This window comes from Streptomyces sp. NPDC091280 (genome assembly GCF_044768565.1).
Classification (GTDB): domain Bacteria; phylum Actinomycetota; class Actinomycetes; order Streptomycetales; family Streptomycetaceae; genus Streptomyces.
Genome location: NZ_JBIVUZ010000016.1, coordinates 1 through 57671, shown reverse-complemented (window position 1 = coordinate 57671; position 57671 = coordinate 1). Strand labels below are relative to the sequence as shown.

The following is a 57671-nucleotide window of genomic DNA, read 5'->3' as shown; positions in this document are numbered from 1 at the left end:
CATCGCAGAAGTGGGCGAGCACCAGCACCGCGGCCAGGAACCCGACCACCGGGCCCAGCCGCTCGGCCTCCGCGCGCGCGTGGTCGAGCGAGATCGCCCCGGTGGCCACCGCGATCCCGGCGGCGGGCACCGCCATCACCGCCTCCGGCCACCCGAAGGGCCGGACGACGGCCCACACGAGGACAGCGACGAGCAGGACGACGGACAGGGTTTCGGCGAGCGGGGTGTTCAGGGGTCGGTCCTCCGGGACGCGTGCAGTGGTGCGCGCCCCATGTAACCAGGCCGGGCCGCGCGGGCCGCGCTCAGGCGCCCGTACCCGCGCTGAACACGGTCAGCCGCACCGAGGACGAGTTGCCCGACACGGGCACCGCGCCGCCCGTCCACTTCACGTCCAGCGAGGCCTTCTCGTCGGGCGGGGTCACCACCAGCGTGGTCGGGGTCGCCGTCTTCGCACCGCTGATCTCCGGGTTGGAGAACGTCAGCCCCGCCCAGGCGCTCTGCCCCGGCTTCAGCGTGACCGCGCCGCCGGTGCCGCCGCTCGTCTCGCGCACGGGGTCGGGGCCCAGCTGGGTGCCGGACGCGTTCACGAACGCGGCACCGGGATAGCCGCGCACCGTGCACGTGCGCCCCGAGGAATTGGTCAGGACGATCGGGAAGTTCTCCTGCCCGGCGCCCGGGTCGTTGCCGCCCACCGAGGCCTTCAGCTCGGAGGTGTGGCACCGGGCGCTGTCGCCGGAAGCGGAGCCGGAGCCGGACGGGGTGGACGTGGCGGAACCCGACGAGGCGGCGGCCGGGCTCGAACCGGTGGCGGTGCCGGAGCCGCTCGACGAGCCGACCGGCGTGCCCGACCCGTCCGCCGAGGCGTCGCCGCCGACCGGCGCCGCCGTACCCGACTGGGTCTGCGGGCCGCTCGCCGTGCCGCTCCCGCCGCCGCAGGCCGTCGTCGTCAGGCCCAGGACGGCGACCGCGCTCACGAGCAGGGCCGCCCGGCGCGTGGACTGGGACGTGTTCGCCATCTTCAACACTCCTGGTGGTTCACCCCTCAGCGCCGCACGCGCTGTCACAGGGGTCCGATGCGGGTACGCACCGAAAGGTTCGCGGGATCGACGACATTTCTTACGACGGTGCTCAGGTGACCCGGAGCGAGCGGAGTATGCGCGAGGTCGCGTCACCGCCGTGCTGCCGTATCTGGACGTACACCTGGGGCTGGGCCGCGCCGCCCACCGGACGCAGCGCGGTCTCCGAGAGGGTGCCGGTGTCGCCCGGGCAGTCGCTCCAGGTACGGATCGTGCCGCGCCAGGTGGCGCTGGAGTAGGCGCGGCTGCCGTCGTAGTGGCAGCTCGTGTGCGTGATGCCGTCCACCTCGGCCGCGACGCTGCCGTGCTCGCTGAGGCCGATGAACACGCCGTTCACGGCCGCCGTGAGGTCCGGCCACTTCGCCAGGTCGTCGGCGACGGCCAGCCCCGGTTCCTGTCCGGCGCTCAGCCCGATCGCGTGCGGGTTCCAGCCCGCGACACGCAGCTGACGGCCCCACGAGCCCGGCACCTCGGCCGTGATCCGCCCGGTGCCGTCCTTGACCGTCAGGTCCGAACTCCCGGACGGCGCGTGCAGGTTGAGCACCGCGACGGCGGTGCCGACGGCCACCACGACGAACAGCCCCGTCAGCAGCGCGACCCCCCGGTGCCGCCCGCGCGCCTTGCCCACCGGCGCGGCCTCGGCGGCCAGCCGCTCCAGCTCCTGCGCGAACGCCCGCGCACTCGGCCAGCGCCGCTCCCGGTCCGGCTCCAGCGCCCGCAGCAGCGCCCGCTGAACCTCGGGGGAGAGATCCGGCCGCAGCCGGTCCGGCCGTACGACCTGACCGGGCGCCCCCGGAACCGTGCCGGTGACCAGCTCGTAGCCCAGCGCGCCCAGGCTGTACACGTCGGCGCGCTCGTCGATGCCCGAACCGGGCCGCGCCTGCTCCGGCGGCTGGTAGCCCGCCGAACCCGCCGCCAGGGTCAGACCCGAGGCCTGGGCCAGGCTCTTCGCCAGGCCCAGGTCGGCCAGCAGGACCCGCGCGGTGCCGTCCGGGGCGGTGCGCAGCAGCACATTGCTCGGCTTGATGTCCCGGTGCACGATGCCCGCCTCGTGCAGCGCGGCGGCGCCCCGGGCGGCCAGCGCGGTCAGCCGCAGCATCTCGGGCACGGGCAGCGGCCCCGCGGCCAGCAGTTCGGCGTAGGTGCCCGCGTCGGCGTACTCCATCACGAAGTACGGCCGCCCGTCCGGCAGTTCACCGATGTCGTAGACCTGCACCACCCGGTTCGAACCGGCCCTGCGCAGCAGCCGGGCCTCGGCGAGGAAGCGCTCGTGGATGTCCATGCGGTGCGCCCAGTTGTCGGCGAGGACCTTGACCGCGACCGGGGCTTCGAGCTCGTCGTCGTGCGCGAGCCAGACCGTGCCGAACGCGCCGCTGCCCAGGCGGCGTTCAAGGCGGTAGCGGCCGATCTGTTCGACGTGGTGCATGGGACTATCATGCCTGCTCGGAGATCGAGACGGAGGAGTGGACCCAGTGCAGGACACGGCGCCGACCGAGGAGCTGGCCCGGCGCGCGGCGGCCGGTGACCCGGCCGCACTCGACGCGCTGCTCAGGACCATCCAGCCCGACGTGGTACGGCGGTGCGGACGCTTCCTGCCGTGCCGCGAGGACGCCGAGGAGGCCGCGCAGGACGTCCTGCTGCAAGTGGCCCGGAAGATCGGCACGTTCGAGGGCCGCAGCCTCTTCAGCACCTGGCTCTACACCGTCGTCGCCAACGGCGCCCGGCAGAAGTACCGCGAGCTGAAGCGGCGGGCCGCCGAGCAGCCGGCCGTGATCGACGTGTCCCAGCACGTCGACCCGCGCACCACGAGCGTGATCGCCGGTTCGAAGATCGACCTCCTGGAGGCGATCGAGCGCCTTGAGCGGGAGTCCCCGCACCTGGTCGAGCCGCTGGTGTACCGGGACATCTGCAAGCTGGAGTACGCCGAGATCGCCGACCGCCTCGGCATCCCGCTCGGCACGCTCAAGTCCCGGCTGCACGAGGCCCGCCGCCAGGTCCGACCCTGGCTGACCGACCTGTCCTGACGGCCTGGCCCTGGTCCCCCGTCGAAGGCCTCAGCCCTCGTCGAACAGGGACAGCTCCGCCCAGATCGTCTTGCCGTCGGCGGTGTGCCTGCTGCCCCAGCGCTGGGTGAGCTGGGCGACCAGCAGCAGTCCGCGTCCGCCCTCGTCCCAGGTCTTGGCGCGGCGCAGGTGCGGGGCCGTGTGGTTGGTGTCGGAGACCTCGCAGATCAGCGTGGCCGCGTCATGGATGAGCCGGAGCCGGATGGGGTGCGCGCCGTAGCGGATGGCGTTGGTGACCAGCTCGCTGACCACCAGCTCGGCGGTGAACCCGGCCTCGCTCATGTTCCAGGCGTCGAGCTGCTCGACGACCTGCTTGCGGATCGGGGCGACCAGCGCCGGGTCGGCCGGGATGTCCCAGGTGGCGACCTGCTCGGCGGGCAGCCCCTGGGTGCGGGCCAGCAGCAGGGCCACGTCGTCGGCGGCACCGCCCGGCGGGAGCACGGCGTGCAGGATCCGGTCGCAGGTCTCGTCCAGGGAGTCCGAGGGGGCGTACAGCGCGTCGAACAGCAGCCGGTGGCCGAGGTCGAGGTCCCGGTCGCGGTTCTCGATCAGTCCGTCCGTGTACAGCGCCAGCACGGTGCCCTCGGGCAGCTCGAACTCGGCCGACTCGAAGGGCAGTCCGCCCAGGCCGAGCGGTGGTCCGGCGGGCAGGTCGATGTGCTCGGGCGGGCCGCCGGGCCGGATCACGATCGGCGGCGGGTGTCCGGCCCGGGCCAGCGTGCAGCGCCGGGACACCGGGTCGTACACCGCGTACAGGCAGGTCGCGCCGACCTCGCCCGGGCTGCCCTCGCCGCCGGCCTCCGCGGAGAGCCGTACGACCAGGTCGTCGAGGTGGGTCAGCAGCTCGTCCGGGGCCAGGTCGATGTCGGCGAGGGTGCGCACGGCCGTCCGCAGCCGGCCCATGGTGGCGGAGGCCTGGATGCCGTGGCCGACGACGTCGCCGACGACCATCGCGACCCGCATCCCGGACAGCGGGATCACGTCGAACCAGTCGCCGCCGACCCCGGCACGCGCCGCCGGCAGATAGCGCGAGGCGGCCTCCAGGGCGGCGGTGCGCGGCAGTTTGCGGGGGAGCAGGCTGCGCTGGAGGGCGAGCGCGGTCTCCCGTTCGCGGGAGAAGCGGCGGGCGTTGTCGATGCAGACGGCGGCGCGGGCGGTGACCTCCTCGGCCAGCAGCACGTCGTCCTCGGCGAACGGGTCGATGCGCCGGTACCGGGTCAGCACCGCCACGCCGAGCGTGACCCCGCGCGCCTGGATCGGGACCGCCATCGAGGAGTGGATGCCGTACTCCTGGACGCGCCGGGTGCGGGTCCTGTCCCAGGACAGCCAGCGCTCCAGGGCCCGGTCCGAGGCGACCAGGGTGCGGCCCGCGACCAGCGCGTCGGCCTGCGGGGACTGGGCCGGGTACAGGTCCGACTGGCCCGGCTTGGCGACCGCCTCGGGGCTGCCCTGCTGCACCGAGGCGTGCGCGGCCCGGCGCAGCCGCACCGGCGCGGAGATCGCCGTCGGCAGCTCACCGCCGTGCTCCTGCGGGTCCAGCAGGTCGATGCTGACGAAGTCCGCCAGGGCCGGCACGCAGACATCCGCGAGCTCCTGGGCCGTACGGGTGACGTCGAGGGTGGTGCCGATGCGGACGCTCGCCTCGTTGACGAGCTGGAGCCGCTCGCGCGCGAGGTAGTTCTCGGTGAAGTCGTGCGCGGCCAGACACACGCCCCGCACCCGTCCATGGGCGTCGGTGATCGGCGCCATCCGGGCCAGCCAGGCGTGCGCGGCGTCCTCGCCGCCGGTGCGCATGTAGATCTGGAAGTCCTGGGCGGTGCCGGAGGTGAGCACGCCCAGCATGTACCGCTCCAGGTCCGCGCTCTGCGTCTTGCCGCCGATCTCGGTGATCCGCAGGCCCTGGATGCGCTCCTCGGGCAGCCCGATGACCTCGGCCATCGCGTCGTTGACCCGGCTCAGCCGCAGCCGCTCGTCGTAGACGGCGATGGCGCACGGCGACTGGGTCAGCGCGGCGGTGGCGAGCGGGTCCTCGGCGGCGGGCGGGCCGCCGCCCTCCAGCGGGGTCACGACGAGCCAGTCGCCCGGCCCGCCCTCCCGGGGGTGCCGGTGGTGGGCCAGCAGCCACACCGGTACGGCCCGGCCGTCCCGGTGCCGCAGCGTGACCGTGCCGTCCCAGCGGGCACCGGCGGGGACCGGGAGGGCCCCGGTGCCACCGGCCAGCAGCCGCACGGCCGGGCGGCCCACGACCTCGGTCGCGGAGTGGCCGAGGAGCCGCTGCGCCCCCTCGTTCCACTCCACCAGGGTTCCGGCATCGTCGATGACGACCCGCGCCGTCGCGGCTTCGTCGAACGGGTAGACCGGACTCATCGTCGCCACTCCATCGCGCGCACTCACAGTGAACAACCACGCCACTTGTGTTCCAGCCTAGTGCGTCACGGTCCCGTGCGGACGAGAACCCCCAGGCCCGGGGAGTTCGCCCGTCAAGGGGGAAATCCGGTCGAAGCGGCGCTCCGGAGCGTTGGCCGCTCCCGCCCCCTTGACGCCCCGGTGTGGCACTCCGTCAGAATCTGTTTGGTCACGATCAGTTGTGAGTACTTCTGGTTCCTGATGAGGGAGAGCCGCCATGACGGTCACTCGCAGATCGGTTTTGATCGCTTCCACGGCCGCGCCGACGGCCGTCTCGCTCCTGGCCGCCCCGGCCGCCCGTGCCGCCGCGGCCACGGCGGGCACGACCGGCCGCCACACCGTCGCCCTGCGCGACGGCTGGCGCTTCGCGCTGGTCGACGCGGGCGGGATCACCGACCCGACCGGCGCCTACGCGGACGCCGCCGCACCCGACTACGACGACTCGGCCTGGCGCGAGGTCGCGGTCCCGCACGACTGGAGCATCGAGCAGACCCCCACCACGGCGAACGGCACCACCAGCGGCACCGGCTTCTTCCCGGGCGGCCTGGGCTGGTACCGCATCGCCTTCACCCTGCCGCCGGCCCTCGCGGGCAGCCGGATCTCGGTCGAGTTCGACGGCGTCTACATGGACTCCTACGTCTACTTCAACGGCACGCAGGTCGGTCGACACCCCTACGGCTACACGGGGTTCGCCCTCGACCTCACCGACCTGGCGCACACCGACGGCAGCACGCGGAACGTCCTCGCCGTCAAGGTCCAGAACCGACTGCCCAGCAGCCGCTGGTACTCGGGCAGCGGCATCTACCGCGAGGCCCGGCTCGTGATCACCGAACCGGTGCACGTCGAACGCTGGGGAACGTACGTCACGACCCCGGACATCACCGCCGAGCGGGCCGTCGTACGGGTGCGGACGTCCGTGCTCAACGAGTCGGGGGCCGCGAGCGAGGTCGAGGTCAGGTCGCGGATCGTCGACCCCGGAGGCCGTACGGTGGCCCGCACCGGCTCCACGGCCACCGTCGCCGAGCGCGGCACCGAGACCCATGAACTCGCCGTCTCCAAGCCCAAGTTGTGGGACATCGGGACCCCGGACCACCGCTACACCCTGGAGACCGAACTGCGCGTGGGCGGCCGACCCGTCGACACCCACCGCACGACCTTCGGCATCCGTGACTACCGCTTCGACCCCGACGAGGGCTTCTTCCTCAACGGAACCCACACCAAGATCAAGGGAGTCGACCTCCACCACGACCAGGGCGCCCTCGGCTCCGCGATCAGCCTCGACGCCGTGCGCAGACAGCTGACCATCATGAAGTCGATGGGCGTCAACGCCTTCCGCACCTCCCACAACCCGCCCTCGCCCCAAATCATCGAGGTCTGCGAGGAGTTGGGCATCGTGATGATGGTCGAGGCCTTCGACTGCTGGCACACCGGCAAGACGACCTACGACTACCACCGGTTCTTCGACGACTGGTGCGAGGCGGACGCCACCGAGATGGTCCTGGCCGCCCGCAACTCGCCCGCCGTGGTGCTGTGGTCCATCGGCAACGAGATCCCCGACTCCACCTCCACCGCCGGACTCGCCATGGCCGACCGCGTCATCGGCGCGATCAGGGCGGCGGACGACACCCGCCCGGTGGTCATCGGCTCGAACAAGTACCACGGCGTCCCCGCCAAGGGCTCCGCCGCCGACCTCATGCTCGCCAAGCTCGACGGACTCGGCCTCAACTACAACACCGCCAAGTCGGTCGACGCCCTGCACGCGGCCTATCCGGACCTGTTCCTCTTCGAGTCGGAGTCCTCCTCGGAGACCTCGACCCGCGGCGCCTACCAGGAACCGGAACACCTCAACACCGGCGAGAACCACACCCCCGGCAGACGCGACACCTCCTCCTACGACAACAACCTCGCCTCCTGGACGATGAGCGGCGAGTACGGACACAAGAAGGACCGCGACCGGAAGTGGTTCGCGGGCCAGTTCCTGTGGTCCGGGATCGACTACATCGGCGAGCCCACGCCGTACGACGTCTTCCCGGTCAAGGCGTCCTTCTTCGGCGCGGTCGACACGGCGGGCTTCCCGAAGGACATGTACCACCTCTTCCGCAGCCAGTGGGTCGCCGAACCGATGGTCCATCTGGTGCCGATGACCTGGAACCACGAGCCGGACGACACGGTCGAGGTCTGGGCCTACGCCAACGTCGACACCGTCGAGCTGTTCCTCAACGGAACGTCCCTCGGGACAAGGACGTTCGACACCAAGAAGACCACCGACGGCCGCACCTACCTGGAGACCACCGAGGCCACCGGCGACGACAAGACCTTCACCACCGGCCCCTACCCGGGCAGTTACACCAGCCCGAACGGCAGCGCGGGCAAACTCCACCTGACCTGGAAAGTGCCGTACGCGCCGGGCGAGTTGAAGGCGGTCGCGAGCAGCGGCGGGAAGCCGGTCGCCTCCGACGTGCTGCGCACGGCGGGCGCCGGACACGCCGTGCGCCTGACGGCCGATCGCAAGTCCCTCGCGGCGGACGGCCGTTCACTGGTGTTCGTGACCGCCGAGGTGGTCGACGCCCACGGTGTCGTGCTGCCGGACGCCGAGGACCTGATCGCCTTCGAGGTGGCGGGCGGCTCCCTGGCCGGGCTGGACAACGGGCGGGAGGAGAGCGCCGAGCGCTATCAGGCGAGCACCCGAACGGCCTTCCACGGCAAGGCACTCGCGATCGTGCGGTCCGGGACGCGGGCGGGCGCCCTGAAAGTGACGGCTCGCGCGGACGGACTGCGGACCGGCACGGTGACCGTCCGTACGACGGCCGCCCGGGACGTGGCCGAGACACCGGCGCCGCACTTCGCGGCCGAGCACCCGGCGCCCCCGGACTACCCGGCCGCGGACGCCAGTTACTCGGGCCGCCCCGACACCCTCCCCGCCGCCGTGCTCGACGGCGACCCGGCCACCGGCTGGTCCAACGCCTTCGCCAAGTCGGCCACGGCGCTGCTGCCCGCGTTCAGCGGCGCCCGCGAGCGGGACTGGGTGTCGGTGGACTGGGGGAGGAGGCGGTCCTTCGACCGGGTGGAGGTGTCGTTCACCGTGGACGCGACGCACAGTCTGCCCTCGGCCGTGGCGGTCGCGGTGGGGGACGGCGACACGTGGGTGCCGGTCGCGGGGGCGGCCGTCGACTGGGCCACGGCTTCGGACAGCCCGACCATCGTCACGTTCGACGCCGTGCGCGGCTCCCGGCTGCGGCTGACCCTGACGAGCAGCCGCCCGGGGGTGGCCCAAGGGGCGGTGCGCATCAGCAGGTTGGAGGCGCCTGCCGGATAGCGGCAGATGCTCGCCCGCGGTCCGGACGGGAATCCGACCCGTCCGGACCGTTGACGAGATGTCATGTCTCGAACAGCATGGCCAGCGTCCTGTCTGTTTGGGAGCGCTCCCACCGTGCGACCGGGGTGTGCCCCGCCCTCTGAGACGAGGAGCCCGGACGTGAAACGACGCAGAACGACCCTGCTCGCCGCCACGGCTCTCCTCGCGGCGGCCCTCACCACCCTGCCCGCGGGCCCCGCCGGAGCCGACGAGGTCGAGCAGGTCAGGAACGGCACCTTCGACACCACCACCGCACCCTGGTGGACGACGAGCAACGTCACGGCCGGCCTCTCCGGCGGACAGCTCTGCGCGGACGTACCCGGCGCCACCACCAACCGCTGGGACGCCGCCGTCGGCCAGAACGACATCACTCTGGTCAAGGGCGAGTCGTACAAGTTCGCCTTCACGGCCGCCGGTTCACCAGCGGGACACGTGGTGCGGGCGGTCGTCGGCCTGTCCGTGTCGCCGTACGACACCTACTACGAGATCAGTCCCGAGCTGAGCGCGTCGGGCAACTCCTATGCCTACACGTTCACTTCGCCCGTCGACACCGCCCAGGGACAGGTCGCCTTCCAACTCGGCGGGAGCGCGGACCCCTGGAGCTTCTGCATGGACGACGTGTCCCTGCTGGGCGGGGTGCCGCCGGAGGTCTACGAGCCGGACACCGGGCCACGGGTGCGGGTGAACCAGGTCGCGTATCTGCCGGACGGACCGAAGAACGCGACGCTGGTGACCGCGTTGACGGCCGTGCTGCCCTGGGAGCTGCGGAACGCGGCGGGCGCGGTGGTCGCGCACGGGCGGACCGTGCCGCGCGGCACCGATACGGCGTCCGGGCAGAACACGCAGTCCATCGACTTCGGTGCCTACCGGGGGCGCGGCGCGGGCTTCACGCTGGTGGCGGACGGCGAGACGAGCCGGCCCTTCGACATCGGCGGCGCCGCCTACGAGCGGTTGCGGCTCGACTCGCTGAAGTACTACTACACGCAGCGCAGCGGCATCGCGATACGCGACGACCTGCGCCCCGGGTACGCCCGCCCGGCCGGTCACCTGAACGTCGCCCCGAACCAGGGCGACGCGCACGTGCCCTGCCAACCCGGCCTGTGCGACTACACACTTGACGTCACCGGCGGCTGGTACGACGCGGGCGACCACGGCAAGTACGTCGTCAACGGGGGTATCTCCGCCTGGGAGTTGCTGAGCACCTACGAACGCTCGCTGCTGGCCCCCACCGGACACCCGGCGAAGCTGCGCGACAGGACCCTCGCCATCCCGGAGAGCGGCAACAAGGTGCCGGACGTGCTCGACGAGGCGCGCTGGGAGCTGGAGTTCCTGCTGCGGATGCAGGTGCCGGACGGACAGCCGCTGGCCGGAATGGCCCACGACAAGGTCCATGACGCACAGTGGACCGGGCTGCCGCTGCTGCCCGGCCAGGACCCGCAGAAGCGCGAACTGCACGCCCCGACCACGCAGGCCACCCTCAACCTGGCGGCCACCGCCGCGCAGGCGGCCCGTCTGTACCGGCCCTACGACCGCGCGTTCGCGGCGAAGGCGCTCAAGGCGGCGCGCAAGGCATGGGCGGCGGCGCTCGCCCACCCCACCGTCCACCCGGACCCGAACGACGGCACGGGCGGCGGCGCCTACCCCGACGACAACGCCACCGACGAGTTCTACTGGGCGGCGGCCGAGCTGTATCTCACCACGGGAGAACGGCAGTTCGCCGACCACGTCGTGAACTCGCCGCTCAACACCGCCGACATCTTCGGCAGCCTCGGCTTCGACTGGGCGCGGACGGCGGCCCTCGGCCGGCTCGACCTCGCCACCGTCCCCAGCCGGCTGCCCGGCCGCGACAGGCTCCGCCGCTCGGTGATCGAGGGCGCGGACACCTACCTCGCCACCCTCCGAAGCCAGCCCTACGGCATGCCCTACGCACCGCCCGGCAACCTCTACGACTGGGGCTCCAACAGCCAGATCCTCAACAACGCGCATGTCATCGCCACCGCGTACGACCTCACCGGCGCCGCCAAGTACCGTGACGGCGCGCTCCAGAGCATGGACTACATCCTCGGCCGCAACGCCCTCAACATGTCCTACGTCACCGGCTACGGCGAGGCCAACTCCCACAACGAGCACAGCCGTTGGTACGCCCACGAGCTCGACCCCGGCCTCCCGAACCCGCCGGACGGCACCCTGGCGGGCGGCCCCAACTCCTCCCTCCAGGACCCCTACGCGCAGAGCAGGCTCACCGGCTGCGTCGGCCAGTTCTGCTACATCGACGACATCCAGTCGTGGTCGACGAACGAGACGGCGGTGAACTGGAACGCGGCGCTGGCCTGGATGGCCTCGTTCGCGGCGGACCAGGGCTGACATGCGCGCTTGGCGGGAACGGTGCAGAAGGGGACGGAGAAGAAGGGGGAGCCGGATCGCCCGGTACCGTCAGGTGTGCCTCCTGACCTGGCGGTATTTACGGGTAAGTACCCGAGCGGTACCGTGAGGTCATGCCAGCTCTCAACGTGGAGTTCAGCGACCGCGAGCTAGAGGACCTGCGGCAGATCGCCAAGGAGCGCGGTACGTCGATGAAGGCCCTCGTCCGGGAGGCCGCCGCCGCCGACATCGCCCGGCACCGGGCGTTGCAGGAGGGCGCGGAGGCCTTCCGCCGGTTCTTCGCGACGCACGCCGACGAGTTCGCCGCCGCCTTCCCCGAGGACGAACCGGCGGCCAAGGGCGAGGGGCGGGTCGCCTGACGCATGCCGGTCATCCACATCGACGTGCCGTGGCTTCTCCAGCGCCACGAGGAGGTCCTGCCGGACCAGCCCACCATCAACGACTTCTCGGCGCTGGTGGCGGCCGTCGCCCGGCACCGCGTCGACCCGCCCCGCCTCGGCGTCGACTCCGACCCCGCCTGGCGGGCCACCGCCCTGCTCCACACCCTCGCCCTGCTCAAACCCCTGCCGTCCGCCAACGCCCGCTTCGCCTGCGCCACGGCGGTCGCCTACATGTTCGTCAGCGGCGTCGGCATCGATCCGCCCTACGGCGCCCTCGTCGACCTCGCCCGCGACCTGATCTCCGGGAAGACGGACGTGCACGGCGCGGCGGAACGGCTGCGGTCCTGGCAGATCTGAGCGTCACCGGTCCTCGTGCGCCGGTGACGTCTCCCCGGGCACACCGTCTCCGGGCACACCGTCCCCGGACGCGGCGAGGCTGCCCAACAGACCCAGGAGTTCCGCGCTCCGGCTGCCCGGCTCGGCGTGGAAGACGACCACGCTCAGCGCCTCCGTGCCGGGGACCTCGAACTTGTTCGACCGCAGCTCGAAGTCGCCGACCAGCGGATGGCTCAGCAGACTGATCCGCCCGACCATCGGCCGTACCTCGTGCCGGCTCCACAGCAGCCGGAAGCGCTCGCTGCGCACGGACAACTCGCCCACCAGCTCCACCAGTCGAGGATCGTCGACGTCGGGCCCGATGTGGCCGCGCAGCGTCGCCACCCCCTCGGCGGTCAACTCCTCCCAGTCGCGCCGCAGTTCGCGTTCGGCGGGGTCGAGGAGGATCGCCCGCAGCAGGTTCACGCCCGGTGCGTAGTTCGGGGACAGCGCCCGGCACAGCGCGTTGGCCGCCAGGCAGTCCGTGAACCGGTTCTGGACGTAGGCCGGATGCGCCGGCCAGGTGTCCAGCAGTTCGCGGACGCTCGCCGGCACCGCCTCGGGCCTCCTGGACCTCCCGCGAGAGCCGGTCGGCCGCTCCGGCTGCGCCAGGCTCAGCAGATGGGCGCTCGCGGCGGGGTCCAGACGCAGCACCCGGGCCAGCGCCTCCAGCACCTGCGCCGACGGATTGCGGTCCCGGCCCTGTTCAAGGCGGAGGTAGTAGTCGGCGCTGATACCGGCCAGCAGCGCGACCTCCTCCCGGCGCAGCCCCGGCACCCGGCGCAGTCCGCCGCCGCTCAGGCCCACGTCCTGCGGCCGGACCCGCTCCCGGCGGGCCCGCAGAAACTCACCGAGCGCGTTCTTGGCGTCCACACCCACCACCGTAGATCCGAATCCGCGCAGGTGGGTGTCCCCGTCACTACCAGGAACAGCCGGGTACTGCCCGCCCGGCCGCCGCGCGCGCAGAGTCGGTGCAGTAGCCCATCACCCACCGAAAGGCGCGCCACCATGACCGACACCGTTTCCGGCGGCACCCTCACCCCCGCCGAGGGACTCACCCTCACCCGCATGGGATACGGCGCCATGCAACTGGCGGGACCCCACGTCTTCGGCCCGCCGAAGGACCGCGCCGAGGCGGTGGCCGTCCTGCGCGAGGCCGTGGCGCGGGGCATCACCCACATCGACACCAGCGACTTCTACGGCCCGGTCGTCGTCAACGAGATCATCAGGGAGGCCCTGCACCCCTACCCGGACGACCTGCACATCGTGACCAAGGTCGGCGCCCGGCGCGGCCCCGACGGCGGCTGGATCATGTCCCGGCACCCCGAGGACCTCAAGGCGCAGGTCCACGACAACCTCCGCAACCTCGGGCTCGACGCGCTCGACGTGGTCAACCTGCGGCTCGGCGCCCAGGACAGCGCCGACGAGGAGTCGATCGGCGAGAAGTTCGGGGCCCTGGCCGAACTGCGCGAGGCGGGGCTGATCCGGCACCTCGGACTGAGCACGGTCTCCGCCGCCCAGCTGACCGAGGCGCAGGCCATCGCCCCGGTGGTCACCGTGCAGAACCTCTACAACCTCGCGAACCGGCGGGACGACGCGCTGGTCGAGCGGTGCGCGGCGGAGAACATCGCGTTCGCCGCGTACTTCCCGCTCGGCGGCTTCACCCCGCTCCAGTCGAAGACCCTCGCCGAGGTCGCCGCACGGCTGGAGGCCTCGCCCCAACAGGTCGCCCTGGCCTGGCTGTTGCAGCGTTCGGCGACCACCGTGCTGATCCCGGGCACGTCGTCCCGGGCGCATCTTCGGGAGAACATTGCCGCCGCGGACCTGGTGCTGCCCGCCGAGGCCGTCGCCGAACTCGACACCGTCGAGGCCGCGTCCGAGGCCCGGTGAAGGGAGGGCGGGGGTGGGCCGCCCCCGCCCTCGGGGCCGCCGACCGAGGGCGGGAGGAGCACGGTCGGCGGCCGTTTGGCGCGGGAGAGCCGCCGTCCAGCGCGTGGCCTCCGAGAAGGGCCGCATCCAGTGGACCGCCCGGTCCCGTACGCCGGGAGCGTGCGCGACCCACCGGAGTGTGCGCGTGGTTCACACGGGGCGCATGGAAAAGCGAAAGCCGATGCCGTGGCACCTGGCCGAGGGCGCGCCCGACTCTCTTTCAAAGGTATGGATGTTGCCCAAGTGCCTTGTTGCGTTCAGTGGGTTGTGCAAGGGTGAAACGCCCGCGCGAGGGCAATGCCCGGGGCTCATTCACCTGTTGATGAACCGAATCCGAGGAATCCACTCCGTGTCGCTCCCTCCCCCTCCTCGTCCTCCTTACCCACCGCCGAACGGCGGGGCTCCCGAGGAATCCGACGAGACGCTGGCCGCACGGCTGCGAGGTCGCCCGGAGGGTGAGGCCGCGCATTCCGTCGCGCTGCTGATGGCACGGCACTGGCGGCCGGTCCAGGATTACGCGGGCATCTGTCTCGACGCGACGGGCGGTGTCCCCGCCATGGCCACCGCGGCGGCCTTCCACCAGGTGTTCGACCGGCTGACCTTCGGCGAACACGGCGTGGCACTGCGCCCCCGGCTGCTGCTCACCGTGCGCGACACGATCCGGGAGTGGGCGGCGGAGGAGCGAATATCCGGTGTTCTGCCGGACCTGGAGAAATCCTCCGGGGGCCGCGCGATGCGTTCTGCCAAGTCCATGACAGCCGAAAATCGCAAGCTCGCCGAGCGGTCTTTCCAGACCCTTCAGCCCTTCGCCCAGTGCCTGCTGTGGCACACCGAGGCCGAGGCCGAGACGATAACCGTGCCGGCGGCACTGCTCGGGATGGATACCGACACCGCGTCGGCCGCTCTCCAGCAGGCGCGCGAAAAATTCCGCGAGGGTTGTGTACGCGCCCACCGGGAACTCGCGCCGACCAAGGATTGCAGCTTCTACAACCGTCTGCTCGACGTCCCGATTCGACGCGGCGGCACCCTGTTGCCCGATGTCCAGCAGCATCTCGCCCAGTGCCGCTACTGCCGATTCGCCGCCGAACAACTGAGTTATTTCGAAGGCGGGTTGGGAGTCCTGCTCACGGAGGCGGTGCTCGGCTGGGGAGCCCGCCCCTACCTGGAATCCCGCCCCGGCCGCGCCCGGCCCGACACCCGGACGCGGACCACCGCCCGGCACGGTGGCCACGGCGGGCACGGCGGCGGTACCGGGCGGCACCGACTGCTCTCCCGGCTCCCCGCGCCCGGCCGCCGCATCGTGGCCGCGGCCAGGTCGGCCGGGGCGAGCCGATCGCCCCGCTCGTTCTTCGTCGGCGCCGGTCTGATCGGCGCCGGAGTCATCGCGAGCGTCCTCGCCGTCGCCCTGTGGCCGGACCACGGCGGCACCGCCGACCCGGTCGCCTCCACCAGCGCGAACGCCGGCTCGGGACACGTGTCGTCCTCGGCGCCCGGCACCGCCCGGCTGCCCGCCGTCCCCGGGCGGACACGGCTGCGCAACGCCGCCGCCGACCTGTGCCTGGACATCCGGGGCACCGTGAAGGCCGGCGCCGACACCGACCTCGCGAAGTGCTCCGCCGCGACGACCCAGCAGTGGACGTACGCGACCGACGGGCTGCTGCGCAGTGCGGCGAACCCGGCGCTGTGCCTGGACTCGCACGCGGACGCCGGAGTCGTGGTGCTCGGCACCTGCGCGGACGCGAAGGCCAAGCGCGGCAACGACGTCCGCTACGACCTCACCGTGCAGGGCGAGCTGCTGCCCCGCTGGGACTCGGGCCTCGCGCTCGCCACCACCACCGAGGAGCCGGGCGCCGACATCGTCCTCAAGATCCGCGACGGCTCCGCCGGGCAGCGGTGGCGCACCGACTCCGCGTCGGCGAGCCCCGGTTCGCTGTCGATCGCCGGCACCGGAGCCCCGTCCCCGCGCCCCGCGCACCAGGCGGACCGGCTCGGCTGACGACCGGCGTCGTGGCCCCCGCGCGAGGGTTCAGAGAGCCCGCGCCACGGCCCGTACCGGAGCGCCGTCCGATCCCGGCAGCCGGAGCGGGAACAGGAACAGCTCCAGGTCCGGGAGGTCCACCACCTGCTCCAGGTTCGTGAGGTTCTCGGCGATCACCCCGCCCGCCCCGCACAGCACCCGGTGGGCGGGCAGGCCGAAGTCGGCCGCCGTGTCGCCCGGTTCGGGTGTGGGATCGACGCTGAGCGCGTCGACCGCGACCGTGCGGATGCCCGCTGCGACCAGGGCCTCGGCCGACTCCGGGGTGAGCCACGGGTGGGCGAGGTAGTCGTCGGTGCCCCAGTGCGCCGACCAGCCCGTGGCCAGCACGAGCAGCGAACCCGGGCGCGGGCGGAGCCGGTCGAGGGCCGGCGCGAGCAGGCCGGGCGTGATCGGCGCCCTGGCCGGCAGCCCCCGTACGTCGGCCACCACCGCGGGTCCGCCGAAGCGCTCCAGCGGCAGTTCGTCGAGGCGCGGCCAGCCGTCGTCCACGTGGTAGGGGGCGTCGACATGGGTGCCAGACTGCGAACCGAGGTGCAGCCGAAGGACGTTGACCCCGTCGCGGGCGACGGTCAGGGCGGGGGAGACCTCGACGGCCGGGTCACCGGGATACACGGGCATCCCGGTGACCACGGGCACCGACAGGTCGAGCCAGGCCGCCATCAGCTGCCCGCGCCGGCCGTCGCGGGCGCCGCCGCCGCGGCTCCGGGGCCGGTGATCGGGGGCACCGCCACCTCGACGGTACGGGCCAGCCGCGCCCCCTCCGGCCCGTACACCGCGCGGGGTTCGGGGAACAGCCGCAGCAGCGAGAGGAACAGCACGGCGGCCACCGCGAGGGACAGCGGCAGGCTGATGTCGACGCCGTTGGCGAGATCGCCGAGCGGGCCGACGAACTGCCCGGGGATGTTCGTGAACAGCACGCCCACCACGGCGGCCACCCACCAGGCGGTCATGCCGCGCCAGTTCCAGCCGTGCGCGAACCAGTAACGCCCGCCGCGCTGGCGGCGGTTGAAGACCTGGAGGGCGTCCGGGTCGTACCAGCCGCGCCGGGTGTAGAAGCCCAGCATCATCACGACCATCCACGGTGTCGTACAGGTGATGATCATCGTGGCGAAGGTGGAGATCGACTGCACGAGGTCGAGGCCGAAGCGCCCGATGAAGATGAACGCGATGGACAGCACGCCGACCAGCAGCGTGGCCTGGACCCGCGACAGCCGGGGGAACACCGACGAGAAGTCGAGCCCGGTGCCGTAGAGCGAGGTCGTGCCCGTCGACATGCCGCCGATCAGGGCGAGCAGGCAGACCGGCAGGAAGAACCAGGTCGGCGAGATGGCGAGCAGGCCGCCCACGAAGTCGGGGGCCGACGGGTCGACGTACTTGGGGGCCCGCGTGGCGATGATGCTCGCGGTCGCCAGGCCGAAGACGAACGGCAGCAGGGTCGCGATCTGGGACAGGAACGCGGCCCCGATCACCTTGCGGCGCGGGGTGTCCGCCGGGATGTAGCGCGACCAGTCGCCGAGGAACGCGCCGAACGACACCGGGTTGGAGAGCACGATCAGCGCCGCGCCGATGAACGAGGGCCAGAACAGCGACCGCGTGGCCGCGTCCGCCGAGGACGTGAAGACTCCGGCGTACGACGGGTCGAAGTCACCGGCGAAGGCGATCGCGCCGAGCAGGAACAGGACGGTCGCGGAGGTCACGGCGATCTTGTTGACGAACAGCATGAACCGGAAGCCGTAGACGCAGACCGCGAGGACCAGTCCGGCGAACAGCGCGTACGCGACGACGTACGACGGCGTGCTCTGCTCCAGGCCGAAGAGCCGGTGCGCGCCGCCGACCAGGGCGTCGCCGGAGCTCCACACCGAGATGGAGAAGAACGCGACGGCGGTCAGCAGTGACAGGAACGAGCCGACGACCCGGCCGTGCACGCCCAGGTGCGCGGAGGAGGCGACCGCGTTGTTCGTGCCGTTGACCGGGCCGAACACCGCCATCGGGCACAGGATCAGCGCGCCGACGACGACTCCGAGGAGCGTGGCGGCGAGGCCCTGCCAGAAGGAGAGGCCGAAGAGGATGGGGAAGGCGCCGAGGACGCAGGTGGAGAAGGTGTTGGCGCCGCCGAACGCGACCCGGAACAGGTCGAGCGGGGTGGCGGTGCGGTCCGCGTCGGGGATGCGCTCGATGCCGTAGGTCTCGACCTCGGTCAGGGACTGGCTCGGCGCGGCGGGGGAGGGGGTGGGCTGAGAGGACAAGGAGGGCTCCAGCGGGGGACGGCGGTGGAGCGCGGGGTGGCGCGTCGGCGGTGGGGGCGGCTGGTCACGTCTGCGGGGTGGGCGGGGTGAGCGGATGCCGTCCTCGGGGGTGTGCGCAGACGTTACGGTCGGCCGCGCTACCCGCACCAGAGGACGGTTCATCCATCTTTCGTGCCGTGGGTGGAGGAATCGTCCACCTCGGTGTCACTCGCTGTCGGCCGGGGTGTCCTCCGGTCCGGTGTCGGGGCCCTGGGCGCGGACCCGCTGGACGTGTTCGAGGGAGTCGCGCAGTTCGGTGAGCCAGTCGTCGGTGTGGCGCTGGACGAGGCGGACGCACCAGGCGAGCGCGTCGCTGCGGCTGCGGGCCACGCCGGCGGCGATGAGGGTGTCGAGGACCTGGCGCTCGGGCTGGCGCAGCCGGGTCATGACGGGTGCGGAGACGTGGGTGAACAGGGACCGCTCCCCGGCGCACTCCACACCCCACGAGACCTTCCTGCGGAACCGGTGCTCGGCCTCGCGGGCGACCGCGATCCGGGTCTCCCGGGTGCGCTCGCGGAACTCCTGGACGCGGCCCTGGACGGCGGCCTCCCTCTCGGCGGCCGAGACGCCCTCGGCGAGCCGGGGCGCGGGGATGCGGCCGACGACGGTGACCTCCTCGCGGTCGGCGGTGACCTCGACCAGCTCCTCGAAGAGGTCGTCGGGCAGACGGCCGGTGAACCAGCCGCGAAGCTTCTCCCGCTGCTCTGTCGTAATCATGTAATGACGATTACTCGCGGGCGCTGTGGGCGCAAGGGGCTGCGGCGGAGTGCGCCGAGAGCTGAAGCGGAATGTTTCGGGACTGTTTCAGGACGATCGCCGAGGGCGGGTAAACCGGCCAACCGGCCCGATCCGGAGGTCGGGAAGCCCGTGGTTCCGGGGTTCGCCCGTTCGAATTCCGTGACTTCACGCCACTGATTCAACACGCAAGGTTACTGAAACCTGTGGGTCGGATGTGTGTTCCGGCGGCGGACTCGGCAGAGTGGCGCCCGCCGGTTCCGCACCGACCGAGCGGGACCGGCCTCTAGCGGAAGGATGCACACAATGCGGAACACCGCGCGCTGGGCAGCGACTCTGGGGCTGGCGGCCACCGCCGTCTGCGGGCCCCTCACCGGGACCGCCCTCGCGGCCCACGCCACCGGCCCGTCCGCGCTCTACGCCCCCTCGGCCCTGGTGCTGACCATGGGGCACGGGGACGCCGCCGCCCTCGCCACACCGGAACGCGCGGTGACCCTCACCTGCGCGCCGACCTCCTCCGGCACCCACCCGTCGGCCGCTCGCGCCTGCGCCGAACTGCGCGGGATCGGGGGCGACTTCGACGCCCTGGCGGCCCGGAGCGATGTGGTCTGCAACAAGCTCTACCGCCCCGTCGTCGTCACCGTCGAGGGCGTCTGGCAGGGCAAGCGCGTCTCCTACGAGCGCGTCTTCTCGAACGAGTGCGTGAAGGACTCCTACGGATACGGAGGTGTCTTCACGTTCTGAGAGACCGGGATCGCAGGGTCTGCGTGAGCATCAGGAAGGGTCCGTAGCTGGGGAGTGCGCACCCCTGTCACGGAGTACCGCGATCCCGCACCAGGGGTCGGCCGGGCGGTGTGGGGTCGCCCGAGCCGGCCCCTGTCCTCATTGCGGCCTCCCGGCCCGCGCGGGCAGCGCGCGCAGCGGCGGAAAGCGGCCGAACAGCCCCGAGGCGCGCAACAGCCGGTCCACGCGCGGCCCGTCGGAGACGATCCGCAGCCGCCCGCCGCGCTCCCGCGCCCGCCGCTCGGCCCGGCACAGGACGCGCAGCCCCGAGCAGTCCAGGAACTCGACGGACCGCAGATCCACCAGCACGTCGGGCTCCGCCACCGCCGTCGCGGCGTCCAGGTGCTCGACGACCAGGTCGGCGGTCGCCATGTCGATCTCACCGCAGACCTCGACCACCGTGAACGGGCCGTACGGCCGGGTGAGGGCACAGGAGTTGCCCGGGGGACTGTCCTGTTCGTCCGCTTCCGCTGTCATGGCCGCTCCACCTCGGCACGGGGCGTATTCGGTCTCGGTAGTTACCCCGGAGAAGCCCCAAGCATCCATGACACGCCGCCCGCAAGATCTGGTTCACTCGACATGGTGAACTTCGGTCAGAAAGGTTGACTTGCCGTCGGTGAGGAAGTGGGGAGGGGCCGCCGTCTCCCTGCGGACGGCGACCCCTCGGTCCGTGCGGCTCAGTGCCCGGTGGGGCCGATCACATGTGGACCACCGGTGCGGCGTCCGGGTCCTGCTCCGGAACCCCGCGGCGGTAGAGCGCGAACGCGATCAGCGCACCCGCGGCGAAGAAGCCCGCCGACCACCAGAACGCGGTGGTGTAGCTCTCGATCGTCGCCTGCGCCTGGACCAGCTTGCTGCGCGCGTCCTTCCCGGCGAGGTAGTCGGTCGCGGCGCTCGCGGCCAGCGTGTTCAGCAGCGCCGTACCGATCGAACCGCCCACCTGCTGCATCGCGTTGACCGTGGCCGAGGCGACGCCCGCGTCCTCGGCGGCCACCCCGCCCGTGGCGAGCTGCATCGCCGGCGGCATCACCATGCCGAGGCCCGCGCCGATCACGATCAGCTGCGGCAGCACATGGCTCGCGTAGGAGGAGCCGACCCCGATGCCGGTCAGCCAGGCCATGCCGACCATCGCGACGGCGAAGCCCAGCGGGATGACGACCTTCGGGCCGAGGCGCGGCACGAGGACCGTGGTGCCCAGCTGTGCCATGACCATCAGCGCGCCGATCATCGGCAGGAACGCGACACCGGTCTTGGTCGGGCTGAAGCCCAGGTTCAGCTGGAGGTAGTAGGTGAGGAAGAGGAACACGCCGAACATGCCCGCACCGGTGATCAGCACGGCGAGGAACGAGGCGGCCCGGTCGCGGTCGAGCAGGATGCGCAGCGGGAGCAGCGGGTGCTCGGCGCGGTTCTGCCACCAGACGAAGGCCGCCAGCAGGACGACACCCACGATCAGGAAGCCCCAGGTCTGCGCTGAACCCCAGTCGTGCGTCTCGGCGTTGGAGAAGCCGTAGACGAGGGAGAACAGACCGCCGGCGACCAGTACCGTGCCCGGCACGTCGAGCTTGGAGCCCGCCGCGTCACGGTGGTTGGAGAGCAGCACCCAGCCGCCCGCGAAGGCGACGAAGGCGATGGCGACGTTCACGTAGAGCGTCCAGCGCCAGTCGAAGGCGTCGGTCAGCACCCCGCCGAGCAGCAGGCCCACCGCGCCGCCGGCGCCCGCGATGGCGCCGTACACGCTGAAGGCACGGGCCCGTTCACGGGCGTCCGTGAACGTCGTGTTGAGCAGCGAGAGCGCGGCCGGCGCGAGCAGCGCGCCCGCGACACCCTGGAGGGCGCGTGCGGTGACCAGCATCTCGAAGCTGGTGGCGGCACCGCCGAGGGCGGAGGCCCCGGCGAAGCCGGCGACACCGACGAGGAAGGCGGTCTTGCGGCCGAAGAGGTCGGCGATCCGGCCGCCGAGCAGCAGCAGCGAGGCGAACGCCAGCGCGTACGCGGTGACGATCCACTGCCGGTTGCCGTCGGAGAAGCCGAGGTCCTTCTGCGCGGACGGCAGGGCGATGTTCACGATGGTGGCGTCGAGGACCACCATCAGCTGCGCGACGGCGACGATCGCGAGGATCCACCACCGCTTCGAGGAGGCCGCGGACCGCGCCTCCTCGGCACCCGACCGGGTGTCTTCGGTCAGAGTCTTCTGGGACATCGGGAACCACTCCAGGGAAGTCGTTCGGTCGTTCAGGGTTTACCAAAACGTAAACGAAACGGTTTCGTACACATCGACACTAGAGCACTTTCAGCGAAACGGCAACGTTTCGCTGGGAGCGGGAATCCAGGCATGCGTACGGACGGGTTCGAGGCGGACGGGGCCGGGCTGTGCCCGGGCTGTACTGCGAGGTACGCGGCAGTGGGCCGGCGCTGTTGTCGACCGGCGGGGCCGGGGAAGACGCCGGCCGCTACGACGGCGTCGCCGAGATCCTTTCCGACGCTCTCATGGTGATCTCCCGCGGCCGGTGCGGCAACTCGCGCCGGACGGGCGCGGCTCGGCGGGGGTCGGGCGGGCGCGGCTCAGCGCGGGTCGAGCAGCTCGGCGATCAGCATCCGCCGCAGCCAGGTCCGGTAGGCCTCCCGCGTCCAGCCCCGGTGCCTGCGCAGGAGCTGGTGCATGTGGGGTGACGCGAGCGCGTAGAGCGTGTCGGCGGCGGTGCGCGCGTCGAGTCCCGGGCGAAGTGCCCCGCGCTCCTCAAGTGCCGCGGCCAGCGCGAGATGCACGCCGTACGTCGCCTCGGCGCCGGCGTCCGCCGAGGCCCGCATGTCGGGATCGGCGCCCGCCGCCTCCACGGTCACCATGATCAAGTCGCCCGCGCGCTCCAGCAGTTCGGTGGTCTGGTCGACGGTGCGGCCGATCGCCCGCCGGGGGTCGATCTCGTCCCTGATCTCCAGGGTCTCGGGGCGGTCCGGGACGGCGACCGGCTCCTCGTCACCGACGATCGCGACACCGAGGGTGTGTCCGAACAGGGCCGCCTTGGTGGGGAACGCGTCGTACAGCGTGCGCTCGCCGACACCGGCCAGTGTCGCGACCTCCTTCATGCGCGTGCCCGTGAACCCCTTCTCCGTGAACAGCCGGGCAGCCGCCTCCCTGATCCGGGCGCGGGTCGCCGCGGCCGTCTCGGCGCGTCTGGCCGAGCGGTAGGGCCGCTTCGGATCGTTGCTCTGGTTGACGGGTGCGGGCATGGGGAGGAGTCTAGAAGGAAATCGGCGCAGTCGTACTGCGGTGAAATCGACCGGGGCGATGAGGAGTGTGGGTGCCATGCCGGAGCTCGCCGGAATCCACCACGTGAAGATGCCCGTCACCGATCTCGACCGCTCGCGCGACTGGTACGGCCGCGTCCTCGGCTTCAAGGTGACGCACGAGTTCCCGGACGCGGACGGTGTCGTGCGCGGAGTGGCGGGGGAGGTGCCGGGCCTCGGCGACTCGATGCTCTGCCTGCGGGTCAACCCCCTTGCAGCGCAAGGCTGTCAGGGCTTCGACCCGGTCAGCTTCGCGGTCCCGGACCGCGCCGGCGTCGAGGCCTGGGCGGCCCACCTCGACACCCTCGGCGTCCCGCACTCGCCGGTGATCGAGGCCTCCATCGGCTGGCTGCTGGTCTTCAACGACCCGGACGGCCTCGACCTGCACCTGTACAGCTGGGCCGCGCACGGGGTGGACCACGCGGGCGTTCCCGGCTACGGCCGCCCGGTCTCCTGAGCGGTTCGTGCGGGTACCCGGGCGGGACCGGCCGCTCAGGTCAGCTGCCGTCGTACCAGCTCGTGCAACCGGCCGCCCGTGTCCGCCAACAGCTGTGCGGGCGGGCCCTGTTGGGCGACCTTGCCGTCCTCCATGACGATGACAAGGTCCGCGTCCAGCACCGTCGAGAGGCGGTGTGCGATGACGATCCGGGTGGCGTCGAGGGCCTTGGTGCTCTCGATCACCGTGCGCTGGGTCTCGTTGTCCAGGGCGCTGGTCGCCTCGTCGAAGAACAGGATGCGCGGGCGGCGGATCAACGCCTGCGCGATCATGAGGCGTTGCCGCTGGCCGCCCGAGACCGCGCCGCTGCCCGCGACGATGGTGTGCAGACCCATCGGCATCCGCTTGATGTCCTCGGCGAGCCCCGCCATCTCGGCCGCCGCCATCGCCTCCTCCGGCGTGAACGGCTCGGTGCCGCAGATGACGTCCAGGATGGAACCGCTGAACGGCTGCGCGTGCTGGAGCACCACCCCGCACTGCCGCCGGACCGCCGACTGGTCGAGGGCGCCCAGGTCCTGACCGTCGTAGAGGACGCTGCCGGAGACCGGCCGGTCGAAGCCGATGAGGAGGCGCAGCAGGGTGGACTTGCCGCAGCCGCTGGGGCCGACGATCGCGACGAACTCGCCCGCGCGCACCTCGAAGGACACGTCGTCGAGGACGAGGGGGCCGTCGTCGGCGTACCGGAAGGAGAGCCGGCGGGCCTCGATCGCGCCGGACAGCCGGCCGGGGCGGGTGCTCGCGGTGCGGACCTCCGGGGCCGCGTCCAGGACCGGCCTGATCTCCTCGAACAGGGGCAGCGCGGAGACCACCGAGACGAAGGCGCCGGTGAGTTGGGTGACGGAGGTCAGGACCATCGTCACCGAGGTGTTGAAGGTGAGGAAGGCCGCGGCCGACATGGAGCCGCGCGCCGGGCCCGCGAGCAGCATGAACATCAGCAGGGTGCACACGGGCAGGTACACCGCGCCCATCACCGTGGTGAGGTTCTTGATCCGGCCGACCTTCTGCTGGAGTTCGCGGCTGCGCGCGAACTCGGCGGCCCAGGCCGCGTAGGCGTAGTTCTCGGCCGCGGCCACCCGCAACTTCGGCAGTCCGCGCAGGGTTTGGAACGCCTGGTTGTTCAGCTTGTTGCCCAGCACGACCAGTCTGCGCTGCCAGCGCACCTGCCACAGGCCGAGCCCGAGGAAGGCCGCCGCGATCACCACGAGCATGCCGATCGCGGCGAGCGCCAGCGAGGGGCTGTACCAGAACAGCAGGCTCAGGTTCATCACGCCGACCGTCACCGACTGGGCGACCACGGGACCGACTCCCGCCAGCAGCCGGCGGATCGAGCTGACGCCCATCGCCGCGCTCGCCAGTTCGCCCGTCGAGCGCTCGGTGAAGAACTTCGTCGGCAGCCGCAACAGGCGGTCCCAGACGGCCGGTTGGAGCGTGGCCTCGATCCGGCCCTCCAGCCGGAGGATGGTGAGGTTCTCCAGCAGCATGAAGGCCGCCGCCACCACGCTCGTCAGCATCACGGCCAGACACACCTGCACGATCAGACCCGTCTGCGCCTTCGGCACGAACTCGCCGAGCACCTTGCCCGTCGCGATCGGCACCAGCGCCCCGATCGCGACGGTCACCAGCCCGCTGACCAGCAGGTTGGCGAGATCGCCTCCAGTGCCTTGCATGCTGAAGCGCAGCAGCCGCAGCGGGCTGAGCCGGCGCTCGGGCAGCGGGCGGTAGAACATCACCGCGCGCGGCTCGAACTCCTCCGCGTTCGCCTTCTCGATCGGTGTCTCACGACCGGTCGCCGGATGCACGGCCACGTACCCGCCGCGCCGCCACAGCAGCGCGACCGGCGCCCCGGACAGCGCGCGGTGGCCCACCAGTGGGCCGATGTCGTCCCGCCACCACCGCCCGTCGAGCCGTACCGCCCGCACCCTGACCCGGGAGGCGAGAGCGATGCGCTCGACCGGGTCCAGGCGGTCGCTCTCGCCGCCGCTCCGCGCGGGCTCGGCGAGGGTGATGCCGGCCGCCTCGGCGACCAACTTGCAGGCCGCGTACGACGCGTCGGTGTCGGCGGCCGTCGTGCGCCGTGCCGAGGACCCGCCGATCGACGCGAGCAGCGTCCGGTCGGCCTGCGCGCGGACCGCCTCACCGGCCTTGATCCCGGCGGCCGTTCGCGTCTCGTGGGTTCGCTCCAGCTGCTCGATCCACTTGTCCAGCGCGGACAGCAGCCGGTACTGCTGGTCGACCATGCCCTGCCAGACACCGGGGTCCATCAGCAGATCGGCCGCCGCCTCCGCGCCGTACAGCGACCCGTACTGCACGCTGCCCGGGGGCACTTGCATCCAGAAGACGTCGTCGTCGGTGAGCGAGGCGGACCGCTCGCCGGCCATCGGCGCCTGGAAGAGGATCGACAGACCGCGGCCGACACCGAGGGCGAGGGCGTATTCGAGGGGGCTCGAAGTCGGCGGCACGTACTGGGGGTTGCCGTACTCGTCGTACGACCAGGTCTGGGTGTGCGCGGGCTGGTACAGCTCGCGCAGGCCGATGCGGTGCACCACGCAGTCCCGCAACGGGCGTGCCACCAGCGTGTGTTGGGGACCGGTGACCGGGCCGAGCAGCAGCGAGCCCGCCTCCAGGCGGCCGAGGTGGTGCCAGTGGCCCTGCCGCACGGCGTCCACCGCGAAGAGGTCGACGGCTCCCGAGGCGATCAGCCAGAGCACCTGCGGGCCTTCGAGGTCCAGGCGGTTGAGGCCCGTGCAGTCGATCGGGGTGCCCAGCGATCCCAGGGCGCCGAGCACCAGGTCGCCCTCGTGGACGGACGTCATCTCACCGCTCCTTGACCAGCGCGGCGTACGCGCCGCCCGCCGCCACCAGGGCGTCGTGCCGCCCGCGTTCCACGATCGTGCCGTGTTCGAGGACGACGATCTCGTCGCTGTCGCGCACCGTGCTGAGCCGGTGCGCGATCACCACGCAGGCGCAGCCGCGCCTGCGGAGGTTGTCCATCACGATCAGCTCGGTCTCCGCGTCCAGGGCGCTCGTCACCTCGTCGAGGACGAGAATGCTGGGCCTGCGCACCAACGCCCTCGCGATCTCCAGGCGTTGGCGCTGACCGCCGGAGAAGTTGCGCCCGTCCTGCTCGACCCGGCTGTGGATGCCACCGGGCCGCCGCATCACGACGTCGTACAGGGCCGCGTCGCGCAGCGCGTCCGTCACCGCGTCCTCCGGGACGGAGGGGTCCCACAGCGCCACGTTGTCGCGGACCGTGCCCTCGAAGAGGAACACGTCCTGGTCGACGAAGGACACCGAGGCGGCGAGCGCGCCGCGCGGGATGTCCTCGAGGCGGTGGTCGTCGATGCGGATCACGCCCTCCCACGGCGTGTAGAGACCCGAGATCAGCCGGGAGACCGTGGACTTGCCGCTGCCGGAGCCGCCGACCAGCGCCACCTGCCGGCCCGGTCCGACCGTGAGCGAGAAGCCGGTGAGGAGGGGCTTGTCGAGCGGGCTGTAGCCGAAGGTGATGTTCTCCAGCTCGACGTGCCCCTGGAGGCGCCGCGTCGAATCGGCGCCGCCCGCACGGGAGTAGAGGGGATCGGCCTGGAAGTTCTCGACGTCCTTGAGGCGGGCCACGTCGGCCGCGAAGTCCTGGACGCGGCCCGCGACGCCGTTGAGCCGGGTGATCGGCGCGGTGAAGCGGGTGACCAGCGCCTGGAAGGCGACCAACAGACCGACGGAGAGGTGTCCTTCGACGGCCCGCAGCCCGCCGATCCACAGGATCAGCGCGCTGTTGAGCGCGGCCAGCGTCGGCGCGACCACACCCAGCCAGGCGCTCGGCACCCCGAGCCGCTGCTGCTCCTCCAGGGTGGTGGCGTGCTGCCCGGCCCACTTGCGGAAGTAGCCGTCCTCGCCGCCGGTCGCCTTCATCGTCTCGATCAACTGGAGCCCGGTGTAAGCGGTGTTGGTCAACCGGGCGGAGTCGGCGCGCAGTTTCGCGGTGCGGGTCGCGCGCAGCCGGACGACGACCCGCATCGCCACCACGTTCAGCAGCGCGACACCTATGCCCACGTAGGTGAGTTGGGGGTCGTAGGTGTAGAGGAGCACCGCGTACAGCACCACGACCACCGCGTCCACGCCCGCCGCCGACAGGTCCCGGGCGAGGGTCTCGGCGACCGAGTCGTTCGACTGGAGGCGCTGCACCAGGTCGGCCGGGCTGCGCTGGGAGAAGAACGTCACCGGCAGCCGCAGCAGATGGCGCAGGAAGCGGGCGCTGGAGAGCGTGGAGGAGATGACGCGGCCGTGCAGCAGGTTCGCCTGCTGCAACCAGGTCAGCACCAGGGTGAGCAGGACGCAGGTCCCCATGGACGCGAACAGCACGCCCAGCAGGGAGGTTTGACCACCTATCAGGAACATGTCGATGTAGGTCCGGCTGAGCGCGGGCAGCGCCGCGCCGACCAGCACCAGGAGCAGGCTCGCGAGGACGGCGGCGGGCATCGTGCCCGCGGTGCCGCGCAGCCGGGCGGGCATCGCGCCCAGGACGCCCGGTCTGCGTCCGCCCTTCTCGAAGCCCTCGCCCGGCTCCATGACCAGGACGACTCCGGTGAAGCTGGAGTCGAAGTCCTCCATGGGCACGAACCGGCGGCCCTTGCCGGGGTCGTTGATGTACACCCCGCGGCGGCCGAGGCGGCGGCCCATGCCGTCGTAGACGACGTAGTGGTTGAACTCCCAGAACAGGACGGCGGGGGAGCGGACTTCGGCGAGGGCCGCCGTGTCCATCTGCATGCCCTTGGCCGTGAGGCCGTAACTCCGCGCCGCCTTCAGCAGGTTGCTGGCGCGGGAGCCGTCGCGGGAGACACCGCAGGCGATGCGCAGCTCTTCGAGGGGGATGTGACGGCCGTGGAAGCCGAGGACCATCGCGAGGGAGGCGGCGCCGCACTCGACGGCCTCCATCTGCAGCACGGTGGGTGAACGGACCGTCTTCACGCGGCCCTTGGGCACCGGGCGCTTCGGCGGTGCGGAGCGGCGTCGGGAACGGGACTCCTGGGCGGGGCTCACGGCAGCAGCCAATCGAGGGGACGCTGATCGGCCAGCCGGATCGAGGCCGAGGCCATGGTCATGGAGGTGAGGGAGAAGGGCGGTCCGTCCTGCGACGACCACCGGTAACCGCTCTTGGTGCGGGCCGACTTGTCGAGCTTCACCAGCACGGCCACCGGCCTGCCGTTCTTGGTGAACTGCTCGCCGAGCTGGCTGTCCCCGAGGAACGCGGAGATCTGCTGGGCCGACTGGGCGGACCGGTCCACCGCCTTCACCCGGCCGCGCAGCACGCCGTACGTCTGTGTCGGCACCGAGGAGACGGTCAGGTCGACGGCGGCGTTCGCGGGGATGGCGGCGGCGTTCTCGGCGGGGACGTACACCGTCGCGTAGAGCGGGTCGGTGGTGTGCGCGACCTTCTCCACGGCGGCGACGTTCGCGCCGGTCTGGATGATCTGCCCGATGGTCGCGGCGAGCGCCGTGATCCGGCCCGCGGCGACCGTGCGCACGACGGAATCGCCCTCCGCCGTACGGACCTTGAGGACGGGGGAGTCGGCCGGCAGCCGTTCGCCCTCCTGGGCGACGACGGCGGTGACCTGGCCGGCGACCGGGCTCTGGAGGAGGTAACTGCCCTCCCCGTGCGTGAGGACCGCGGACGCCCCGACCGTGGAGGCCACGGAACCGGTGACCGCCCACACGGACGCGGCGGCCACGACGACCACCGTCACACAGAGCACGAGCCAGCCCTGCGGGCGCGCGAAGCGCACCGGAAGATCCAGCTCCTCGGGCGACTGGAGCTTGGCGAGGGCCTGTTGGCGGAACTGCACGGGACTTCCCTCACCTGTGGACTTCCCTCACCTGCGGGAGAGATCTTCTACGGCATCCCAAGAGTCCCGGAGCCGGGGAGCGGCTCCGGGACTCGGTGGAACAGGGCGCGATCAGAGACCGGCGACCAGGTTCGTGACCGGGGCCACGTTCAGGCCGGTGACACCCTCGACGGTGCCGACGACCGTGTCGACCAGGCCGGAGACCGGGGCGACGCCGTCCACCAGGCCGGTGACGGTGCCGAGGGCGTTCACGGACAGACCACCGGAGACGTTGTCCAGCTCGGCGTCGGAGATCTCGACGGTCTCAACCTGGGGGGTGGAGTTCATGGGGGAACTTCCCTTCATATGGATATTCACAAGGGGGGAGCGGCCCCCTCTGGGGACAGACGACGGCCGCGACCACAGGCGCCGGGCGCCGTTTCCGGAGCCCTCTCGGCTCCTGCGGTGCGATGGATCAAAGCACGCCGCCGACGGGCGCAGCCAATCAAACCCTCGTCCCACCAGGGCACTTGGGCCTCGGCGGGCGCGAACCGTGCAGGCGTGGGCACGAGGTGTCGGCGAGTTCTTCACACGCTGCACGGCATCGCTGCGCGCGAGGGCTTGCGGCGCCGAAGCGGAATCGGGCACTCCTCGCCAAAGGCGTTCCGGGGAGCGTGTGCATGTGCAGATCCGTCGAGTCCGGTGACTTGGTTGGGTACGCGCTGTGCAGATTCCCTGAAGCGAGGATTCCGCTCGTGACGCTCGACGGAAGGTCACCGCTCGACCGCGTTCCGTGCCGGTCCGGGAGCGGGGCAACTGAGCGCGCCCGCGCGGCGGTTCGGGCGGCCGGCGATTCGATCAAGACATCCGGCCGCCGACCGGACTACGGACTTGAAGGGACCGCCGCGCAGACGCCACAGGCCCTCTGTCAGCCCGTACCCCGGTGCGGTCACTGCTTGGACATGGCCGATTCGCGTTTTCGCAAAGGAAGTTGAGAAACGGATTTGAACGCCTCACATGACACGTGCGTATCAACGGGCATCCAGGCGCCCCCATAAGCCGCCACCCCCGGCGGCGCAGACCCCGGTCCCCAGGAGGTCGAGAAGTTTGAGTCACAAGCGAATTCCGAAGCGCAAGGCCGCGATAGCTGTCGGCGGTGTCGCTGCACTCGGAGCGGCGGCGATCCTGCTGCCGAACGCCAACGCGTCCCAGGACAACTCGGCAGGCGCCGCCACCCCGAAGACCCTCAAGGCGACCGGCGCCTCGGACCTCTCCTCGCAGATCGCCGCGCTCCTGGGCGACGCCTTCGCCGGGTCCTACTACGACAGCGCCACCCAGCAGCTCGTCGTCAACGTGATCTCCGGCGACAACAACAAGGTGATCGTGCAGGCGGAGAAGGCCGGCGCCAAGGTGCGCAAGGTGCAGAACAGCACCGCCGAACTCGCCGCCGCCGCCAAGACGTTGGCCGCCAAGGCGACCGTCCCCGGCACCGCCTGGTCCGTCGACCCGAAGACCAACAAGATCCAGGTCCTCGCCGACAGCACCGTCACCGGCTCCAAGTGGGACACCGTGCTGTCGACCGTCAAGAGCCTCGGCACGAGCATGGCCACCGTCAAGAAGACCCCCGGGTCCTTCAAGACGCTGGTCTCGGGCGGCGACGCCATCTTCGCCCAGACCGACCAGGGCGGCGTCCGCTGCTCCCTCGGCTTCAACGTCACCGCGAGCGACGGCAGCCCCGCCTTCCTGACCGCCGGACACTGCGGTGTCGCGGCGAAGCAGTGGTCCGACTCGCAGGACGGCCAGCCGATCGCCACGGTCGACCAGGCCGTCTTCCCCGGCAACGACTTCTCACTGGTGAAGTACGACGACGCGGCCACCCAGACCACGAGCGACGTCAACGTGGGCAACGGCCAGACCGTCCAGATCACCCAGGCCGAGGACGCCACGGTCGGTACCCAGGTCTTCCGGATGGGCTCCACCACCGGTCTGCACGACGGCACGGTCACCGGGCTCGACGCCACCGTCAACTTCCAGAGCGAGACCGACCCCAACGGTGTCGACACCGTCAACGGCCTCATCCAGACGAACGTCTGCGCCGAGGCGGGCGACAGCGGCGGCTCGCTCTTCACCCAGGACGGCGGCGCGGTCGGCCTGACCTCCGGCGGCAGCGGCGACTGCACCAGCGGCGGCGAGACCTTCTTCCAGCCGGTCACCGCCGCGCTCCAGGCGACCGGGGCCACCCTCGGCGACGCCGGTGCCGGTGCGGGCGCGGGTGCGGGCGACACCGCCACGGCGGACCCGTCGGCGACCGCGGCCGACCCCTCGGCCACCGACGGCACCGGTGACCAGTCCGGTACCGGCGACCAGTCCGGCGCAGTGGACCCGTCCGCGACCGACGGCACGGGCGACCAGTCCGGTGCCAACGGCACGGGTGACAACACAGGCAACGGCACGGGTGACAACACCGGCGACGGCACGGGGGCGAACGACGGCTCCTCGCTCACCTCGAACCACTGATCCGACCCCTTCCAGCGTTTCAGGTCGGCGGTGGATCGGTCCGGCCCTCCGGCGGGAGGGCCGGACCGCCCTGCGTTCCGGGTCCGTCCGGGCCCGGTCCGCACGCCCGCAGCAGCAGCAACGCCACGTCGTCGATCCGCTCCCGCGCCGCCGCGCTGTGCCGCACGAGGACATCGGCGATCTCCTCCAACGGCAGGTCCCCGGCCTCCGCGAGCCGCTGCCCCAGCTCGGCGAGGGCGTCCTCGATGTCGACACCGGGCGACTCGATCAGCCCGTCGGTGTACAGCGCGAGCACCGAACCGGGCGCGAGACTCACCTCCGTCGTCGGATAGGTCGCCCCGGCATCGATGCCCAGCAGCGGACCACCCGCCAGGTCCAGCACCCGCACCCGCCCGTCCGGGCGGCGCAGCAACGGCGGCGGATGTCCGGCCCGCGCCATCACGGCCGTACCGCGCGCGGGATCCAGCCGTAGATACAGACAGCTCGCGAACAGCTCCACGCCCAGGTCGATCAGCAGCCGGTTGGTGCTGCGCATGACCTCCTCCGGAGCCTGGCCCACGGTCGTGTAGGCCCGTACGGCCGTCCGGATCTGGCCCATCAGCCCGGCCGCGGTCACGTTGTGGCCCTGCACATCGCCGATCACCGCCGCCGGACCCTCGGTGGTCACCAGGTCGTAGAAGTCACCGCCGATCTCCATGCCCTGCGTGGCCGGCAGATAGCGGGCGGCGGCCTCGATGCCGGGCAGCGGCGGCAGCGAGTTCGGCAGCAGCGCGGCCTGGAGTCCGTGCGCGAGCCGGTGCTTCGCGTCGTAGAGCAGGGCACGCTCCAGCGCCTGCGCGATCAGACCGCCCAGACTCGTCAGGACCGCGCGCTCGTCGGCGGGGAAGACATGCGGCTCGCCGTAGGCCAGCACACAGGTGCCCACCGGCCGGCCGGACGCCACCAGCGGCAGATACGCCCAGGCCGCGAACCCGTCAGGGGTGGCGTACCGGCTCGGGTACAGCCGCTCCAGGTCCTGCCGCGAGTCGAAGAACGCGGGCACACCGCTGCTCAGCGCGGCCGTCCCCGGTGTCGACTCGGTCAGCGCCATCCCGTCGAAGCGCTCGACGACATGCGGGTCCGGATAGCCGCGGTGCCCCAGGACATGCAGCCGTCCGGCCCGCGAGCCGAGGACCACCAGCGCCTTGCTGCCCACGGCCGGCGCGATCTCGTCCGCGATCAGCTGCACCACGTCCTGCACCCCGACCGCCTCGGTCAGCGCGCCCGCCAGGCTCAGCACCTGGGAGATGGTCACCAGCCGCGAGGGCCCCTCGTCCGGCCGCGGCGCCGCCCGGCCCAGCTCCGTCACCGCCCGCGCCCGGCTGATCCGCACACTCAGCCCCGTCGTGTTCGGATACATCCGGAACGACAGCCACTCGCCCGGCGGACGCAGGGCCACGAACGACGTCACCTGCTGACTGAGCAGCGCGGCCCGGTAACGGTCCTCGTACACCGGGTCGTTGAGCCAGGGCACCGCCGCCCACAACTGGGTGCCCAGCAGACCGCTCACCGACATCCCGAGCAGCTCACCGGCCGCCGCGTTCGCGAACCCCACCCGCCCGTGCAGATCGAGCGAACACAGCCCGTACGGCAACCGGGCCACCATCCGCGCCGCCTCGACCGTGCCCAGCGTCCCGGCCACACTCGTCGCGGGCCCGGTCGCCAGCAGATCCGGCTCCGCGCGCGCCGGACGCCGCTCCTCCACCGCCCGCTCCAGCCGCACCGCGAGCCGGGCGCAGGCGCTGGTCAGCTGCTCGCGGTCCCGGTCGGCCAGCACCGGCGGATGCGAACCGGGCCAGGTCACGAAGACCGAGCCGTAGACCGTGGACCCGGTGGCCACCGGCACCGCCGCCAGCGCGAAGGGATACGGCAGCACGACCGCGATCCGCGGATAGCGGCGCGCCATGTCCTCCTCGCCGCCCACCCACACCAGCCGCCGCCCGCGCACCGCCTCGGCGACCGGGATCGGCGCGCTCAGCCCCACCCGCTCCCACGGCGCGGCGAACGCCCGGGGCAGACCCGCCATCACCGCCATCTCCAGCACCGGTTCGTCCGGCGCCAGCAGATACACCGCGCCCGAGTGCGCGTGGACGGCGTCCATCATCGCGGCCAGCGCGAGCGACAGCATCGGCCGGCCGACCGGGTCCTGCGCCCGCCGGGACAACTGGCCGTCGGACACGCCGACCACCTCCTCGCCCGGCCGTGCCGTTTCGGGGCTCAGGGCCAGGCTCCACCCTGGCGGCCCGACGCGCACGGCGAGCGCCCGGCGGCCGAGCACGGAGGGCCATCCGGTGCCTCCTCTCCACGGAACGGTCACAGGGGCTGCGCGGCAGCGGTATAAGCGCTGTAATTGCGGACGTGGCCAGTGAGGGCGCTGAGGGACGCAGAACGAGAACACCGCGGGCCGAACTCGCCCTCAAGACGCTCACCACCGATCTCGACTCCCGCGAACGGCTGCGCCGGGTTCTCGAACAGGCCCTCGTCTTCGCCGCTGCGACCTTCGCCGGGGTGTACACGCCCGGTGCCGAGACCGACCTGCTGTGCCTGGCCGAGTCGGTCGGTGTGCCACGCACCGTGTACGGACTGCGCGACGGCTACCCGGCGTCCGGCGGAGCACCGGTCGCCGAGGCGCGCCGGAGCGGGCACCCGGTCTGGCTCGGCCCCGAGGAACTGGCCGCCGGCTGCGACGCGCGACGGCTGCCGACCGGGGAGTTCCATCTCGCGGCCCTGCCCGTGCGCGGGGAGCGGGGCGGCGGCTGTCTGCTCGCGGTGAGCGAGCAGCCGGCCGGTTTCGACCCCGACGACCGCGCCTGCCTCGCACTCATCGCCGAGGCCGTCGCGATCCCGGTCCCGGACGCGGCTGTGGCGGGCGGGGAACTGCCCGCGGGCTCCTTCGACCTGGCCATGGACACCGGACGGGTCGAGGTCGGCGGCGACATCCTGACCCTGTTCGGACTCGGCCCGGACGACTTCGACGGCAGGGTCGAGACCCTGCTCGGGTTGACCGTGCCGGAGGACCTGCCCTCGCTGATGTCCGTCGTGGAGGCCGACCACCTGGCCATCGGTGACCGCGAACTGGAGTTCCGCGTCCTCCAGCCCTCCGGCCCGCCGAAGTGGCTGCGGCTGCGCGGCCGGCTCCTGCCCGGCGGCGACGGCCGCCCGGCCCGCCTCGTCGGCACCGTCGGCGACGCCTCCCAGCTGCGCTCCGGCGTCAACGACGTGGCCCGCGTCCAGCGCCTCGCCGCCGCCCTCGCCATGGCCGGCACCGTCCGCGACGTCAGCCAGGCCGTGGTCGCCGCCCTGCGCAAACCGCTGCGCGCCGACCGCATCGCGCTCGCCGAACTGGAGGGCGACCGGCTCGTCGTCACCGTCCTCGACCCGCCCGAACCGGAGTCCTGGCCCGAGCTGTGGCGCCAGGAGTGGCGCAGCGAATGGCCCGACGCGCCCGTCCGCGCGATGCCCACCCTCGCCGCCGCCCTGCGCGAGGGCCGCGCCGCGATCCGGCCCGCCGGCAGCGACCTGGAGCCCGCGCTCGCCGAGGTCGGACCGGGCGGCCTCGCCGTACTGCCGCTGTCCGCGGGCGGCCGGGTGTCCGGAGCCTGTCTGATCGGCTGGGACGCCCCGCACGTCTTCGGCCCCGACGAACGCGCCCTGCTCACCGCCTCCGCCGGACTCGCCGGCCAGGCCCTGACCCGCGCCCACGCCTTCGACGCCGAACACGAACTCGTCGGCATGCTCCAGCGCCAGCTGCTCCCGCGCCGCCTGCCGAGACTCCCCGGCGGTGTCGCCGTCGCCCGCTATCTGCCGACCACCGCCGGCCTTGAGGTCGGCGGCGACTGGTACGACGTGATCCCCCTGCCCGACAACCACGTGGCCCTCGTCATCGGCGACGTCCAGGGCCACAACGCGGGCGCCGCCACCCTCATGGGCCAGATGCGCACCGCGCTGCGCGCCTACGCCGTCGAAGGACACCCGCCCGACGTCGTCGTCTCGCACGCCAACCGGCTCCTCATCGACCTGGAGACCGACCTCTTCGCCACCTGCTGCTACGTCGACGTCGACATGGAGGAGGGCTCCGCCTGGTACGTACGGGCCGGTCATCTGCCGCCCGTCCTGCGCCACCCGGACGGCACCACCGAGATCCCCGACCCGGACGGCGGCCCGCCGCTCGGCGTGGTCACGCAGGCCGACTTCCCGATGAGCGTGCTGCGGCTCCGGCCCGGCACCGTCCTCGCCCTCACCACCGACGGCCTCGTGGAGTCCAAGGAGGCCGACATCGACGAGGGCCTGGACCGGCTCGCCCACGGCCTCGCCCTCTCCGACCCCGCCCACCTCGGCCTGGTCGCCGACGCCCTGCTCGGCAACGCCCGCCGCGACGACGACGTCGCCCTCCTCCTCATGCGTTACGACGGCCTCGCCACCCGCCCCCGGCGGGAGAACTGGACGGTGTGGCGCGTGCCCGAGGCGGCCCGGCACGCCCGCCGCTTCACCAGGCGCACCCTGCGCGTGTGGGGCGTCACCGACGAGGTCGACACCATCCTCCTGGTCGTCTCCGAACTGGTCACCAACGCCCTGGTGCACACCGACGGCCCGGTGCGCCTCGACCTCACCCTCGTCAACCAGCGGTTCCGTGTCGCCGTCGCCGACTCCTCGCCGCGCACCCCGGCCAAGCCGACCAGCATCGGCTGGGAGGCCACCGGAGGCCGCGGGATCCTCCTCGTCGAGGCCGTCTCGGCGGCCTGGGGCACGGTGCCGGTGAGCGGCGGCAAACAGGTGTGGGCCGAGATCGCGCTCGACCGCTAGACGGCCGCACGGGTGCCGGTCGGCGCACACGGCGGCAGGTCGGAGCGGCTGCGGGGGTTCCCCGTGATGAGGTGCCTGCTTGTGGCACACACCTTCGAAGAGCTGGTCGAGAAGCAGCGCGCGGCCGACCAGGCGCGCGCCAGGGTCAAGGAGATGCGGGACGCCCTCGGGGCGCCCGCCCACGAACCCTGGACCGAGGCCCAGACCGAGACCTACGAGACCGCCTGGCGGGCCTGGCGCGACCTGAGCCGCGAGGCGCAGTCCGCGGTGGGCGAGTACGCGAAGGACGAGGGGCTGGACCGCGCCGGGGTCACCGCGGACGTGGAGCGGGCCGCGGGCGGACCGTCCGGACCGGCGGGCGATTAGACACCTCCCGTCCCACCTATCGTTGGATGGTCGTAATAAACGAACATAGGGAGGAACGATGCACGTCCAAAGATGACGCTAAGGTGAAGCGATGAAGGCTCTCGTTCTCTCCGGCGGCACTGGATCCCGCCTGAGGCCGATCACACACACATCGGCAAAACAGCTCGTCCCGGTGGCCAACAAGGCCGTCCTTTTCTACGGGCTCGAATCACTCGCCGACGCGGGCATCACCGAGGTCGGCATCATCGTCGGTGACACCGCGGCGGAGATCGAGGAGGCGGTGGGTGACGGGTCGAAGTTCGGCCTCCAGATCACCTACATCCCGCAGGACCGTCCCCTCGGACTGGCCCACGCCGTCCTGATCGCGCGCGAGTACCTCGGCGACGACGACTTCGTGATGTACCTCGGCGACAACTTCATCGTCGGCGGCATCACCGGCCTCGTCGAGGGCTTCCAGGCCAACAAGCCCGACGCGCAGATCCTGCTCACCCACGTGCCCGACCCGCGCTCCTTCGGCGTCGCCGAACTCAGCGAATCCGGCCAGGTCATCGGCCTGGAGGAGAAGCCCGAGCACCCCAAGAGCGACCTCGCCCTGGTCGGTGTCTACCTCTTCACGCCCGCCATCCACGACGCGGTGCGCGCCATCAAGCCGTCCTGGCGCGGCGAGCTGGAGATCACCCACGCCATCCAGCAGCTGATCGACGACGGCGCCGACGTGCGCTCCTCGGTCATCCACGGCTACTGGAAGGACACGGGCAACGTCGTCGACATGCTCGAAGTCAACCGGACCGTCCTGGAAGGCATGGACCGCCGTATCGACGGCGAGGTCGACGACGCCTCCGAGACCATCGGCCGCGTGGTCATCGAAGCGGGCGCGCGCATCGAGGGTTCGCGCATCGTCGGACCCGTCGTCATCGGCGCCGGAACCGTCGTGCGCGACTCCTACGTCGGACCGTTCACGTCCGTCGCGGAGAACTGCCGTATCACCGACAGTGAACTGGAGTTCTCCATAGTGCTCCAGGACTCGTCCATCGCCGGGGTGGGCCGGATCGAGTCCTCGCTCATCGGCAAGCACGTCGAAGTGACCCCCGCACCGGGGGTACCCAGCGCCCACCGCCTCGTTCTCGGAGACCACAGCAAGGTGCAGATCCGTTCATGAATCTCCTCGTCACCGGCGCCGCCGGCTTCATCGGTTCCACGTACGTCCGCACGCTCCTCGCCTCGGACGCGCCCGACGCGCCCCGCATCACGGTGCTGGACAAGCTCACGTACGCCGGCACGCTCGACAACCTTGAGATAGGCCACCCGCGTCTGGAGTTCGTCCAGGGCGACATCTGCGACGCCGAACTGGTCGACAAGCTGATGGCCGAGGCGGACCAGGTCGTCCACTTCGCCGCCGAGTCCCACGTGGACCGCTCGATCAACGGCGCCGCCGACTTCGTCCGCACCAACGTGGTGGGCACCCAGGTCCTGCTCGACGCGGCCCTGCGCTACACCGTGCCGTTCGTGCACATCTCCACCGACGAGGTCTACGGCTCCATCGAGTCCGGCTCCTGGCCCGAGACCCACCCGCTCGCGCCCAACTCGCCGTACTCCGCGTCGAAGGCCTCCTCCGACCTGCTCGCCCTGGCCTACCACCGCACCCACGGCCTGGACGTCCGCGTCACCCGCTGCTCGAACAACTACGGGCCGCACCAGTTCCCCGAGAAGGTCATCCCGCTGTTCGTCAGCAACCTCCTCGACGGCAAGAAGGTCCCGCTCTACGGCGAGGGCCTCAACGTCCGCGACTGGCTGCACGTCGAGGACCACTGCCAGGGCATCGAGCTGGTGCGCACCAAGGGCCGGGCCGGCGAGGTCTACAACATCGGCGGCGGCACCGAGCTCAGCAACAAGGAGCTCACCGGACTGCTCCTCGAAGCCTGCGGCGCCGACTGGGACTCGGTCGAGCGTGTCGAGGACCGCAAGGGCCACGACCTGCGCTACTCCGTCGACTGGTCCAAGATCCACGACGAGCTGGGCTACACCCCGAAGCACGACTTCACCACCGGCCTCGCGGACACCGTCGCCTGGTACCGCGACAACCGCGCCTGGTGGGAGCCGCTCAAGGCAAGGGTGGAGCGCGCCTGATGAAGTGGCTGGTCACCGGTGCCGGCGGGATGCTCGGCCACGACGTCCTGGACGAACTCGCCCGGCGCGGTGAGCAGTTCGTCGGTCTCGACCGCGCCGCCCTGGACATCACCGACCCCGCGTCGGTGGACCGGGCGTTCGCGGAACACCACCCCGACGTGGTGGTGAACTGCGCGGCGTACACCGCCGTCGACGACGCCGAGACCGACGAGGAGCGGGCCCTTCGCATCAACGGCGAGGGGCCCCGGCTCCTGGCCCGCGCCTGCGCCGCCGCGGGCGCCCGCCTGGTCCATGTCTCCACCGACTACGTCTTCGACGGCGAGGCCCGCGGCACGCCGTATCCGGAGAACCACTCCACCGCACCGCGCACCGCGTACGGCCGGACCAAACTCGCGGGCGAGCAGGCCGTGTTGGCCGAACTGCCCGGTAACAGCGCGGTTGTCCGAACGGCTTGGCTGTACGGAGCCTGTGGGGGTAACTTCGTCCGCACGATGATCGAGCTGGAAGCACGTCGCGACACTCTCGACGTCGTCGACGACCAGCACGGACAGCCGACCTGGAGCGCCGACGTCGCCGTACGGATCGCTGATCTGGGCGCCCGTATCGGCCAGGTCGAGGGCGCGCACGGGGTGTTCCACGCGACCAGCTCCGGCGAGACCAGCTGGCACGGTCTCGCACGGGAGGTGTTCCGGCTCATCGGCGCCGACCCGGAGCGGGTCCGCCCCACCACGAGCGCTGCCTTCGTCCGTCCCGCGCCCCGCCCCGCCTACAGTGCCCTCGGGCACGAGCGGTGGCAGGAGGTCGGCCTGGAACCGCCGAGGGACTGGCGGTCCGCCCTGCACGAAGCACTTCCTCACATCCGCAAGGAGATTTCTTCGTGAAACGTCATGAGTTCCTGCGGGGACTCCACAAGTCAACCGCGAACCGCAACTACCTGGAGATCGGCGTCAACGACGGCCGCAGCCTGACGCTCTCCCGGGTACCCAGCGTTGCGATCGATCCGGCGTTCAAGGTGGTCACGGAGATCCGCTGCGACGTCCACCTGGCCAAGGCCACCAGTGACGACTTCTTCGCCCGGGACAACCCGCTGGTGCATCTGCGCGGCGGACGCCACCCGCTGCGTCAACTCGCCCGCAACCGGAGCCCGTTGGGCTGGTGGAAGACCACCACGCTGGACCTGTCGTTCATCGACGGCATGCACCTCTTCGAGTACGCGCTGCGCGACTTCATCAACGTGGAGAAGCACTCGGACTGGGCCAGCGTCATCGTCTTCGACGACATGCTGCCGCGCAGCATCGACGAGGCGGCCCGCGACCGGCACACCGACGCCTGGACGGGCGACGTGTACAAGCTGGTCGAGATCCTCGCCCGCTACCGTCCCGACCTGGTGACGGTTCTGGTGGACACCCAGCCCACGGGTCAGCTCGTGGTCTTCGGCGCCGACCCGAACAGCACCGTCCTCAAGGACAAGTACGACGAGATCATCGCCGAGTTCGAGGTTCCGGACCCGCAGAAGGTGCCCGAGGCGATCCTTGAGCGCACCACCGCGGTGCAGCCCGAGACGCTGCTGAACGCCGGCTTCTGGGGCCCCCTCGCCAAAGCGCGGGACCGCGGGACCAAGCGGTCCCGCGGCTGGGAGCCCCTGCGCCGCTCGGTGGAGCAGCTCAGCGTCAGTCGCTGACCTGCCCACCGCGCAGTCGCTCGTAGTAGGCGGAGCAGTCCGCGTAGGACGGAAGAAGTCCTGACTGCTCCGCCTCCGCCAGTGTCGGAGCCTCGGCGTCCTTCTCCGACAGCACCGGCTCGAAGCCCTCGGGCCACTCGATGCCCAGCGCCGGGTCGAGCGGGTTGATCCCGTGCTCACGGCCGGGCGAGTAGCCCGTCGAGCACAGGTACACCACGGTCGCGTCGTCGGTCAGGGCCATGAACGCGTGCCCGAGCCCCTCCGCGAGGAACACGGCGTGCTTGCTGTCGTCGTCCAGCCGGACGGCCTCCCACTGACCGAACGTGGGAGAGCCGACGCGGATGTCCACGATCACGTCGAGGACCGCGCCCCGCACACACTTGACGTACTTGGCCTGGCTCGGCGGCACGTCGGAGAAGTGCACTCCGCGCACCACACCCCGCCGCGACACCGAGCAGTTGGCCTGCGACAGGGCCAGGTCGTACCCGGTGGCCTCGCGGAACTCCTCGCCCCGGTACCACTCGTGGAAACTGCCCCGGTCGTCAGGGAAGACCTTGGGCTCCAGGACCCAGGCGCCTTCAATCCCCAGTGCTCGCACGTTCTTTCGTCCTCCATGGCTTGCTCGGGTACGGCGATGTGCTTGCGGTACCGCTACTTGTTCAGGGCGCGCTTCAGCTTGCGCGCCACCCGCCGGGCCAGTCCCGGCTTCGGCTTGGCGGCCACCGGCTTCGGCGTGGGCTTGGGCTCGGCGGGCTTGGCCTTCGGCGCGGCCTCCACCCGGAGACCGCCGGCGTCACCGGCCAGCCGCACCGGCAGCGCCAGGAAGCGCTGCCCGGTCGCGGTCGGCGTCAGACACACCGAGGCACCCCACGCGAGGTCCTTCAGCTCGGCCGCGGGCACCTCGGCCGCCAGCCGCGCACCGGAGGACTCGGGCGAGACCACACCGGGCACGTCCAGGGTCGTACCGGACGCCTTGTGGGTCAGGCGCAGCAGTACGTCGGTGGCCGCGGGCACGTAGAAGGGGAGCAGCACGCCGACGCGGGCGCCGGTGACCGTGAAGTCGCCGGGCTTGAGGTCGCCGAGGCCCAGGCGCTTGCCCGCCTTGTCGACGTCCAGCGAGAAGTTGCCGTGCGGCTCCGTGTAGTACGGGAGCAGCACCTGGCCGGCGACGACACCGGCGTGCCCGGCGTTCTCGCCGTGCTGCGGGACCGGGCCGAGGCGGCACTCCTTGTTCCAGGAGCCGATGACCACCCGGACGTAGGTGTCCCAGAGGCCGTCGGCCAGCGGGGTGCCGCCGGCAGCGGTGGCCGGGTCGACGGTGGCCGTGGCGTGCAGCACCAGCCGGACGCCGTCGCCCTCGGGGACCGCCTCGTGCGAGATCTGCACGGGCTGGAAGTGCGAGGCGGCACTGGTGCGTTCGCGCACGACGAGGTCGGCCGTGGCCTTCTTGAAGACGTGCGTGGCGTCGGCCGTCAGCAGGGTGGTGGCCTCGGCGAGGTTCTTCGGCTCGGGGTGCTTGGGGGCCGGCGCGCCCTGGGCCGGGAAGATCGCGGGCTTGCCGTCGACGACGAACTCGGCCCGGTAGTGGACCAGCAGCTTGCCGTCCCGCCACTCGATCTCGCCGGGGGCGGCCTGCGGCTTGAGGGCGGCCTCCCACTCGGCGAGCTCGACGAGGTCGTCGTAGCGGTCGGCGGCGGCGAGGGCGGCGACGACCCGCAGCCGCGGGCCGAGACCGGCCGCGACACCGGGGCCGAAGCGCTCGGTCATGACACCGCGGATCTCCTTGAGGAGTTCACGGCGGTAGTCGTCGGGGGCCTTCAGGAGCCGGCCGCCGCCGAGGCGCTCCATCATCTCGACGCGCAGCCAGCGGCGGAAGATCCGGTCCCGGGCCGGACCGGGCTCGGTGTACTTCTCTACTACGTCGAGCGCCTCGCGCAGGTTCTTGAAGTAGCCGACCGGGTCGAAGCGCTGGAAGCCGGCGTTCGAGGCGTCCTCGCGCTTGATGTGGTAGTAGCAGACGTAGTCGCTGAGGACGGCGACGTTGTCCGCGGCGAGGTAGGCCTCCGTCACGAAGACGTGGTCCTCCAGACGGCGACGACCCTCCGGGAACCGCAGACCGATGCGATCGAGGAACGCCCGGCGCAGCATCTTGTGCGGGGTGAGGCTGTCCATCAGCGGCGCGGTCTCGACCGACGCGTGCGGGTAGTTCTTGCGGAACAGCTCCACCGGCACGGCGCGGCCCTTGCCGGCCATCTTGCCGACGATGACATCGGCGCCGTTGGCCACGCCGTAGTCGTACATCCGCTCCAGGGCCTCGTCTCCGAGGTAGTCGTCGTTGTCGACGAACATGACGAACTCGCCCTTGGAAGCGGCGATGCCGACGTTGCGGGGCTTGCCGGACCAGCCGGACGCCTCCTGGTGGATGACGTGGATGTGGGGGTGCTCGGCGGCCACCTCGTCCAGCCGCGCGGGCGTGCCGTCCGTCGAGCCGTCGTCGACGAAGATCGCCTCGTACTCGTCGTTAGGCAGGGACTGCCTGAGGAGAGAGGAGATGCAATCCTCGATGTAGGGCCCTGGGTTGTACACAGGGACGACGACACTGACCTTGACCGACATGCGGCTTCTAGCCCCCTTGTTGTGCGCTGCCGTCCCCCGTTGCGGAACGGCGCGAGTGGGGTGATGCTAACCCGGTCTGTCTCGATGCCGCCCATTGGGCCGGTGTTGGGCAACGGTTAACCAACGGTAGCCCGATGTCCGCTCCCGTCGTGGGTCTTGGCCAGAAGTTCCAGGATTTCGGCCGATGTGCCCGTTTCGCCCAGGCGCGGGAAGATTCGCTCGATGCTGTGGGCGTGCGAGACGGCGTCCAGGTCGGCCATCGCGTCCGTGGCCAGCGTCACGTGATAGCCGTGCTCGTGCGCCGCGCGGGCGGTCGACTCGACGCCGATGCTGGTCGCGACACCGGTCAGCACGATCTGCGTGACACCGCGCCGCCGCAGCTGCACGTCGAGGTCGGTGCCGTGGAAGGCGCCCCAGTTCCGCTTGGTCACCCGGATGTCGCCCGGGTGCCCCGACAACTCGTCCACGACGACGTCCCAGCCCTGCGGACGGGCCGCGCCCCCGGCACGCTGCTGCTCGGTACGGCCGGGAACCGCGTCCACGCCGTCGGCCGCGAAACTGACCCGGACCAGCGCGACGGGAAGCCCCGCGCCCCGGAACGCGTCGGCCAGCTCGACGGTACGGGCCACGACCTCGGGCCCGCTGTAGGGCTGGGTCGGGGCGCCGACGATGCCGTTCTGGAGATCGATCACGACGAGGGCGGTACGCGGGTCGAGGGTGGTGACTGCCATGGGAGGGAGGCCTTTCGGTGTATCGGTGTATCGGTGTGTCTGGATATCGATCTGTCGGTATGTCGCTGTATCGGTACGTGCGGGGCCAGGGAGGCGCCCGTGCCTGCTGCGCCGTCACTGCTCCGACAGTCGGCCCAGCAGTGTCAGCGCGTCGATGATCGTCCGCCGCTCCTGCTCGGTGTAGCGGTCCTCGAAGGCGCGCGCGAGCCACTCCTCACGGACCTGCCGGTTGTCCTCGACGCGCGCACGGCCCGCCGCGGTGAGGGTGACCAGCTGTCGGCGGCCGTCCTCGGGGTCGGGGCCGCGCCGGATCAGCCCGTGCCGGTCGAGGGCGGCGAGGGTGGCGGCCATCGACTGCGGTCGGACCCCCTCGGCCGCCGCCAGCGCGCTGGCCGTGGCCGCGCCGTGCTTGCCGACCAGGGTGAGCGCAGACTCCTGCGAGGGCGTCAGGTCCTCGTCGGTCGCGACCTCGCGGATCCGCCGCCGCAGCCGGCTGAACACCACCCGCAGATCCCGCGCGGAGCGGGCGGCGGAGTCCGAGATACCGGCCGGTGCCCGGGAGGTCTGCTGATCCATGCCCGCCACCGTAGGACCAGCAGGCCCAACTGTCCAGTCACAACTGAACAGTCTTACCTGAAGATCGCGAAGATTCCTCGGCATGGACTGCTCTGCGCGCCGACAGGGACACGAACACGCGGCTGCACCGCCCCACACACCGCATGCCTACGCTGGAGCGGTGCGTCTGCTGCTGATGTCCGACACCCATCTCCCCAAGCGAGCCAAGGAACTCCCCGCGCCGCTCCTCGCCGAACTCCCGCGCGCCGACGTCGTGTTCCACGCCGGTGACTGGGTCGACACCGCCACCCTCGACCTGCTGGAGAGCCGCAGCCGGCGGCTCGTCGGTGTGTACGGGAACAACGACGGCCCCGAACTCCGCGCCCGGCTCCCCGAGGTGGCCTACGCCGAACTCGGCGGTCTACGCTTCGGCGCCGTGCACGAGACGGGCCCCGCCCAGGGCCGTGAGGCGCGCTGCGCGGCCCGCTTCCCGGACCTGGACGTGCTGGTCTTCGGCCACAGCCACATCCCCTGGGACACCACGGCCCCCACCGGTCTACGGCTGCTCAACCCGGGCTCCCCGACCGACCGCCGCCGCCAGCCGTACCGCACGTACCTGACGGCGACGGTCGCCGACGGCAGCCTGACCGACCTCACCCTGCACCGGCTTCCGCCGGGCTGACCCGCGGTTCACCCCGGCGCCGCCCGATGGATCGCCCCCGACACCCCGGTCAACGGCATCCCCGTGCCGCTCCACCGCAGCGCCACGATCTCGGCGGCCACGGAGACGGCCACCTCCTGCGGGGTGCGGGCCCCGAGATCCAGACCGATCGGTGACCGCAGCCGGGCCAACTCGCCCTCGTCGAGGCCGGATTCGAGCAGCCGCCGCATACGGTCGTGATGCGTACGGCGGCTCCCCATCGCCCCGATGTAGGCGGCCGGCCGACGCAACGCCTCCACCAGCAGCGGTACGTCGAACTTCGGGTCGTGGGTCAGGACGCAGATCACCGTCCGCGCGTCGGTGTCGGTGCCGGCCAGATACCGGTGCGGCCAGTCCACGACCACCTCGACTCCGCCCGGGAAGCGCTTCGGCGTCGCGAACACCGGCCGCGCGTCGCACACCGTGACGCGGTAACCGAGGAAGTCGCCGATGCGTGCCACCGCTGCCGCGTAGTCGATGGCGCCGAAGACCAGCATCCTGGGCGGCGGCGCGAAGGAGTGCAGAAACACGGTGACGGAGTCCTCACGCCGTTCGCCGTGCGGCCCGTAGTGCCGCAATCCCGTTGCCCCGAGGGCGAGTTCACCGAGTGCGTCGGCGGTGACGGCCGCGTCCAGCCCGGTCGTGCCGAGGGTGCCGAAGGAACTGGCGGTGCCGACAGAGCCGACAGAGCCAGGGACGCCGTTCGTGTCGAGCCCGCCGGAAGCCCCGCCCACCGCACCCGGCGCGCTCACCCCGCTCACCCCGCCCACCGTGCCCGGCCAGACCGCGAGGACCGCCCCGCGCGGCGCGTCCCCGTCGACCACGGTCGCCACCGTCACCGGCTCGCGCGCGGCGACGGACCGGACGACCGCCCCGAACGTGGGATCGGTCTCCGGTGCGACGGGCCGTACCAGCACGGTGATCTCGCCGCCGCAGGTGAGTCCGACCGCGAAGGCGTCCTCGTCGGTGTAGCCGAAGGTCTCCAGCCGTGCCTCGCCGCTCGCCGTCACCTCCCGCGCCAGCTCGAAGACCGCTGCCTCCACGCAGCCCCCGGAGACGCTGCCCACCACCTCGTCGTCCGGGCCCACGGCCATCGCCGCGCCGGGATCGCGCGGCGCGCTGCGGTCGACCGCCACGACGGTGGCCAGGGCGAAGGGCTTCCGGGCCGCGTACCAGCGTCCGAGTTCCGGGAGGATCTCCCGCACGACGCGCTCCTCTCACCGCCGTAGCGCAGCTACGGACGTAAATTCGTTGGCGTCGCCCACCGCCGCTCTGCTGCACTGACCCGTGTCCGGCCATCCGGCCATCCGTCAGCGACGACCGAGGAGCACTGAGATGCGCGCACCGTTCATGTCCGCCCAGGAAGGAAGACCCCCCTCAGCGAAGGACATGACACCAGGTGCACCTGCTCAACCTCGGCATCCTCGCCCATGTGGACGCCGGTAAGACCAGTCTGACCGAACGGCTGCTGCATACGGCCGGTGTGATCGACGCGCTCGGCAGCGTCGACGACGGCAGCACCCGTACCGACACCCTCGCGCTGGAGCGGCAGCGCGGTATCACGATCAAGTCCGCCGTCGTCTCGTTCCCGGTCGACGACGTGACCGTCAACCTCATCGACACTCCGGGCCACCCGGACTTCATCGCCGAGGTGGAGCGCGTGCTCGGCGTGCTCGACGGCGCCGTCCTGGTCGTCTCGGCGGTCGAGGGCGTCCAGCCGCAGACCCGCGTGCTGATGCGCACGCTGCGGCGGCTGCGCATCCCGACGCTCCTCTTCGTCAACAAGATCGACCGACGCGGGGCGCGCGGTGCCGACCTCCTGTCGTCGCTCTCCGAACGGCTCAAGGCGGCGGTCGTCCCGATGGGCTCGGTCGAGGACATCGGCACCCCGGCGGCCGGTTTCCGGCCCGGCCTCGGACCGGGCGCGGCGGCCGTCCTCGCCGACCACGACGACGAAGTGCTCGCCGCCTATGTCGAGGACAGCGTGTCCCACGACCTCCTGCGCACGGCCCTCGCCGCTCGGACCCGGCAGACCCTCGTGCACCCGGTGTACTTCGGTTCCGCCATCACGGGCGCCGGCGTGCCCGCGCTGCTCACCGGCATCAAGGAACTGCTTCCCGCCGCCGGGGGCGACCCCCAAGGCCCGCTCTCCGGCACGGTGTTCAAGGTCGAGCGCGGTCCGGCGGGGGAGAAGATCGCCTGCGCGCGGATCTTCTCCGGCACCCTCCGCACCCGCGACCGCGTCATCTTCGGAGAGGCCGGCGAGGAGGGCAAGGTCACCGCGATCAGCGTCTTCGACCACGGCACGGACACCGGCTCCGACTCCGTCCCGGCGGGCCGGATCGGCCGGCTGTGGGGCCTCGGCGGGATCAGGATCGGCGACGCGATCGGAGTGCCGAGGACGGCGTACGAGCACGTCTTCGCGCCGCCGACCCTCGAAACCGTCGTCGTCCCGGCCCCCGACGCCGACCGCCGCGCCCTCCATCTCGCGCTCACCCGCCTCGCCGAACAGGACCCGCTGATCGGCCTGCGCCACGACGAGGTGCGTCAGGAGACCGCGCTCTCCCTCTACGGCGAGGTGCAGAAGGAGGTCGTGCAGGCCACGCTCGCCGACGAGTTCGGGGTGCGGGTCACCTTCCGCGAAACGACACCCCTCTGCGTCGAACGGCCGGTCGGCACGGGCGCGGCGGCCGAGTTCATCAAGAAGGACGACAACCCCTTCCTCGCCACGGTCGGCCTGCGCGTCGCCCCCGGCCCGGTCGGCTCCGGGGTGCGCTTCGCTCGCGAAGTCGAGCTGGGCGCGCTGCCGTACGCCTTCTTCAAGGCCGTCGAGGACACCGTGCGCGAGACGCTCGGGCAGGGGCTGCACGGCTGGCGGGTCACCGACTGCGTGGTCACCATGACGCACTCGGGCTACGCGCCCCGGCAGAGCCACGCCCATCAGGGCTTCGACAAGAGCATGTCGAGCACCGGCGCCGACTTCCGCGCGCTGACCCCGCTGGTCCTCGTCGACGCGCTGCGGCGGGCGGGGAGCCGGGTGCACGAGCCGATGCACCGGTTCCGTGTCGAGGCCCCGGCCGACACCCTCGGCGCCCTGCTGCCGGTCCTCGCCGCGGCACGGGCCGTACCGCAGTCCACCGAGACGCGGGGGCGGGTGTGCGTGCTGGAGGGGACGGTCCCGGCGGCCCAAGTGCACGGTCTTGAGCGGCAGTTGCCGGGGCTGACGCGCGGTGAGGGGGAGTGGGGGAGCGCCTTCGACCACTACGCGCCCGTCGCGCACGGGACGGTTCCGGAGCGGGCGCGCACCGACCACAACCCGCTGAACCGCAAGGAGTACCTGCTGAACGTGACGCGTCGGGTCGGCTGAGAATGTTTCAACAGGGCTTGAAGAGTGGGAACTTACTGGTGAGTCAGAAGTGTTGACAGTGTCCGGAAATCACCGGACTGTAGTGGACATGACGAATATCCGGGCGCGTTTGATCGTTGTCCTGGTTGTCCTCTGCGGATTCCTGTCGGTGCTGGGTGCCGGACCCGCCACCGCCGCCACCCCAACCGACTCCCTCTGGTTCGACGGCTCACCGCTGACCGTGCAGAACGGCAGCTTCGTCGACAGCTACGGCCGCCAGGTCGTGTTGCGCGGCTACAACGTCTCCGGTGAGACAAAGCTCGCGGAGAACAGCGGCCTCCCCTTCGCCTCGGTCGCCGACGCGAAGAAGTCCGCGACCGCGCTGCGCGCCCTCGGCGGCGGCAACGCGGTGCGCTTCCTGCTCTCCTGGGCCTACGCCGAACCGGTCCGCGGGCAGGTCGACACCACGTATCTGGCCGCCGCCACCGCCCAGATGCAGGCGTTCCTCGACGCCGGCATCCGCGTCTACCCCGACTTCCATCAGGACCTCTACTCCAAGTACCTCTTCAACAGCGGAAGTTGGTACACCGGGGACGGCGCGCCCAAGTGGGCCGTCGCGCTCGGGAGTTACCCCCAGGAGTCCTGCGGGATCTGCCTCTTCTGGGGCCAGAACATCACCCAGAACGCGGCCGTCACCGAGGCCCAGTACGACTTCTGGCACAACAACTACGGCCTCCAGGACTCCTTCCTGGCCACCGCCCAGTCGACCATGACGTACATCCAACAGCACCTGAGCAGCGACGAGTTCGCGGGTGTCGTCGGCTTCGACCCGTACAACGAGCCGTTCGCCGGCACCTACGACTCGGGCCAGACCAGCCGCACTTGGGAACAGAACCTGCTCTGGCCGTTCTATGTGAAGTTCCGCGCCCGGATGGACGCGGCCGGCTGGACGGACAAGCCCGCCCTCGTCGAACCGAACCTCTTCTGGAACTCCAACATCTCCAGCCAGGTGCAGGAGGGCGGCCTCCTCGACGCGGGCACCCTCGGCTCGCGCTATGTCTTCAACACCCACTTCTACGACCAGAAGGCGATCTCCGGCATCCTGATGTGGGGGAACGCGGCCGACGGCCAGTACTCGACGGACTTCGGCACGATCCGTGACCGCGCCTCGGCGGCCGGCACCGCCGCGATCGTCAGCGAGTTCGGGCACCCGCTGTCCGGCACGGTCTCGGGCAAGGCGCCGACCGTCCTCAAGGCGATGTACCAGGCCCTCGACTCCCGCCTGCCGGGCGCGAGTTGGTGGTCCAACCCGGCCGGCTCCGGCCCGGTCCTGTCCGGTACGCAGTGGCAGTGGGACATCTACAACGGCCGCCACGACGAGCTGATGAACGACAACCCCGACAAGGTGCTCACCTCCGGCGACGCCTGGAACGACGAGGACCTCTCGGCCGTCAACATGACCGACTCGGGCACGGTGACCCTCCGCCAGGACGCCCGGCTGCTCGACCGGATCTACCCGAGCGCGACCGCCGGCACCACGGTCGCCTTCACCTACGAGGACCGCTCCCGCGACGGCTCCACGACCCTGACCTGGAACCCGGTCCCCAGCACCCTCCCCAACGTGTCCTCGCTGGTCGGCTCCGGCCAGTACGGCCTGCTGCTGTGGCGCTCCAACAGCTCCACCGCGCCGACCGAACTCCACCTCCCGGCGTCCTTCCCGGCCGCGTCCACCACCGTGGTCTCCGACCTGGGAGCCGTCTCGGGCCTGCCGGCGTACACGTCGTCCACCCCGATCGGCTTCGCCAACGAACCTGGCGGCACCGGCAGCCACCGCCTGCTGCTCTCGGCCTCCGGCTCGGGAACCCTGCACTACGCCCTGATCACCAACGGCGCGTCGAGCCCCTCCTCGACCCTCCTGAGCGCGGCCAAGTCGGAACTGGCCGCGTGGGCGGCGGCGCACAGCTGAACGGCACCGGGCACCGGCCCCTCAGGGGGTCGGTGCCTCCGTATGTGAAGACATTCGTACAAGGGTGAAGTCGAAGTGAACTTGATGAAAAGTGGGGAAGGAGTGCTCTTTTCCGCAAGACCACGAACGCGACAAGATTGGCCGGTGGTCAACGAGACAGAGGTGTCACAGTGACAGGCAGGCTCAAGGCGCCGACCGGCCGCTACGGCGGCAAGTCCGCCGAGCAGCGGCAGGCCGAGCGACGCGAACGCTTCCTGGCCGCCGGGCTCCGGCTCTTCGGCGACACCCCCGGCTACCGCGCCACCACCGTCGCCGCCCTCAGCGAGGCCGCGGGCCTGTCCACCCGGCAGTTCTACGAGGAGTTCCGCAGCCTGGAGGATGTACTCGCCGCGCTCCACCTCCAGGTCAACGACTGGGCCGAGCGAGCCGTCCTGGCCGCGCTCGCCGCCGCCGACGGACTGCCGCTCACCGAGCGGGCGACCATGATCTTCCACGCCTACGCCGCGAACGTCACCGGCGACCCGCGCCGGATCCGCATCACCTTTGTCGAGATCATCGGCGTCAGCCCACGCCTTGAGGAACAGCGGCTGGCCCGCCGCGCCCGCTGGATCAACCTCATCCAGAGCGAGGCGCGCGCCGCGGCCCAGCGCGGGGAGGCGGCGCGCCGCGACTACGGCATCGCCGCGACGGCGTTCATCGGCAGCGTCAACGGCCTGCTCCACGACTGGAGCGCGGGCTGGGTGGACGCCACGCTGGACGAGATCGTCGACGAACTGGTCCGGCAACTCGTGGGCATCATGCAGCCACCCGGCTGGCACTGCGGGGCCGAGATCCAGGCCTAGGGCGAGTCCTCGGCCGGGTCCTCGGCCGGGTCCTCGATCGGGTCCACGGTCGCGTATCCGTCCAGGCGGCGGGCCAGTTCTCGCACCAACTCGCGCAGGGCGGCGGGGCGTTCGACGACGAACGGGCGGTCGAGGGCGGCGAGGACCGGGGGGAGCCACTCCAGCCGCTCGGCCCGGATCCGGACCCGGACCCAGTCCGCGTCCTCGTCGAGCGCGGTCACGATGGCGATCCCGGCCGGGAGGCGCCCGCGCACGTCCTGCGCACCGCCCCGGATCCGCAGCGACACGTCATGGGCCCACGGCGTGCGCGCGAGGCTGTCCAGCACCGTGGCCGCCGGGTCGAACCCCGCCGGAACCTCGAACGCGCCAGGGCCCGCGTCCGAGTCCGAGTCGGAGCCCGGACCCGAGTCCGAGCGCACGCGGAGCGCGGTGACGCGGTCCAGGCGGAAGGTGCGGACCTCGCCGTCGCGGGGGTCGGCGCCGGTCAGGTACCAGCGTCCGGCATGCGCGACCAGCCCGTACGGCAGGACCGTACGGTCGCTGGTGCGGCCCTTCCGGTCGGTGTAGCCGAGCCCCACCGGCCATCTGTGCAGCGCGGCCTCCGCGAGTTCGAGCAGGACCCCCGTCTCCGGGGCGGTCGCGGCGCGCGGTCGCGCGGTGAAGTCGGCGGTGCCGAGCAGGGCGTCGAGCCTGCGGCGCAGGGCGGCGGGCAGGACCCGCAGCAGTTTCGCCGTGGCGCTCTCGCCCGCCGCGGCCGAGGCGGTGACCAGTCCCGCCCGCCGGCCGGCCAGCAGACCGAGCACCACGGCGAGGGCCTCCTCGTCCGTGAGCATCAGCGGCGGCATCCGGTAGCCGGGCGCGAGCCGGTAGCCGCCGTAGCGACCGCGTACCGAGTCGACCGGCACGCCCAGTTCCGTCAGCCGGCCGACGTAGCGGCGGACCGTGCGTTCGTCGACGCCGAGCCGGGCGGCCAGGTCGGGGACGGTGCGCAGGCCGCCGCTCTGGAGGATCTCCAGCAGGGCCAGTACGCGGGTGGTCGAGGTGGTCACTCCGGAAGTCTGCCTCGGATACCGGGCGGAAGCTGTCCGGTATCGGTCCTAGCGTGAGAGCCGCCGCTTCGACCGGCACCCCACACGACCCCTGACAGGAAGCCGCCATGAACTTCGTCTCGATCCGTGTCATCACCGACGACATCGCCCGTCTCGTCGGGTTCTACGAACAGGTCACCGGTGTCACGGCCACCTGGTCGACCCCCGACTTCGCCGAACTCGCCACCCCCGCCTGCACGTTGGCGGTCGCCGGCACCCGCACCGTGGCCCTCTTCGGCACCGGCTCCGCACAGCCCGCCGCCAACCGCTCGGTGATCATCGAGTTCCGGGTGGCGGACGTCGACGCCGCCTGCGAGCGCCTGGCGCCCCTCGACTGCGAGATCGTCCAGAAGCCGACGACGATGCCCTGGGGCAACCGCTCCCTCCTCTTCCGCGACCCCGACGGCAACCTGGTCAACTTCTTCACCCCGGTCACCCCCGAGGCCCTGGCACGTCAGCGCCACTAGACCAGCGCGTCGAGCGCCGCGAGCACCGGAGCCGTGCCGTCCTCGGCGCGCACCCGGGCCCCGAGGGCGCGCGCCCGCTCGGCGTGGGCGGGGTCGCGGGTGGCCTGTACGAGGGCGGCGGACAGGGTGTCCGCGGTCAGCCCGCGCAGCGGCACCGTGCGGGGAGCCACGCCCAGGGCGACCAGGCGGGCGGCCCAGAAGCCCTCGTCGAACTGGATCGGCACCGGCACGGCCGGCACCCCGGCGCGCAGCCCGGCCGCGGTCGTGCCCGCGCCGCAGTGATGGACCACGGCCGCCATCCGCGGGAACAGCGCCGAATGCGGTACCTCGCCGATGCTCAGGACGTCGTCCCCGGCCGCTTCGAGACCGCCCCAGCCGCGCTGGATCACCCCGCGCAGCCCGGCCCGGCGCAGCGCCCGCACGATCTCCCCGCTGAGCCGCTCCGGATCGGGCACGGTGGCACTCCCGAGCCCCACGAAGACCGGAGCGGGCCCCGAGTCGAGGAAGTCGGTGAGTTCGGGCGGGAGTTGGGCGTCCCCGTCGTAGGGCCACCAGTAGCCGGCGACCGTGAGGCCGGGCCGCCAGTCGGCCGGGCGGGGCACGATCGACGGGCTGAAGCCGTGCTGCACGGGCCAGTCGCGCGCCTCCCGGGACCGCAGCGCGGTGCCGGGGCGGGTGCGGGCCAGGCCCAGGCGGGCCCGCACGTCCGGTACGGCGGCGGCGAAGACGTGCTCCACCGCGCGACTCACGCCGTGTCCGGCGACCCGGTTGCCGACCGTGCCCCAGGAGCCGCCGCCGAGCACCGGTGGCGCGAACTCCCTTGTGGGCGCCAGGGGTTGCAGGTAGACGCCCAGGCTCGGCAACGACAGCCCCTCGGCGATGGCATGCCCCAGCGGCCCCAGCGAACTGGACAGCAGCAGCACGTCGCTCGCCCGCGCGGCCGTCAGCAGATCGTCGGTCATCCGCCCGACCAGCGCCCGCGCCATCGCGACCACCCGCAGCAACTTGCCGCCGCCCGAGGCGCTGCGGTGCAGCGCGCGCCCCCGCGAGGACTCCAACTCGGCCCGGGGATCGACCGGTAGAGGATGGAAACCGACGCCCGAACCCGCCACCAGGGGCGCGAACCCGCCGTGGGTGACGAGGGTGACCTCGTGGCCCGCCCGCACCAGGGCATGGCCGAGTCCGGTGTACGGGGCCACGTCGCCCCGGGATCCCGCTGTCATGATCGCTACGCGCACGAGGCCCAGTATCGCGTCCGGCGGTGGGCGATCGGGAGATTGCAACTGCCTCTCGTGTCAGACCCGTTGACTTCACCCTCTGGCGGCTCTACTTTCAGCGCGCCGTTTCGTTCGGCGACCCGATCCTTGTTCGAAATATCGGCAAAGGAGCCGCATGTTCCGCGCCCCCCTCCTGCGGGCCCTCGCGCTGGCCGCAGCCGCAGTCACCCTGCTTCTCTTCACCAGACCCGCGCCGACCGCCCCCCTCCGGTCGGCCCCGGTGGCCTCGACGACCCGGCAGATCGCCGTGCCCACCGCGCCCATGGGCTGGGCCTCCTGGAACAGCTTCGCCGCGAAGATCGACTACAGCGTCATCAAGCAGCAGGTGGACGCGTTCGTCGCCGCCGGCCTCCCGGCGGCCGGCTACGACTACATCAACATCGACGAGGGCTGGTGGCAGGGCACCCGCGACAGCGCGGGCAACATCACCGTCGACACCAGCGAGTGGCCCGGCGGGATGAGCGCCATCGCCGACTACATCCACAGCAAGGGCCTCAAGGCCGGCATCTACACGGACGCCGGCGCCAACGGCTGCGGCTACTACTACCCCACCGGCCGCCCCGCCGCCGCCAACACCGGCAGCGAAGGGCACTACGCCCAGGACATGCTCCAGTTCTCGCAGTGGGGCTTCGACTTCGTGAAGGTCGACTGGTGCGGCGGCGACGCCGAGGGCCTGGACGCGGCCACCACGTACAAGTCGATCAGCTCGGCGGTCGCCACGGCCGCGGCCACCACCGGCCGCCCGCTCACCCTCTCGATCTGCAACTGGGGCTACCAGAACACCTGGAACTGGGCCACCGGCCTCGCCCCCATGTGGCGGACCAGCACGGACATCTACTACTACGGCGGCACGGCGTCGCAGACGGCCGTACTGTCCAACTTCGACCAGACCCTGCACCCGGCGGCCCAGCACACCGGCTACTACAACGACCCGGACATGCTGACCGTCGGAATGACCGGCCTGACCGCCGCCCAGAACCGCACCCACATGGCGCTGTGGGCGATCTCCGGCGCCCCGCTGCTCGCCGGCAACGACCTCACCACGATGACCAGTGACACCGCCGCGATCCTCAAGAACCCGGACGTCATCGCGGTCGACCAGGACGCGCGCGGACTCCAGGGCGTCAAGGTCGCCGAGGACACCACCGGCCTCCAGGTCTACGGCAGGGTCCTCTCCGGCACCGGCAACCGCGCGGCCGTGCTGCTCAACCGCACCTCCTCCGCCCAGAACATCACCGTCCGCTGGTCCGACCTCGGTCTGACCGGCGCCTCCGCCACGGTCCGCGACCTCTGGGCGCAGAGCGACCTCGGCTCCTACGCCACGAGTTACACCGCCAGCGTTCCGGCGGGCGGCTCGGTGATGCTGAAGATCAGCGGCGGCACCGAGGCGGCGAGCACGAACTACACGGCCACCTCCACCGGCAAGTACACCGGCGTCAGCGCGGCGAACACCGGTCTGGACGTGGTCGACGTCGCCTACACCAACACGGGCTCCACCGCCGTCACCGGCACCCTCCAGGTCAACAGCCAGACCGCGACGACGGTCTCCTTCCCGCCGACCGGCTCCAGCCAGGGCACCGTCTCGGTCCAGGTCGACCTGTCGAAGGGCTCCGCCAACTCCCTCACCTTCACCGGCAGTTCACTGCCGACCCTGGGTACGGTCAACGTCCAGCCGATCCCCGGCACGAACGGGAACCTGGTCGTCGGCACCGGGTCCGGCCGCTGCGCCGACATCTACAACAACACCATCACCAACGGCACCCAGGCCGAGATCTGGGACTGCAACGGCGGCCAGAACCAGGCCTGGACGTACACCTCCCGCAAGGAACTCGTGGTCTACGGCAACAAGTGCCTGGACGCCTACAACAACGGCACCACCAACGGCACCAAGGTCGTCATCTGGGACTGCAACGGCCAGAACAACCAGAAGTGGACCGCCAACTCGGACGGCACCCTCACCAACGTCAACGCGGGCCTGTGCCTGGACGCGTCCGGCGCCGCCACCGCCAACGGCACCCTGCTCATCCTGTGGACCTGCGGCACCGCGAACAACCAGAAGTGGACGCTGACGTAACCGTGGCCCACGTCGTCCCGCCGGTCGTCAGGGCCGGCGGGACGCCCGCACCTACCCCACCGCGACGGTGACCAGACCCGTCGCCGCGAGGAGCGCGCACACCAACAGGCAACAGGCGAGGGCACGTTGTCGCAGTCGCCGATACCTCCCCTCGTACTCGTCCCGCAGCCGACGGCTCCGCTCGGCCGTCCGCTCCCACGACACCCGGACGAGCGCCAGGTACTCCGCCTCGAACTCCCGCTCCACATCCTCCCGTTGACCATCGGTGAGCCGATCGAGCCGGGCGGCGAACCGCGCGGCGGCCGTACGACCCTCCGTGCGGGCGGCGGCGATCAGCAGGTGGCCCTCGATCTCGTTGAGGAACGCCCCCGCGTCCACGGAGTGCTCGTCCATCGCGGTCATCGTGAGCTCAACTCCCGCTCCGGCGCCGGGACATCGGAGTGGTGCAGGTCGAACGCCGGGGATTCGCTGCGGATGCGGGGCAGGGTGAGGAAGTTGTGCCGCGGCGGCGGGCAGGAGGTGGCCCACTCCAGCGAGCGGCCGTAGCCCCACGGGTCGTCGACCTCGACCTTCTCGCCGTACTTGGCCGTCTTCCACACGTTGTAGAGGAACGGCAGGATCGACATGCCGAGCAGGAACGAGAAGATCGTCGACACCGTGTTGAGTGTCGTCAGGCCCTCCACCGCGAGGTAGTCGGGAATCCGGCGCTGCATCCCGTTCACGCCCAGCCAGTGCTGGACCAGGAAGGTGCCGTGGAAGCCGATGAACAGCGTCCAGAAGGTGATCTTGCCGAGGCGCTCGTCGAGCATCCTGCCGGTCATCTTCGGCCACCAGAAGTGGAAGCCGGAGAACATCGCGAAGACCACCGTGCCGAAGACGACGTAGTGGAAGTGCGCCACCACGAAGTACGAGTCGGAGGTGGAGAAGTCGAGGGGCGGGGACGCGAGCATCACGCCCGTCAGGCCGCCGAACACGAAGGTGATGAGGAAGCCGGTGGCCCAGAGCATCGGGGTCTCGAAGGACAGGGAGCCCTTCCACATGGTGCCGATCCAGTTGAAGAACTTCACGC

47 protein-coding genes (1 of these 47 running past the window's edge) are annotated in these 57671 nt (G+C 71.6%); 22 read left to right on the top strand and 25 right to left on the bottom strand.

Going from position 1 to position 57671, the window contains the following annotated elements; all coding sequences use genetic code 11:
- The 3 genes from ACIQPR_RS39530 to ACIQPR_RS39520 all read right to left on the bottom strand — a co-directional run.
- Positions 1-232, bottom strand: partial view of an arsenic transporter gene (locus ACIQPR_RS39530; RefSeq protein WP_403659663.1) — the start only. It extends 1019 nt beyond the left edge of the window; 232 of the gene's 1251 nt are visible here — the first part of the coding sequence; it begins with the start codon at positions 230-232; the stop codon falls past the left edge of the window.
- 70 nt (positions 233-302) lie between these two features.
- Entirely contained in the window at positions 303-1016 is a 714-nt protein-coding gene (locus ACIQPR_RS39525; protein ID WP_403659066.1) for a DUF4232 domain-containing protein, read from the bottom strand.
- 112 nt (positions 1017-1128) lie between these two features.
- Positions 1129-2502, bottom strand: a complete 1374-nt coding sequence (locus ACIQPR_RS39520; RefSeq protein ID WP_403659063.1) for a serine/threonine-protein kinase — start codon at positions 2500-2502, stop codon at positions 1129-1131.
- 46 nt (positions 2503-2548) lie between these two features.
- Here ACIQPR_RS39520 and ACIQPR_RS39515 point away from each other — a divergent pair, with 46 nt between their 5' ends.
- Complete coding sequence (locus ACIQPR_RS39515; protein ID WP_403659060.1) at positions 2549-3100, top strand: RNA polymerase sigma factor; 552 nt, start codon at positions 2549-2551, stop codon at positions 3098-3100.
- A gap of 30 nt (positions 3101-3130) precedes the next feature.
- Here the strand turns inward: ACIQPR_RS39515 and ACIQPR_RS39510 are convergent, their stop codons facing one another.
- The gene (locus ACIQPR_RS39510; protein ID WP_403659057.1) at positions 3131-5506 is read right to left on the bottom strand and encodes a SpoIIE family protein phosphatase; all 2376 of its coding nucleotides are present in this window, start codon (positions 5504-5506) and stop codon (positions 3131-3133) included.
- 256 nt (positions 5507-5762) lie between these two features.
- On the opposite strand from ACIQPR_RS39510, the gene ACIQPR_RS39505 reads away from it, so the two are divergent.
- The 4 genes from ACIQPR_RS39505 to ACIQPR_RS39490 all read left to right on the top strand — a co-directional run bounded on the left by ACIQPR_RS39505 (position 5763) and on the right by ACIQPR_RS39490 (position 12019).
- The gene (locus ACIQPR_RS39505) at positions 5763-8861 is read left to right on the top strand and encodes a glycoside hydrolase family 2 TIM barrel-domain containing protein (RefSeq protein WP_403659054.1); all 3099 of its coding nucleotides are present in this window, start codon (positions 5763-5765) and stop codon (positions 8859-8861) included.
- 159 nt (positions 8862-9020) lie between these two features.
- Entirely contained in the window at positions 9021-11264 is a 2244-nt protein-coding gene (locus ACIQPR_RS39500; protein WP_403659051.1) for a glycoside hydrolase family 9 protein, read from the top strand.
- A gap of 131 nt (positions 11265-11395) precedes the next feature.
- Positions 11396-11641 carry a hypothetical protein gene (locus tag ACIQPR_RS39495; RefSeq protein WP_019068554.1) on the top strand — a complete coding sequence of 82 codons (246 nt, stop codon included), beginning with the start codon at positions 11396-11398 and terminating at the stop codon, positions 11639-11641.
- A gap of 3 nt (positions 11642-11644) precedes the next feature.
- Positions 11645-12019, top strand: a complete 375-nt coding sequence (locus tag ACIQPR_RS39490) for a toxin Doc (protein WP_403659047.1) — start codon at positions 11645-11647, stop codon at positions 12017-12019.
- A 3-nt stretch (positions 12020-12022) separates the two neighbouring features.
- Here ACIQPR_RS39490 and ACIQPR_RS39485 read toward each other — a convergent pair whose 3' ends face one another.
- The gene (locus ACIQPR_RS39485) at positions 12023-12910 is read right to left on the bottom strand and encodes a helix-turn-helix domain-containing protein (RefSeq protein WP_403659044.1); all 888 of its coding nucleotides are present in this window, start codon (positions 12908-12910) and stop codon (positions 12023-12025) included.
- A 135-nt stretch (positions 12911-13045) separates the two neighbouring features.
- On the opposite strand from ACIQPR_RS39485, the gene ACIQPR_RS39480 reads away from it, so the two are divergent.
- Together ACIQPR_RS39480 and ACIQPR_RS39475 are read left to right on the top strand one after the other, a co-directional pair.
- Positions 13046-13927, top strand: a complete 882-nt coding sequence (locus ACIQPR_RS39480; protein ID WP_403659041.1) for an oxidoreductase — start codon at positions 13046-13048, stop codon at positions 13925-13927.
- Between the two features lie 388 nt (positions 13928-14315).
- Positions 14316-15962 (top strand): RICIN domain-containing protein, encoded by a 1647-nt coding sequence (locus ACIQPR_RS39475; RefSeq protein ID WP_403659038.1) that lies wholly within the window; start codon positions 14316-14318, stop codon positions 15960-15962.
- Between the two features lie 30 nt (positions 15963-15992).
- On the opposite strand, the gene ACIQPR_RS39470 is transcribed toward ACIQPR_RS39475, so the two are convergent.
- From ACIQPR_RS39470 to ACIQPR_RS39460, 3 genes are all read right to left on the bottom strand, one after another.
- Complete coding sequence (locus ACIQPR_RS39470) at positions 15993-16664, bottom strand: cyclase family protein (protein ID WP_403659035.1); 672 nt, start codon at positions 16662-16664, stop codon at positions 15993-15995.
- On the bottom strand, positions 16664-18250 hold the full coding sequence (locus ACIQPR_RS39465; protein ID WP_403659033.1) for a purine-cytosine permease family protein: 1587 nt from the start codon (positions 18248-18250) through the stop codon (positions 16664-16666). Before ACIQPR_RS39465 ends, ACIQPR_RS39470 begins: the two co-directional genes overlap by 1 nt.
- Positions 18251-18454: 204 nt before the next feature.
- Entirely contained in the window at positions 18455-19006 is a 552-nt protein-coding gene (locus ACIQPR_RS39460) for a hypothetical protein (RefSeq protein ID WP_403659030.1), read from the bottom strand.
- Between the two features lie 324 nt (positions 19007-19330).
- Here ACIQPR_RS39460 and ACIQPR_RS39455 point away from each other — a divergent pair, with 324 nt between their 5' ends.
- Complete coding sequence (locus ACIQPR_RS39455) at positions 19331-19768, top strand: protease inhibitor (protein ID WP_403659027.1); 438 nt, start codon at positions 19331-19333, stop codon at positions 19766-19768.
- 138 nt (positions 19769-19906) lie between these two features.
- Here the strand turns inward: ACIQPR_RS39455 and ACIQPR_RS39450 are convergent, their stop codons facing one another.
- From ACIQPR_RS39450 to ACIQPR_RS39440, 3 genes are all read right to left on the bottom strand, one after another.
- Positions 19907-20284 (bottom strand): STAS domain-containing protein, encoded by a 378-nt coding sequence (locus ACIQPR_RS39450; protein ID WP_403659024.1) that lies wholly within the window; start codon positions 20282-20284, stop codon positions 19907-19909.
- A 220-nt stretch (positions 20285-20504) separates the two neighbouring features.
- Complete coding sequence (locus tag ACIQPR_RS39445; RefSeq protein ID WP_403659021.1) at positions 20505-22007, bottom strand: MFS transporter; 1503 nt, start codon at positions 22005-22007, stop codon at positions 20505-20507.
- 362 nt (positions 22008-22369) lie between these two features.
- Positions 22370-23035, bottom strand: coding sequence for a TetR/AcrR family transcriptional regulator (locus ACIQPR_RS39440; RefSeq protein ID WP_403659018.1), 666 nt, complete (start codon positions 23033-23035; stop codon positions 22370-22372).
- 76 nt (positions 23036-23111) lie between these two features.
- Here ACIQPR_RS39440 and ACIQPR_RS39435 point away from each other — a divergent pair, with 76 nt between their 5' ends.
- Positions 23112-23549 (top strand): VOC family protein, encoded by a 438-nt coding sequence (locus tag ACIQPR_RS39435; protein WP_403659015.1) that lies wholly within the window; start codon positions 23112-23114, stop codon positions 23547-23549.
- A 35-nt stretch (positions 23550-23584) separates the two neighbouring features.
- Here ACIQPR_RS39435 and ACIQPR_RS39430 read toward each other — a convergent pair whose 3' ends face one another.
- From ACIQPR_RS39430 to ACIQPR_RS39415, 4 genes are all read right to left on the bottom strand, one after another.
- Positions 23585-26401: an NHLP bacteriocin export ABC transporter permease/ATPase subunit gene (locus tag ACIQPR_RS39430; protein WP_403659012.1), complete on the bottom strand. Its 2817-nt coding sequence runs from the start codon at positions 26399-26401 to the stop codon at positions 23585-23587.
- Between the two features lies 1 nt (position 26402).
- Positions 26403-28625 (bottom strand): NHLP family bacteriocin export ABC transporter peptidase/permease/ATPase subunit, encoded by a 2223-nt coding sequence (locus tag ACIQPR_RS39425; RefSeq protein ID WP_403659008.1) that lies wholly within the window; start codon positions 28623-28625, stop codon positions 26403-26405.
- Complete coding sequence (locus tag ACIQPR_RS39420; RefSeq protein WP_403659005.1) at positions 28622-29428, bottom strand: HlyD family efflux transporter periplasmic adaptor subunit; 807 nt, start codon at positions 29426-29428, stop codon at positions 28622-28624. Before ACIQPR_RS39420 ends, ACIQPR_RS39425 begins: the two co-directional genes overlap by 4 nt.
- Positions 29429-29539: 111 nt before the next feature.
- On the bottom strand, positions 29540-29755 hold the full coding sequence (locus ACIQPR_RS39415; RefSeq protein ID WP_328826744.1) for a type A2 lantipeptide: 216 nt from the start codon (positions 29753-29755) through the stop codon (positions 29540-29542).
- 759 nt (positions 29756-30514) lie between these two features.
- On the opposite strand from ACIQPR_RS39415, the gene ACIQPR_RS39410 reads away from it, so the two are divergent.
- Positions 30515-31924, top strand: a complete 1410-nt coding sequence (locus tag ACIQPR_RS39410) for a S1 family peptidase (RefSeq protein ID WP_403659002.1) — start codon at positions 30515-30517, stop codon at positions 31922-31924.
- A gap of 19 nt (positions 31925-31943) precedes the next feature.
- On the opposite strand, the gene ACIQPR_RS39405 is transcribed toward ACIQPR_RS39410, so the two are convergent.
- Entirely contained in the window at positions 31944-34151 is a 2208-nt protein-coding gene (locus tag ACIQPR_RS39405) for a SpoIIE family protein phosphatase (RefSeq protein WP_403659660.1), read from the bottom strand.
- Positions 34152-34321: 170 nt separating this feature from the next.
- Here ACIQPR_RS39405 and ACIQPR_RS39400 point away from each other — a divergent pair, with 170 nt between their 5' ends.
- From ACIQPR_RS39400 to ACIQPR_RS39375, 6 genes are all read left to right on the top strand, one after another.
- Complete coding sequence (locus ACIQPR_RS39400) at positions 34322-36766, top strand: SpoIIE family protein phosphatase (protein ID WP_403658999.1); 2445 nt, start codon at positions 34322-34324, stop codon at positions 36764-36766.
- 81 nt (positions 36767-36847) lie between these two features.
- Positions 36848-37132, top strand: coding sequence for a hypothetical protein (locus tag ACIQPR_RS39395; RefSeq protein ID WP_403658996.1), 285 nt, complete (start codon positions 36848-36850; stop codon positions 37130-37132).
- A 91-nt stretch (positions 37133-37223) separates the two neighbouring features.
- Positions 37224-38291, top strand: a complete 1068-nt coding sequence (locus tag ACIQPR_RS39390) for a glucose-1-phosphate thymidylyltransferase (protein ID WP_403658993.1) — start codon at positions 37224-37226, stop codon at positions 38289-38291.
- Positions 38288-39259, top strand: a complete 972-nt coding sequence (gene rfbB, locus ACIQPR_RS39385) for a dTDP-glucose 4,6-dehydratase (protein ID WP_403658990.1) — start codon at positions 38288-38290, stop codon at positions 39257-39259. Before ACIQPR_RS39390 ends, rfbB begins: the two co-directional genes overlap by 4 nt.
- Positions 39259-40140, top strand: coding sequence for a dTDP-4-dehydrorhamnose reductase (gene rfbD, locus ACIQPR_RS39380; protein ID WP_403658987.1), 882 nt, complete (start codon positions 39259-39261; stop codon positions 40138-40140). The genes rfbB and rfbD overlap by 1 nt, the downstream gene beginning before the upstream one ends.
- The gene (locus ACIQPR_RS39375) at positions 40137-40940 is read left to right on the top strand and encodes a class I SAM-dependent methyltransferase (RefSeq protein ID WP_403658984.1); all 804 of its coding nucleotides are present in this window, start codon (positions 40137-40139) and stop codon (positions 40938-40940) included. The genes rfbD and ACIQPR_RS39375 overlap by 4 nt, the downstream gene beginning before the upstream one ends.
- On the opposite strand, the gene rfbC is transcribed toward ACIQPR_RS39375, so the two are convergent.
- The 4 genes from rfbC to ACIQPR_RS39355 form a co-directional block, all read right to left on the bottom strand.
- The gene (rfbC, locus tag ACIQPR_RS39370) at positions 40930-41538 is read right to left on the bottom strand and encodes a dTDP-4-dehydrorhamnose 3,5-epimerase (protein WP_403658982.1); all 609 of its coding nucleotides are present in this window, start codon (positions 41536-41538) and stop codon (positions 40930-40932) included. The two genes, ACIQPR_RS39375 and rfbC, sit on opposite strands and share 11 nt — an antisense overlap.
- A gap of 53 nt (positions 41539-41591) precedes the next feature.
- Positions 41592-43556 carry a glycosyltransferase family 2 protein gene (locus ACIQPR_RS39365; protein ID WP_403658979.1) on the bottom strand — a complete coding sequence of 655 codons (1965 nt, stop codon included), beginning with the start codon at positions 43554-43556 and terminating at the stop codon, positions 41592-41594.
- A 116-nt stretch (positions 43557-43672) separates the two neighbouring features.
- Positions 43673-44287 (bottom strand): isochorismatase family protein, encoded by a 615-nt coding sequence (locus ACIQPR_RS39360; RefSeq protein WP_403658976.1) that lies wholly within the window; start codon positions 44285-44287, stop codon positions 43673-43675.
- Between the two features lie 114 nt (positions 44288-44401).
- Entirely contained in the window at positions 44402-44863 is a 462-nt protein-coding gene (locus tag ACIQPR_RS39355; protein ID WP_403658973.1) for a MarR family winged helix-turn-helix transcriptional regulator, read from the bottom strand.
- Between the two features lie 160 nt (positions 44864-45023).
- On the opposite strand from ACIQPR_RS39355, the gene ACIQPR_RS39350 reads away from it, so the two are divergent.
- On the top strand, positions 45024-45524 hold the full coding sequence (locus tag ACIQPR_RS39350; RefSeq protein WP_403658970.1) for a metallophosphoesterase family protein: 501 nt from the start codon (positions 45024-45026) through the stop codon (positions 45522-45524).
- An 8-nt stretch (positions 45525-45532) separates the two neighbouring features.
- Here the strand turns inward: ACIQPR_RS39350 and ACIQPR_RS39345 are convergent, their stop codons facing one another.
- Positions 45533-46747 (bottom strand): XdhC family protein, encoded by a 1215-nt coding sequence (locus ACIQPR_RS39345; RefSeq protein ID WP_403658967.1) that lies wholly within the window; start codon positions 46745-46747, stop codon positions 45533-45535.
- Positions 46748-46941: 194 nt separating this feature from the next.
- On the opposite strand from ACIQPR_RS39345, the gene ACIQPR_RS39340 reads away from it, so the two are divergent.
- From ACIQPR_RS39340 to ACIQPR_RS39330, 3 genes are all read left to right on the top strand, one after another.
- Positions 46942-48909: a GTP-binding protein gene (locus tag ACIQPR_RS39340; protein WP_403658964.1), complete on the top strand. Its 1968-nt coding sequence runs from the start codon at positions 46942-46944 to the stop codon at positions 48907-48909.
- Between the two features lie 88 nt (positions 48910-48997).
- A complete protein-coding gene (locus ACIQPR_RS39335; RefSeq protein WP_403658962.1) occupies positions 48998-50854 on the top strand; it encodes a cellulase family glycosylhydrolase in 1857 nt (618 codons plus the stop codon).
- A 170-nt stretch (positions 50855-51024) separates the two neighbouring features.
- Positions 51025-51696, top strand: a complete 672-nt coding sequence (locus ACIQPR_RS39330; RefSeq protein ID WP_403658959.1) for a TetR/AcrR family transcriptional regulator — start codon at positions 51025-51027, stop codon at positions 51694-51696.
- Here the strand turns inward: ACIQPR_RS39330 and ACIQPR_RS39325 are convergent.
- Positions 51693-52745, bottom strand: a complete 1053-nt coding sequence (locus ACIQPR_RS39325; RefSeq protein ID WP_403658957.1) for a helix-turn-helix transcriptional regulator — start codon at positions 52743-52745, stop codon at positions 51693-51695. The genes ACIQPR_RS39330 and ACIQPR_RS39325 overlap by 4 nt on opposite strands.
- A 107-nt stretch (positions 52746-52852) precedes the next feature.
- Between ACIQPR_RS39325 and ACIQPR_RS39320 the strand changes: the two genes are divergently transcribed.
- Positions 52853-53251: a VOC family protein gene (locus ACIQPR_RS39320; RefSeq protein WP_403658954.1), complete on the top strand. Its 399-nt coding sequence runs from the start codon at positions 52853-52855 to the stop codon at positions 53249-53251.
- Here the strand turns inward: ACIQPR_RS39320 and ACIQPR_RS39315 are convergent.
- Positions 53248-54474 carry a glycosyltransferase gene (locus tag ACIQPR_RS39315; protein ID WP_403658952.1) on the bottom strand — a complete coding sequence of 409 codons (1227 nt, stop codon included), beginning with the start codon at positions 54472-54474 and terminating at the stop codon, positions 53248-53250. The two genes, ACIQPR_RS39320 and ACIQPR_RS39315, sit on opposite strands and share 4 nt — an antisense overlap.
- Before the next feature lie 169 nt (positions 54475-54643).
- Between ACIQPR_RS39315 and ACIQPR_RS39310 the strand changes: the two genes are divergently transcribed.
- Positions 54644-56602 (top strand): ricin-type beta-trefoil lectin domain protein, encoded by a 1959-nt coding sequence (locus ACIQPR_RS39310; RefSeq protein WP_403658949.1) that lies wholly within the window; start codon positions 54644-54646, stop codon positions 56600-56602.
- A 51-nt stretch (positions 56603-56653) separates the two neighbouring features.
- Here the strand turns inward: ACIQPR_RS39310 and ACIQPR_RS39305 are convergent, their stop codons facing one another.
- Together ACIQPR_RS39305 and ACIQPR_RS39300 are read right to left on the bottom strand one after the other, a co-directional pair.
- Positions 56654-56995 (bottom strand): hypothetical protein, encoded by a 342-nt coding sequence (locus tag ACIQPR_RS39305; RefSeq protein WP_403658946.1) that lies wholly within the window; start codon positions 56993-56995, stop codon positions 56654-56656.
- 5 nt (positions 56996-57000) lie between these two features.
- Positions 57001-57671: cbb3-type cytochrome c oxidase subunit I (locus ACIQPR_RS39300; RefSeq protein WP_403658943.1), on the bottom strand; the 671-nt coding region annotated here is incomplete at its 5' end.

Excerpts from the sequence above, each read along its gene's own strand:
- ACIQPR_RS39525 (WP_403659066.1), bottom strand. The coding sequence starts at position 1,016 with ATGGCGAACACGTCCCAGTCCACGCGCCGGGCGGCCCTGCTCGTGAGC.
- ACIQPR_RS39355 (WP_403658973.1), bottom strand. The coding sequence starts at position 44,863 with ATGGATCAGCAGACCTCCCGGGCACCGGCCGGTATCTCGGACTCCGCC.
- ACIQPR_RS39490 (WP_403659047.1), top strand. The coding sequence starts at position 11,645 with ATGCCGGTCATCCACATCGACGTGCCGTGGCTTCTCCAGCGCCACGAG.
- ACIQPR_RS39455 (WP_403659027.1), top strand. The coding sequence starts at position 19,331 with ATGCGGAACACCGCGCGCTGGGCAGCGACTCTGGGGCTGGCGGCCACC.
- ACIQPR_RS39305 (WP_403658946.1), bottom strand. The coding sequence starts at position 56,995 with ATGGACGAGCACTCCGTGGACGCGGGGGCGTTCCTCAACGAGATCGAG.
- ACIQPR_RS39520 (WP_403659063.1), bottom strand. The coding sequence starts at position 2,502 with ATGCACCACGTCGAACAGATCGGCCGCTACCGCCTTGAACGCCGCCTG.
- ACIQPR_RS39320 (WP_403658954.1), top strand. The coding sequence starts at position 52,853 with ATGAACTTCGTCTCGATCCGTGTCATCACCGACGACATCGCCCGTCTC.
- ACIQPR_RS39495 (WP_019068554.1), top strand. The coding sequence starts at position 11,396 with ATGCCAGCTCTCAACGTGGAGTTCAGCGACCGCGAGCTAGAGGACCTG.
- ACIQPR_RS39360 (WP_403658976.1), bottom strand. The coding sequence starts at position 44,287 with ATGGCAGTCACCACCCTCGACCCGCGTACCGCCCTCGTCGTGATCGAT.
- ACIQPR_RS39440 (WP_403659018.1), bottom strand. The coding sequence starts at position 23,035 with ATGCCCGCACCCGTCAACCAGAGCAACGATCCGAAGCGGCCCTACCGC.
- ACIQPR_RS39365 (WP_403658979.1), bottom strand. The coding sequence starts at position 43,556 with ATGTCGGTCAAGGTCAGTGTCGTCGTCCCTGTGTACAACCCAGGGCCC.
- ACIQPR_RS39335 (WP_403658962.1), top strand. The coding sequence starts at position 48,998 with ATGACGAATATCCGGGCGCGTTTGATCGTTGTCCTGGTTGTCCTCTGC.
- ACIQPR_RS39415 (WP_328826744.1), bottom strand. The coding sequence starts at position 29,755 with ATGAACTCCACCCCCCAGGTTGAGACCGTCGAGATCTCCGACGCCGAG.
- ACIQPR_RS39450 (WP_403659024.1), bottom strand. The coding sequence starts at position 20,284 with ATGACAGCGGAAGCGGACGAACAGGACAGTCCCCCGGGCAACTCCTGT.
- ACIQPR_RS39315 (WP_403658952.1), bottom strand. The coding sequence starts at position 54,474 with ATGACAGCGGGATCCCGGGGCGACGTGGCCCCGTACACCGGACTCGGC.
- ACIQPR_RS39510 (WP_403659057.1), bottom strand. The coding sequence starts at position 5,506 with ATGAGTCCGGTCTACCCGTTCGACGAAGCCGCGACGGCGCGGGTCGTC.
- ACIQPR_RS39470 (WP_403659035.1), bottom strand. The coding sequence starts at position 16,664 with ATGGCGGCCTGGCTCGACCTGTCGGTGCCCGTGGTCACCGGGATGCCC.
- ACIQPR_RS39310 (WP_403658949.1), top strand. The coding sequence starts at position 54,644 with ATGTTCCGCGCCCCCCTCCTGCGGGCCCTCGCGCTGGCCGCAGCCGCA.
- rfbB (WP_403658990.1), top strand. The coding sequence starts at position 38,288 with ATGAATCTCCTCGTCACCGGCGCCGCCGGCTTCATCGGTTCCACGTAC.
- ACIQPR_RS39480 (WP_403659041.1), top strand. The coding sequence starts at position 13,046 with ATGACCGACACCGTTTCCGGCGGCACCCTCACCCCCGCCGAGGGACTC.
- ACIQPR_RS39445 (WP_403659021.1), bottom strand. The coding sequence starts at position 22,007 with ATGTCCCAGAAGACTCTGACCGAAGACACCCGGTCGGGTGCCGAGGAG.
- ACIQPR_RS39390 (WP_403658993.1), top strand. The coding sequence starts at position 37,224 with ATGAAGGCTCTCGTTCTCTCCGGCGGCACTGGATCCCGCCTGAGGCCG.
- ACIQPR_RS39435 (WP_403659015.1), top strand. The coding sequence starts at position 23,112 with ATGCCGGAGCTCGCCGGAATCCACCACGTGAAGATGCCCGTCACCGAT.
- rfbD (WP_403658987.1), top strand. The coding sequence starts at position 39,259 with ATGAAGTGGCTGGTCACCGGTGCCGGCGGGATGCTCGGCCACGACGTC.
- ACIQPR_RS39430 (WP_403659012.1), bottom strand. The coding sequence starts at position 26,401 with ATGACGTCCGTCCACGAGGGCGACCTGGTGCTCGGCGCCCTGGGATCG.
- ACIQPR_RS39460 (WP_403659030.1), bottom strand. The coding sequence starts at position 19,006 with ATGATTACGACAGAGCAGCGGGAGAAGCTTCGCGGCTGGTTCACCGGC.
- ACIQPR_RS39505 (WP_403659054.1), top strand. The coding sequence starts at position 5,763 with ATGACGGTCACTCGCAGATCGGTTTTGATCGCTTCCACGGCCGCGCCG.